A 55191-nucleotide genomic window follows, 5' to 3' on the forward strand; every position below is an offset into this window, starting at 1 on the left:
CGAGATCTTCCGCGCCGAGCAGGCCCCAGCGCGAGCCGCTTTCGTTTCCGGACACCGCCTGCCAGCCCGTTTTGCCGCCCTGATTGCTGGTGTACGTGAAACCGGCGTCGACGATGCCGTAGAGCGTCACGCTGCTTTGCGCATGGGCGTCGATGGCCATCGTGCTCAAAAGAGCGGAAGCGGTGGCGGCGATAATTTTTCGTTGCATTGCTATTCCCCTGGAGTGCTCGATCCTGCGTGGATCGGATGATGATTCCGGTTTAAATTTGTCATCCTTAATGAAATGACAAAGCGATTGCCCGTCGCGAATGCTGGAGCAATCAGATCGATGTTTTTGTTGGCGAAGCTGGGCGTTCAGGCAGCGCTTACGCTTTTACGGGCAGGGCGTGGCAAGCCGAGACTCTCGCGCAACGTCGAGCCCTGTTGCGGGCGCCACAGGCCGCGTCGTTGCAGCTCGGGCAGGACCCGTTCGATGAAGTCGTCCAGCCCGCCGGGCAAGGTCGGCGGCATGATGTTGAAGCCGTCCGCCGCTTCGTGTTCGAAGCGCTCCTGCATCTGGTCGGCAATGTCCTGGGCGGTGCCCACCACTTGCCAGTGCCCGCGCGCGCCCGCTACCTTGCGATACAACTCGCGCACCGTGAGCCGCTCGCGCGCGGCGAGATCGAGTAGAAGCTGCTGGCGGCTCCTGTTGCCGTTGGTCTGGAGCAGGTTGGCGGGCAACGGTTCGTCGAGCGCCAGATTCGCCGGAACCGCCACGCCGAGATGCTGGAACAGCAGGCGCACGCCGACTTCGGGGTCGATCAGTTCCTGCAGTTGCTCGAACCGCTCTTCTGCCTCTGCCCGGCTCGTGCCGGCTACGGCGAAGATGCCCGGCATCACGAGGAGGTCTTCGGGACGCCGCCCGGCCTCGCGCACGCGGCGCTTCAGGTCGCGGTAATAGCGCTGTCCTTCTTCGAGCGTTTGCGCAGCGGCAAACACCACGTCGGCGCTACGCGAAGCGAGCGTGAGTCCCGACTCCGACGCGCCCGCCTGAACGATCACCGGGTGACCCTGGGGCGTGCGGATCACGTTGAGCGGGCCGCGCACCGAGAAATGCGCGCCTTTGTGCGAGATGCGCCGCAAGCGCGCCTCGTCGTAATAGCGGGCGTTTTCGCAGTCCTCGACGATCGCGTCGTCGTCGTAGCTGTCCCACAGCGCCTGTACGACTTCGACGAACTCTTCGGCGCGCGCATAGCGATCGGCGTGCAAACGCTGGCCCGTCAGACCGAAGTTCTGCGCTTCCAGATCGGATTGCGAGGTCACCAGATTCCACCCGGCGCGCCCGCCGCTCAGATGATCGAGCGACGCGATGGTGCGCGCCACGTGATACGGCTCGTGGTAACTCGTCGACACCGTGCCGACCAGGCCGATACGCGAGGTCTGCACCGCCAGCGCGGCGAGCAGACTGACCGGTTCGAAATGGGCGGCGCGCGCGCTGTGGCTGGCAATGTTCAGATCGGCTTCGCGCACGCCCGAGCCGTCTTCGAGAAACAGCAGATCGAAGCCGGCGCGCTCGCAGCTCTGCGCGACGCGAATGTAGTGATCGATGTCGAAGCCGCTGTCGGCCTGCGCCGACGGATGGCGCCACGCGGCGATGTGATGACCGGTGGCATACAGAAAGGCGCCGAGGCGCATGGTGCGAGTCGCGCTCATGACAGTTCGCCTTTCAACACTTCGCGCAGGCCGCGTGCGGCCAGTTGCGCGCCTTGCTGCAGCAGCGCCTGATCCGTGCCGAGCAGGAAAGCGCTCACGCCGAATTGCGCGAGCGCCGGTGCTTCGGCGGGATTGGCGATGAACGCGCTGAGCGCCTTGCCATGCCGCTTCGCCGCGGCGCCGATCCGCGCGCTCGCCTGCAGCACCAGCGGATCGTTCGGGCTCGCCACGCCGAGCGCATTCGAAAGATCGCCCCGGCCGATGAAAATCGCATCGATGCCGTCCACCGACGCAATCGCATCGGCGTGTTCGAGTCCTTGCAGGTCTTCGATCTGAACGATCACCGCGGTTTGCGAGTCGGCTTGCTCGACGTGTTCGCGCGCCGGCACCTGGCCGTAGCCCGCGGCGCGGGTGGACAGCGCGAAGCCGCGTCCCGACCGGTAGCGTGCAGCCGCAACGATCGCGCGGGCCTGCTCGGCGGATTGCACGTGCGGCACGAGAATCCCCGCAGCGCCGCCGTCGAGCGCGCTGAGAATGTGCTCCGCGCCGTCGGTCGGTGTGCGCACGAGCGCGGCGATGCCGGACGCGCGCGCGGCGAGTAGTGCGAGATCCGTGGCTTCGCGACCGAACGCGCCGTGCTCCTGATCGATCACGGTGAAGTCGTAGCCGATCGCGCCGAGCCATTCGGTGACGATAGGGACCGGCGCTTTAAGGAACGTGCCGGTGAGCAATCCGGCTTCGACGAGACGCTGGCGAAACGTCGCGTGAGCGGCTGGCGGAAAGACGTGAGTAGTCATCGGGAAAACTCCTGCGAGGCATTGATCGAAGTACGTGGAACGGCGAGGCCCAGGTGCGAGCGCAGCGTGCTGCCCTCGTACTCGCGGCGGAACAAACCGCGGCGTTGAAGTTCGGGAATCACGCCTTGATAGAACGCGTCGGCGTCGACGGGCAGCACCGGCGGTTTGAAGTTGAAGCCATCGCAGGCTTCGGTTTCGAACCAGTGCTGCAACGTGTCCGCGGTTTGCGACGGCGTGCCGACGACCTGGAGATGACCGGCAGTCACCGCATGACGCACGGCGGTCTCCCGAAGCGACAGGTTGCCGTCGCGCGCCATGCGCAGAATGTTCTCGCGGCGGGTCTGTCCGGCGTTGCTGGGTGGAATAGGCGGCAGTGGTTGCGCCGGATCGAACGGCGACAGGTCGAAGCCGCCCAGCTGATCGCTCAGCATCGCGAGTGCCTGCGGGACCGGAATGAGTTCGAGCAGACTGTCGTAACGCGCCCGCGCTTCTGCGCTCGTCGCACCGAGAAACGGCGACACGCCGGGCAGAATTTTCAGCTCGTCGGGATGACGGCCATAGCGCGCCATGCGGCCCTTCAGATCGCGATAGAACGCGCGCGCTTCGTCGATATCGGATTGCACGGTGAAGACCAGTTCCGCGGTCGCCGCCGCGAGTTCCTTGCCCGCTTCGGACGAACCGGCCTGAACGATCACCGGACGACCCTGCGGAGAAGGGCCGACGTTCAGCGGTCCGCGCACCGAAAAATGCTCGCCCACATGGTCGAGCCTGCGTACTTTGCCGGGATCGAAGAAGCGGCCCGCCTGCTGGTCGAACAGGAACGCCTCGTCGTCCCAGCTTTGCCAGAGTCCGTTGACCACCTCGGCGAATTCATGCGCGCGACGGTAGCGGTCCGCATGCGCGTAATGCGCGTCGCGATTGAAATTCAGCGCTTCGGGCTGGTACGACGTGGTGACCAGATTCCAGCCGATCCGGCCTTTGCTGATCAGGTCGAGTGAAGCGAAGCGGCGCGCGACGTTGTACGGCTCGTTGAACGAACTGCTCATCGTCGCGACGAGGCCGATCTTCTGCGTGACGGTCGCGAGCGCCGCGAGCAGGGTGGTGGGTTCGAACGAGGTGGCCTGCGGCGTGATGGACTGGTTCTCGCGCTCGGCCACGGTATCGGAGAGAAACACCATGTCGAGCCGCGCCGCTTCGGCTGCCTGCGCGACGCGTCGGAAGTGCTGGAAATCGAAGGCAGCACGGCGCGGTGCGTCGGGATGACGCCACGAGCCGAGCAGATGTCCGTGCGGAAACACGAACAGGCCGATATGCATCTGCTTGCGGTCAGCCATCATTGAACCTCGAGCGAAGGAGCAGGCGCTTGCCGCTGCGGCACGCGGCTCAGGAAACGTTGCAGACGCGGCGTTTGCGGCCGCGTAAAGAGCACCTCGGGCGGTCCGGCTTCGACAATCCGGCCCTGGTCCAGAAAGATCACGCGGTCGGCAATGCGGCGCGCAAACGCGAGTTCGTGCGTCACGCACACGATGGTGATGCCGAGGTCCGCGAGATCGACCATCGCGTCGAGCACTTCGTCGGCCATTTCCGGGTCGAGCGCGGAGGTTGGTTCGTCGAACAGCAGAATCTCGGGCTGCATGCAGAGCGCGCGTGCAATCGCGGCACGCTGCTGCTGACCGCCCGATAACTGCGCGGGCTTCTTCGCGGCATGCTCGCCGATATGCAGACGTCGCAAATGCGTGAGCGCGCGTTCCTGCGCCGCCTCGCGCGACAGGCCGAGCACCTGGCGCGGCGCGAGCGTGCAGTTTTCCAGAATCGTTTTGTGCGGGAACAGATTGAAGCTCTGAAACACCATACCGACCCGACCTGAGAGTCGCGCATCCGGTTGCGGATGCGGCGCCAGCGGCTTGCCGAGCACGACGATTTCGCCGTGGTCGTATCCTTCGAGCCCGCTGATACAGCGGATCAGTGTCGATTTACCGGAGCCCGACGGTCCGCAGATCACCACCCGCTCGCGCGGTGCGATCGTCAGGTCGATACCGGCGAGTACGGTGGCGTCGCGATAGGTCTTGACGACACCGGACAGGCGTAAGTAGTCCCCGCGAGCGGGCGCGGATGGATCGTTTGACATGTGAAGTCCTGTGACTTGCGCGAGACGCTGCCGGCGCGCGTGACGCGCCGTCAGTGCGTTTAGTTGATGCTGGGGAATGCCGGTAGCGGTCGCTCGAGCCACTTCTGATGCAGCGCCGCCAGTTCGCCGTTGTCTTTCACGTAGAAGATGAAGGTGTTGATCCAGCGCAGCAGGTCTGTATCGTCACGGCGTACGCCGACGGCCATGAATTGCGTGCGCAACGGCACTTTCACTTCGGCCTGCAGGCCGGGGTTGGCCGCGTTGATCTGCTTGAGTAGCAGACGCGATGTCGAGATCGTGTCGGTTTGTCCCGAGACGAATGCCTGCACCGACTCCGTGTCGGATTCGAAGCGGCGATACTGCGTGTCTTTCGGCGCCCACGCGAGCGTCGCCCGTTCGGCGGAGGTGCCGCGCGAAACGCCGACGCGCAAGCCTTTCAGATCTTCCGGTTTGACGACGTGGGTTTTCTTCGCCGCCATCAACGAGATGTCGATACTCGAATACGGCTCGCTATACGCAATCTGTTTGGCACGCTCGGGCGACACGCCCAGCATGGCGAAGATCGCGTCGATCTTGTTGGTGACCAGATAAGGCACCGCATTCGGAAACGACAGGCGCACGAACTCCACGTCCACGCCCAGATACTTGCCGGCGAGACGCGCGACGTCCACGTCGTAGCCTTCCAGTTCGCCTTTCGCATTCACGCTGCTATACGGCGGCCAGTTATCGAGCACGCCGATGCGAATTTTCTTCTGCGAAATGATCTGGTCGAGCGAAGTAGGTTGGGCCGCATGAGTCAGACCGCTAACGGTCAGCAGGGCCAGCGCGGCAGTGGCCGCGGTCGCGAGTCGTTTGAGCCAGTGTTGCAATGTAATTCTCCGGAATCGGCGCCTCGGGAGGCATTAAGTTAAACGTCGTTGTTCGATGCGTTTGCCGGCGAGCGACAAGGGCCAGCACATCGCGAAGTAGATGACGGCGACCAGCGCGAACGTCGTGAAAGGGCGGAACGTGCGGCTGTTCACGATTTCGGCGGTATGCGCGAGTTCGATGAAGCCGATCGCGGACGCGAGACTGGTGGCCTTGATCAGCTGGATCGCGAAGCCGACGAGCGCGGGCAACGCGGTCATCAACGCTTGCGGCAGGACGACGTGCACCCAGCGTTGCGTGCGATTCAGTCCGAGCAGACGCGCTGCATCGGTTTGACCGCGCGGTATCGCGAGAATCGCGCTGCGCAGAATCTCGCCAGCGCCGGCACTCGCATACAGCGTGAAGCTGAGCGGCGCCGCGGTCCACGGACTCACGTCGATACCGAAGAACGCGGGCGGTGCGAAGAACGCGAGCAGCAGCAGGATCATCAGCGGCGTGCCCTGGAAAAGCCGCACGTAGGCCGTGGCGATCGCGCGTGTCGCGTGTACACGGCTGACGCGCGCGAGGGCGACCAGCAGGCCGCCGACGATGCCGGCCGCGAACGTCAGCAGCGAGAGGGCGATCGTCCATTTGATCGAGATGATCAACTGCCACACCTCGGCGGCTCCGAAACTCTGGATCATTGTGTTTCCCAGTTCAGGCGCAGCCGCTCCACTAGACGGAACAACCCGCCGAGCACGAAGGTCAGCACGACGTAGACGGCCGCGATCAGCAGATAGACTTCGAACATCCGGTAGGTATCGGACGCGACGCTCATCGCGGTGGCGGTCAGTTCGTTCAGCGCGACATACGAGCACACGCTCGTGTTGAGGAACAGGATGATCAACTGGTTGGTCACCGCAGAATAGGTTTTGCGCGAGGCTTGCGGCAGCACGATGGAGAGATAGATACGTCCTCTGCCAAGGCCTGAAATACGCGCCGCATCGATCTGTCCGCGCGGAATGGATTGAATGCCGCCGCGCAGGATTTCCGTGATATAGGCCGTGTTATTGACGATGAGGGCAATGACGCCGGCGGTGAACGGATCGAGCCGCACGCCGGCGAGCGGCAGTCCGAAATAGATCAGGAACATCTGGATCAGTACGGGCGTGTTGCGAATGATCTGCACGTACCACTCGATCGTTAGCCTCAGCCAGCGATTCGCGCCGCCCAACACGAACGCCAGCACATAACTGAGACCGAGCGAGCCGAGCGTCGCCATAGCAGTCAGCTCGATGGTGAGGACGAGTGCATGAGCCAGAACTGGCAGATAAGGCGCAATGTCGCCGAAGTGAAGCACGTACACGTATCAGGTCCCGTTTCAAAAGAGAGGCCGATTATCCGCGACGCATTTCGCATTCGGAACCATCGAAATTCGATAACTTTATATGTTGGGATGACTCATGAAATGTTTGAAGCATGCAGCACTTATAGTGCGAATCCAGCAGTCGGCGTGTGCGTTATCTTGTGTTTTTTTTATTGCCATTGATCGGCAAAAGACACGCTGGATTGCGGATCGTCATCCACGAAACCGGATGATTCGCCGTGTGCCGGATGCGCGACCGGCGAGACCGCGTGAAGCTTCAGCCATTCGCTGTAGCCATTCACGAGAAAGCCTCCCGAGCGTTCGATGTACTCGCTGCGCGACGCTTCGTAGACTTCTTTGAGAGCGAACCACGGCACGCCAGGCAGATCGTGATGAACCAGGTGATAGTTGTTGTTCAGAAACAGCAAACGCCAGAACCAGGCGGCCTCGTTGATCACCGTACGATGTTCGTGAGAGCCCGCGACGCGATGTTCCTGAAACGAGCGAATCGAGCCGAGCGACAGCGCGCCGTAACCCGCGCCTACGATAAATGCCCACGCCGGAATCGCGCAAAACTGCTGTAACCACCACGTCAACGCAACGAGCGCAACGCCATGCGCAAGCCACGCGGGCAGATCGCGCCAGTCGCCGCGTTTGAATCTACCGAGCGCTTCCACGGCCGTCGCGGCCAGCGAGAACGCCGGCCCGATTATCAGGCGGCCGACGAACGTATTGCGCCACGTCAGTAGCGCGCGTATCGCCCACCCTGCGCGATGCCAGCGTCGCGCGCTGACGAAGTAGCTTTCGGGGTCGTGTTCGGGCTGCGTGAGGTGCGCATCGTCGTGATGCTGCAGATGGGAGTCGCGGTAGACGCGATAGGGAAACCATACCGCCAGCGGCGCAAAACCGATCAGCGCATTGACGAACGGCGAGCGGGTGGGGTGACCATGCAACAGTTCGTGCTGTAGCGACATGTACCACGCGCCGAGCAGCGCCAGCAGCGCGACGGCAACCGGCAGGCCGAGTTCGCGCGCATGCGTGGCCACGCCGAACCAGCTTGCGTAAATCGTGACGATCAGTACCCATGTCGGCCACTGGGTGCGCCAGGTCCAGGTCTTCGCTTGCGCGGCGAGCGCCTGGCGTTGCGCGTCGTCGAGATAGGTCGCCATGAGCAGAATCGGTAGGATTGCAGAGTCGAACCGATGCTACGTAACTGTGCGCCGCGCCAGAACTATTTTGTTCGGCTATGTATCTGCGCAATCGTGCTTAGGTGCTGTGGGCCTGCGCGGGGCCTTTGTTTATCGGCTATTGGTTATTGGTTATTGCTTATTGCTTATTGCTCATCGGCGATGCGGCATTTGTGATCGAGGAGTCCTTCAGCCGTACCGCTGCCGTTATCCGCGTCGAGACTGCTGTTCACGATCAGCCAGCCGTCCCGGTCGGCCGAGGCGCCCGCACCGGTCACGAGGATGGTCTGCAGCGCCATCGCGGCGGCATCCTTGTTGTCGCGCGCCACGACGCGGAACGGGTCGTTCGCCTGCGTGATCGAGCTTACGCGCATGATTCGGTAACGTTGTCCGGCGAGCGTGTCCCACCGCCAGACATCAGGCGTGTCTTTGGTGTGACGGGCCAGCGCTTCGCTAATATCGCGCCGCATGCAATCCATATGAATATGGAGCTGGTTTTGCGAGCGGCGGAACGGCGAATTGATTTCGAGTCCGAGTTCGTCGTCGGGCAATGTGCGTTTGACGGCCTTCTCGATGTAATCGCGCGAAGTCCATGCGTCGGCCCAGTAATCCTTTGCATTGGGTGCCAGCACGAGCGGGCTCTCTATGCCGGTAATGCGATCGGTCGGAATCAGCAGATGCTGCGAGCGGCCGACGATGTCTTTCAGGATCACATAGCGTCGTTCGAGATTCACCACCGTGCATTGGCCCGGCGTGCCGGTCGCCTGTTGCGAAGGCACGCAACGCAGATCGACGATCTTCCAGAGTGCGTTGGAATCGACAGCGGCAAGGCGCGCGCAAGCGGTGACGCTGAGGACGAGGGCGCACGCGGCGGCGAAGGCAGCCGTAGCGCGTACGCTCGCATTGATCGGTAACTTTCTCATTGGCGCTTAAGTGTTTTATAGGTCTGGGTCGATGTCAAAGCAGCGGCGCCGGCAATACGCCGAGTATTTGTTCAAACGCAATGCCAATGGCGAGCAGGCGGCGGTCCGAGCCGAGCGGGCCGTCCAGTTCCAGGCCGACCGGCAAGCCGCTCGCCGTCATGCCCGCTGCCAGCGAAAGGCCGGGAATGCCTGCCGTGCTGGCCGGGTCGGTATTGCGCAGAAACGCGTCCATGGTGTCGATGGGAGCCGCGCCGTCGATCGACACCGTGCCCGAGCCATACACCTCGTCGATCAGCGTCGCAGCGAGGCGCGTGGTTGGAAACAGCAGCGCGTCGAGTTGCAGATCCGCGAAAGTGCCGGCCACGTATTGCTGCAAGCGCGGACGCCATACGTTCAGCGCCGCATCGTAATGAGCGCCGAGCGCGTCGGCGAGCACGCCGTCGTAAATGGCGCGCACGTCCGGGCTCGCGATGCGCGCGGCTATCTCGGCGACGCTCGCAACCGGCGCGTGATTGGTCGTGAGCCACGCGAGCACGTCGGCGCGCGGTTCGTGGATGGCCAAAGGGCCGCCCACCATGCTGCTCAACTGTTCAAGGTCGGGCATCGCGACCGGGACGAACTCGACGCCCGCGGCTTCGAGTTGCGCCAGCGCGGCGCGCGCTACGTCTTCCACCTGCCGCTCGAGTCCTTCCCAAAGCGATGCCGGCAGACCGATCCGCAAACCGTTCAGCGTGACGGACGGCAGCGCGCCCGCGCCGGTAATCACGCCGTCGAGCAGCGCGATATCGGCCACCGTGCGTGCCATTGGTCCGACGGTGTCGCGCGTGTGGCTGATCGGCACCACGGCGTCCGGGTCGTGATAGCGACGCTCGGCCGCACCATTGCCGACCGATGGGCGAAATCCTGCGATGCCGCTAAGCGCGGCCGGAATGCGCGTCGATCCGCCGGTATCGGTGCCGAGTCCCGCCGGTGCGATGCGCGCGGCAATCGCAGCCGCGGTGCCGCCGGACGAACCGCCGGGAATGCGCATGGGGTCGTAGGGATTGCGCACGGGACCGGCATGCGTGGCGAGGTTGGTGCTGGTAATGCCGAAGGCCAGTTCGTGCATATTGGCTTTGCCCAGCACGACCGCTCCCGCGTCGATCAGACGTTGCACCGAAGGCGCGGTCGTCGTCGGCACGAAGCCGGCTAGCGCCGGTGTGCCGGCCGAGGTTTGCAGGCCGACGGTATTGATGTTGTCCTTGACGACGATCGGCAAGCCGGCCAGCGGCAACCGTGCTTTTTCTGCGGCAGGCAATGCGTCGATGCGCCGCGCGGCAGCGAGTGCGCCGTCGAGATCGATGACGGTCAGCGCATTGAGACTGGAAAGTGCCGCGGCGCGGGCGAGCAGCGTGGCGACGTAGTCGGTGGCATTGAGCCGGCCCGACTGGATCGCGGCGACGGCCTGGGTGGCGTCCAGCGCGAGTTGTTCATCGACAGTCCAGCTCATGGGCGGCGTCTCCTGACCTTTGGGGTCGCCCATTCTGGCACAAGCGCCAGGGCCTCGCGTTTGGCTTCGACCTCACGCGGAGCCTGCCGGGAGTTCGGCTTCTACTGCTGCTGGTCGATCCACATGCGTCCCCAGCGGAACGCATAGGCCAGCGCGTGTTCTTCCTCGAAGAAATAATCGAGCGCGTCGAACGAGTACGAGCGGCCCTGGCTGTGTCTGGCATTCTCGATGGTCAGGTTCGCGGCGAACAGGCCGTTAGGCAACTGTTGAGCGGCGGGTGCAACCTCGTAGCCTTTGTAGCGGATGTGTGAATTCATGGTCTTGACAGTGTGTGCCCGCGTGCATTGCGAAGGAACTGCGTCTGATTGCGGGCAGGGTCAAGCGTAGGACGCGCCGCGCAACGGGTGAACCAATCTTTCGTCGTAAGCAAACCACTACGAGGCGGGAACGGTTTTCAGAAAATGCAGGGCCGCCGGCGGTTGCTGTCGGACTCACTATCGGACGTTGTCGGTGTGCGGTCTGTTATGTGACGCACGTTCGGATCGGCACGCGATGTGGGCGCGAAGCGTGGGGCTGTGGACGTGGGGAGGTGTTTGTGTTCGGGGTTGGGGAAGTGGCGGGCTGAAGGAGCGGGAGCCGCTTGCCCTTTTGACGTGCTGCTGAGACGTGCTGCTGAGGCGTAGGTATAGGTGCAGATGCAGCTTCGACCGTAGCGAGGTCGTGGAACGAGTCCACGACCTTCCTGTGCGCCTGCTACTGGCAGTGGTTCAAACCGTTTGCAGCAGGCGCTCGCCTCGGGCTTCGTTCAGCGGATCGCCGAGTGCGGCCGCCGTGTTCGCGCGATGCGCCGCGAACGCCAGCGAGAATTGCGCGGCTTGCTGGCCGACCGTCGCGAGTTGATCGACGACCTTCGGGTCCGAACAGGTATCCGCGCTTTCGAAACGTGTTTCCAGCGTATTGATGCCGGCGCCGAACGGCGTCGGCCAGCCGCGCAGTGCGTGGACGATGGAGCGCAACGACGTCAGCACGGAGCCCGCCGCCTGCCAGCCGTAAGCCGTGACGATGCAGCCGACCGCGCGGCCATCCAGATACGGACGCTCGTCGGCACGCAGTTCTTCGAGCGTATCGAGCGCGTTTTTCACGAGACCCGACACGCCGCCGTGATAGCCGGGCGTCGCAATGATCAACGCATCCGCTTGCCGGACCGCTTCGATCAGTTCGAGCTGTTCATCCGTGCGGGTGGTGCTTTCGGGCGCGTAGTGGGGCAGGCTATGCAAAAACGTGCCGCCGAACAGGCGGGTGTTGGCGCCGGCGGCTTGCGCGCCGCGCAGCGCGAAACTGAGTGCGCGCTCCGTCGACGAGGCAGCGCGGGTCGTGCCGCCAATACCGATGACGAGCGGGCGGCGTTGGTGATCGAAACTGGTCAAGAGATGCTCCTTCGGTAGCGGCTCACGGTGTGCTGGCGCGGGGCTGCGCGCAGACCGACCGGGGCGAACCGGACTTTGAAGTGTCATCTTAATGACCGGCGCGGCTCGCACGAAGCGACTTTTCGTTCTAACGATATAACCAGGCAGCGTAATCGCTGCGTTGGCGGCGCCGCATAGTGCGCCTGAAAAGCGGCGGCGAGGCCGGTTGCGAGACCGTTGCAAAACGCTTGCAATGCTCGTGAAGCCGCGCTGGATAAGCTTATGGCGAACCGTTGGTTGGGGGTGCGCGGGCTCGCCGCTAAGATGGATCCGTCTCCTCCATGACATCTCCTTGACATGGGATTAGGCCTCGCCGCGTAAGTGGCGAGGCCATTTTTTTGCCTGCTCCCATGCTCTCAGCCAGCCGCGAGGGTCGCCACGCCTGGTGCAAATTTCCCGTGGCGCGCGGAATTAAGGCGGCGTAGTGTCACGAAGTCGCAGAAATGGAGCGGCAGAATGACAGACGGCATTTATAAAAATAAAGGCATGGGAAAAGCGTGAGCAGAAAATACAAGGTGCTGTTTCTCTGTCGGGAGAATTCTGCGCGCAGCATCATGGCGGAGGCGTTGCTGCGCGAACTGGCGGGGCACCGGTTCGAGGCGTTCAGTGCAGGACCCGAGCCGGCCACGCGGGTTCACCCTTATGCGGTCGCGCAATTGCGGCCCGGTATTTCGGATCTCGGCATATTGAGCCCCAAAAGCTGGCTGGAATTCACCGGCGAATGGGCGCCGCGCATGGACCTGGTCGTGACGATGGACGAGTCGGTTGCCGGCCCGCGCGCGCCGGGCTTTCCCGGTCAGCCTGATTTCGAGGACTGGCCTTTTGCCGATCCGCTCGCAGGCGGAATCGACGACATCGAGCGTATTCGTTTATTCGACAAGGTGTTCTGGCAGATCGTGCGGACACTCAGCACGTTCATTGAATTGCCGCAGTACGAGAAGCCTGCGCGTGATGGCGATGAAACTGGCGACCCGAGCGACCCGCATACAGGCAAGTCCGGCAACGCTAAAGCCGGTTACGACGGGCAGAAGCGCAACTAATATTGAGAAGCCGCAGCAGGCCTTGAAGGCCGGCGGTTAATCGGCGACTCAATTCACCGCATGGAACCATCCGCGTCTAAAGCGCCCACCTGGGGATAGTTCCAGCTCAGCGGTTCGAGCGCGCTAGCGGACTGCCGGCGAAGGGGTCGTTTTGCCAATCCACGTGTTTCTTGGGCGGCGCGGAGGGCGCGGGCGTGGCCGATAGCGCGAAATGGTCGATGGATTGACCGGCGCTGATTGCCTGTTTAAGCCACTGGGGCATGTCACCCTTGCCGTCCCAACTGTCACCCGTCGCGCTGCGGTAGCGTTCGCCCTTTTGCGTGGCAGGATCGGACGCCAGCACGGCAGCAAGATCTTCGGGTTCAATTCCAAATTCTTCCATGCGGTGGCGGAGATACGCAATGATGCTATCTCGCTTCCTTTCGTCCATAAGATATTCGTCCTTCTAAAGCGTGCGGCGTACTGTTAATTACAGATTGCAAGGGGACCCCGCGGATGTGCCGAATCCCATGCAAACGGATGCAATGGGACGAGGCCCGCGGTGGGGTATTAATCGAGATATACGTGTGGCAGCGTTGAAACGTCGCTCCGTGAGTCGATGTATTGCGTCGAGATACCGCGTCGATCTATTGTTTCAGGTGGTGCGTCAGCTTGCCTGCGTGGCAAATGAAGCCGGATAGATTCACGACTGCATTAAAAGAACGGGGTAACGATGCGCTGATGGCGAACGGCTGTTGTCTACCTGCGCTCCGGAGCTTGCCTGTTGCTGCAACGGGCCGGGCGAAGGCCAGATTTTTTGCGTTATTGCAGCATCATAACGCAATGCTGGCCATGTCGGCCCAAATTAAGCACCGACCCGACTGATTTTATTTCGAACCAGGCTGATCGGGCTATCGGAACAATTGCGGATGCCGACAGAAGTGGCGAATAGGAAAACGAGAAACGGGGCGCTTTAAAAAAACTCAATGGTCGAATTCCGCCAATTACGAGATATCGGCCGGATTCCCGACCGAATCCGACTAAGGGATTCTGCTGGGGCTATTACGCGAGTGCCATCTGTTGCGAGGAAGAGGGGAGCGACTCGTGTTCGCCGAGTCGACCGATCATCGTGGCGAAGTTTTGCCTGGGTTGCGTTCCGGATTGTGTTTCGAGTTGCGTGGATTGTTCGGCGAAGCCACGGAACTCATCGAGCAGCGCACGCCATGACGCATGCCAACGTGTTTCCTTGATGCACTTCCCGTTCGAATCGGCAATCCGCAACACGCCGTTGTCCGGGTAAAACGTGACGGTAACGAGCATGCCGTCGATGACGCAAGTCGAAGTGCAGGGGCGCGTGCTAACCATGGTCGATGTCCTCTTATAGGCGAACGGGAGTGGGCAAAAAATCTGTCGAGGTTTAGCAAGCGCTGTGCCTGGCTGCTTTACCCGCTGCACGAGGTGCGCTCTTGTTGGAGATCGGGTCGAGGGATTTTTCGAATACCCCCACGCCCGACCGCAATTTTACGGAGTTGTCAGCAAGCGTTTTATGAGGATGGTAAGGTGTCTCCCATTCCTGTTTTCTCCCGTTTACTGACCGATTGGCGAGCTTCGCCGGACCGCTGCGTCTGCGCGAAAGTGCCTGCTTTTGCAGTGCAATTGCATTTAACGAATTGACGCGAATCGATTAGTACGGGACGAACGCTCTAATCCCACCCGTTGTTAAGTGACTCACAAACAATCTATGTTGATCGAAGATAATCTGCCGGCGAGCAGTCACTCGCTGGACGAGACGGCGTCGTCGTCCCTACGTTCCTGGCTCGCGGTCATAGCCGTGGCCATCGGGGCATTTGCCTTCGTCACCACGGAGTTTCTGCCGGTCGGACTCTTGCCGCGGATTGCCGCCGAACTCGGCGTGCTACCCGGCACGGCCGGACTCATGGTCACCGTGCCGGGCATCATCGCCGCCATCTCCGCGCCGGGCCTCGTGCTGATAGCGGGTAGCATGGATCGCCGGCGCGTGTTCATTCTGCTGACGGCCTTGCTGCTGGCGTCCAATCTGATCTCCGCCTTCGCGCCGAATTTCCTCGTCATGTTGTTGGGCCGCGCGTTGCTCGGGGCGGCGCTGGGCGGATTCTGGACGCTGGCCACCGCCGCTTCCGCACGTCTCGTGCGCCCGAAGGATTCGGCCAGAGCCATGGCAATCATCCTGACGGGTGTGACCTGCGCGACGGTGATCGGCGTGCCGCTCGGCACCTTCATTGCCAGCTTCGCTTCATGGCGCGGTTCGTTCATGGCGACGGCGCTGCTAGTGGCTGTTGCACTCGTCGCGCAATTCATCTTCGTGCCGTCGCTGCCTTCCGCGGCGGCGTTGCGTTTGCGCGATCTGGTGGCGCTGCTGCGCCGGCCGCATCCGCGTCGAAGCATGTTGCTGGTGGCGCTCGCTTTCGGCGCGCATTTCTGCTCGTACACGTACATCACGCCATTCATGCTACGCAACGCGAATATGAGCATGACGACGATTACCTGGCTGCTGCTCGGCTTCGGCATCATCGGTTTCTTCTCGAACTTCGCGGCGTCGTCCACGGTGACGCGCAATCTGAAGGTCTCGCTCGCAACCATCATTTCGCTGCTGATGTTCTCGTTGTTGTTGCTCCCGCTGCTGCAACATTCACCGCTTGGCGTCGTCGTGCTGGTGCTGACCTGGGGCATGGCGTTCGGCGCATTGCCGTTGTGCTGCAGTATCTGGATTCAACGTGCGACGCCCGATGCACCGGAAGCCGGCTCGGCGCTTTTCGTCAGCGTGATTCAGATTGCGATTGCGGTGGGGTCGCTGGTGGGCGGCGTGGTGGTCGACCATGTGGGCATTTCCGCCGACTTTCTACTCGGCAGTGGGCTGGCCTTGTTGGGACTGGCGGCGTTGGCGAGTTTCGGAAGGGCAGGAGCGAGCGCGCCGGCCAAGGCGATGGTTGCGCCTGCGTGCACGGATGGTCAATGCTAGCTCGCGTGATCGGTAGCGCGATGAGCCGCCTCGCTTGCGTGCGGCTCGTTCAACCGTGGCTATCGATCCACGCGCGAGCCCAGTCGAGGCCAACGTGCTGGGCTTCGTTCTCGAAGTCGAAATAACCCAGAATGCCTGACGCTTCAATGAGCTTGCCGCCGCGAGTGATGGTGCCGCTGGCGGCATAACGCTCGGGCTGCAGAATGTCTTCCTGTTGCAGGATGGCGTGGCCCCAGACGTTGTAGCCGTGGTAAATCTCCGATTCCATTAGCGTGTTACCCCCGCGGATAGTCCTTGAGCGCCGACCCTCAGCACATTGCCCTCGGGCGTGATTTGCCGGGGGATGTCCGACATATTAGGTGTTTTGGCGGGCAAGGCGTCATGCGCATTGCTGGAATTGCCCGGCCTGCTGGCTAACTTTGCGACCGGTGCGGACGATTGCCGCGACCGGAGTTTGACGATATGCATCGGTCCATGCCTGTGCAGTGACCGGTGCGATGCGGTTTTCGTGCGATGAGGCGCCCCTATGCGAGATTCGGGCGGATTCCATACCTCGACATAGCCGCCCGCTGCGAATGCAGATGGAGTGAGCAAGGTCATCAGTACGATTAGTCCGGCGGTTTTCACAGATTCTCCTTCGCAGCGCTTTGAGTCGGGGGGTGTTGGGTACTGTATGAATATACAGGTTTTCAAGCGATAGAAGTGAGGCGGATAGGTCAACGTGTGTCCGCTGCAACATTCATCCTGGTCGACATTGACCCGATCCGCTTTTGTTATCGCCCTCTCCAATACTCGAATTGTTAGCGCATCGCGGCGCTCGTATATTGTCGCCACGCCTCATCAAAGACAGCGGTAATACAACGAGTCAGGAGACAAGCGATGAATCGGATCGATCTGGAAGGGCGCGTTGTCGCCATCACTGGCGGTGCGCGTGGCATCGGCTACGCAGTGGCGCAACGGGCGCTCAATTCGGGCGCATCGGTGGCACTGTGGGACGTCGACGCCGACCGTCTCGCGCGCAGCCAGCGCGAACTCAGCGAACACGGCAAGGTCACGGCCGTCAGCGTCGAGTTGACCCAGGAAGCGGTCGTCGCCCAGGCGGTCGCGCAAACGGTCGCCGAGCATGGCGCGATCGACGTGCTGATCAACTGCGCGGGCATTACCGGCGGCAACGGCACGACCTGGGAACTGGAGCCCGACGTGTGGCGCCGCGTGATCGACGTGAATCTGATCGGCCCGTATCTCACCTGTCGCGCAGTCGTGCCGCAGATGCTCAAACAGGGTTACGGCCGCATCGTCAATATCTCGTCGGTCGCGGGTAAGGAAGGCAACCCCAACGCCTCGCATTACAGCGCGTCCAAGGCCGGGCTCATCGGCCTGACCAAATCCCTCGGCAAGGAACTCGCGACGAAGAACATTCTCGTGAATGCCGTCACGCCCGCAGCGGCCAAAACCGAAATTTTCGATTCGATGTCGCAGCAGCATATCGACTACATGCTGTCGAAAATCCCCATGAACCGCTTCCTGTTGCCGGAAGAAGCTGCGTCGCTGATTCTGTGGCTGTCGTCGGAAGATTGCGCGTTCAGCACGGGCTCGGTGTTCGATCTGTCGGGCGGCCGTGCGACTTACTGATATCTGTTGAAGCACGCGCCAAGCACGCGCCAAGAACCCGCGAAGCACCATCCAGCATCACATAAAAAAACAGCAGCACGCGCACAGCGCGGCACTGACAGGAAGGAGACGACATGAACGCGCAAGCGCCCGCAACACTGACGGCGATCGACGGCAAGGTCATGCGCCGGTTGTTGCCGTTCCTTCTGCTGATGTACGTGCTGGCGTTTCTCGACCGCGCGAACATCGGCTTCGCGCAGAAAGCCTTGCAGCACGACACGGGTCTGTCGAACGCGGCATTCGCTTTCGGTGCAGGAGTGTTCTTCATCGGCTATGCGTTGTTCGAGGTGCCCAGCAATCTGCTGCTGCACCGGTTCGGGGCGCGCGTGTGGATGTGCCGGATCATGGTGACGTGGGGGCTCGTGTCCGCGGCGATGTCGCTCGCTCACACACCGGCGGCGTTCTACACGCTGCGCTTTCTGCTCGGCGTGGCCGAAGCGGGCTTCTTCCCCGGCGTGATCTATTACCTGACGCACTGGTTTCCGCAGGCGTCGCGTGCTCGCGCAGTTGGCGTGTTTTATTTCGGCGCGCCGCTGGCGTTTATTTTCGGCAGTCCGTTGTCGGGGTCGTTGCTGGAGTTGCATGGCGCGTTGGGACTCGCCGGCTGGCAATGGCTGTTTCTGATCGAAGGCGCGTTGGCGTCGGTGGTCGGCGTGTGGGCGTTCTGGTATCTCGACAACCGTCCTGAAGACGCGCGCTGGCTCGACGCGCAGGAACGCGCGACGCTGCGCGCCGCGCTCGACGACGATGCGCTCGCCGCGTCCGCGCATGGTCCGCATCGCATTCTCGGGGCCTTGCTCGATCGCCGGGTGTTGCTGCTCTCGGCCATCTATCTGCTGATCCAGATGAGCGTGTACGGCGTGATCTTCTATCTGCCGCAGCAGGTTGCGGCGTTGCTCGGCACCACGGTGGGTTTCCGCGTGGGTCTGGTGGCGGCGTTGCCGTGGCTGTGCGCACTGGCCGTCACGTGGTACGTGCCGCGTCGCGCGGACCGGTTTGGCAGCCATCGACGCTGGTCGGTGGCGTTGCTGGTGCTGGCGGGACTCGGCATCGCCGTCTCGGGGCTCGCGCACAACCCGGCGCTCGGTCTGCTCGCGCTGTGCTGCGCGGCGAGCGGGTTTATCGCGGCGCAACCGCTGTTCTGGACGTTTCCCACGCGCTACCTGACCGGCGCGGCGGCGGCGGGCGGCATCGCCTTGATCAATTCGCTGGGCGGGCTCGGCGGTTTCATCGCACCGAGTTTGCGGACCGCCGCCGAGCACGCATTTTCATCGACCTCGGCGGGACTCGTGGTGCTCGGTCTGTCGAGCCTGCTGGCCGCGCTGATGATCGGCACGCTGTTGCGCCGTGAGACCGCGTATCCGCTGCCGTCGCAATCGGTTCTGCGCCGCGTCCGCTAGACGCAATTTCCAGCCGCGTTTTTTAACGGCCCATTCGCTGCAATTTCTGACAGCATCCTTCACGGAGCCCCTTTTCATGGCCATGCCCACTATCCGGCACGTGCGTGCCTTCATCGTTCGCGGCGGCGGTGCGGACTATCACGACCAACCCGGTGGACACTGGATCGACGATCACATTGCCACGCCGATGTCGCGTTATCCCGAGTATCGGCAGAGCCGTCAGTCGTTCGGCATCAACGTGCTCGGCACGCTGGTGGTGGAAATCGAGGCAAGCGACGGCACCGTCGGCTTTGCGGTGACGACCGGCGGCGAGATCGGCGCGTTTATCGTCGAGAAGCATCTGGCGCGTTTCCTCGAAGGGCAACTGGTGACCGACATCGAGAAGATGTGGGATCAGATGTATTACTCGACGCTGTACTACGGTCGTAAGGGCGTGGTGCTCAACACGATTTCAGGCGTCGATCTCGCTCTTTGGGATCTGCTCGCGAAGGTGCGCAAGGAGCCGGTGTATCAACTATTGGGCGGACCGGTGCGCGACGAGCTGGTGTTCTATGCGACCGGCGCGCGGCCCGATCTCGCGAAGGAGATGGGTTTCATCGGCGGCAAGCTGCCTTTGCAGCACGGTCCGGCCGAAGGCGAGGCGGGGCTCAAGCAGAATCTCGAGAAACTGGCGGACATGCGCAGCCGTGTCGGCGACGACTTCTGGCTGATGTACGACTGCTGGATGAGTCTCGACGTGCCGTATGCAACGCGGCTCGCACGAGGCGCGCATGAATACGGACTGAAGTGGATCGAAGAATGCCTGCCGCCGGACGACTACTGGGGTTACGCCGAACTGCGCCGCAACGTGCCGCGCGGCATGATGGTGTCGACCGGCGAACACGAGGCCACCCGTTGGGGCTTTCGCATGTTGCTTGAAATGCAGTGCTGCGATCTGATCCAGCCGGACGTGGGCTGGTGCGGCGGCATTACCGAACTCATCAAGATTTCCGCGCTGGCCGACGCCCACAACGTGATGGTCGTGCCGCATGGGTCGTCGGTGTACAGCTATCACTTCGTCGTCACGCGGCATAACTCGCCGTTCGCCGAATTTCTGATGATGGCGCCCAAGGCCGACGAAGTCGTGCCGATGTTCACGCCGCTGCTGCTCGACGAGCCCGTGCCCGTGAACGGCCGCATGAAGGTGCCGGACACGCCGGGCTTCGGCGTGCGGCTGAACCCGGAATGCGCGCTGGTGCGGCCGTATCCGCGATGATCGCGCTTTCAGTGTGACGAACCCAGGAAAGGAGAATGGACGTGTTGCTCAAGGACAAGGTCGTGATCGTCACCGGCGGCTCGCGCGGCATCGGCCGGGCCATCGCGGTTGCATGCGCCGCCGAAGGTGCGGACGTGGCGATCAACTACTGGGGCGATAACGATGCCTCGTATGGCCGCCGCTCCGCGGTGGCCGAAGTGATCGAAGAGATCGAGTCGCTGGGGCGGCGCGTGATTGCCGTCGAAGGGAACGTCGCCGCGCGCGAGACCGGCCAGCAACTGGTGCGTCAGACCGTCGAGGCGTTCGGCAAGGTGGACGTGCTGGCGAGCAACGCGGGCATCTGTCCGTTTCACGCGTTTCTGGATATGCCGGCGGAAATTCTCGAGTCGACGGTGGGCGTCAATCTGAACGGCGCGTTCTTCGTCACGCAAGCCGCGGCGCAGCAGATGAAAGCGCAGGGCACGGGCGGCGCGATCGTCGCGACGAGTTCGATCAGCGCGCTAGTGGGCGGCGGCATGCAGACGCATTACACGCCGACGAAGGCCGGCGTGCATTCGCTCATGCAATCGTGCGCGGTCGCGTTGGGGCCTTACGGAATTCGCTGCAACTCGGTGATGCCCGGCACCATTGCCACCGATCTGAACGCGGAAGATCTCGCGGACGAAGCGAAAAAAGCGTACTTCGAGAAGCGTATTCCGCTCGGCCGGTTGGGTCGTCCGGAAGACGTGGCCGACTGCGTGACGTTTCTCGCGTCCGATCGCGCGCGCTATGTGACCGGCGCCGCGTTGCTGGTGGACGGCGGTCTGTTCGTCAACCTGCAGTAGCGCACGATGCCGAATTCAATCGACCGGTGCGGACGCGATCAGAGACTCGGGCGGCGTGTCGTGCGCGGTGTCGTGCGCGGTGTCGTGCATAGTGCTGGCCTCACCACCATCGACACCGGCACCGGCGTCGCGCGCGAGCTTGTGCGAGAAGCCGCGCAACAGGTCGATGAAGCGCAGCGCCGGCTCGGCGAGCGTTTCTTCCTTGCGCGTGAGAATGCCGAACCCCGCAAGGCTCTTGCCGATTTCGAGCGGCAGTGCGACCAGCAATTTGCCGCGCACGTGATCGCGCACGACCGACTCGGGCAGCATTGCAATCGCATCGTAATTCTCGAGCAGTTGCAAGGTCGCGAAGATCGACGCGCATTCGGTCAGGTTGACCGGCGTCGCGAGCCCCGCGCGCGCAAGCTCTTCTTCGAACAGCACGCGCGCCGGACTCGTGACGGGCTGCGCAACCCACGGCCAGTCGATCAGTTCGCGCAAGCTGACGCGTGCACGCTGCGCGAGCGGATGCACGGAGCGCACGACCAACAGCAAGGTCTCTCTCGCGAGCGGTTCGAAGCTGAAGTCGTTGTGCTGCAAAGGACTGGTCAGGCGGCCCAACGCGAGATCGACCTCACGGCGGTGCAGCAGTTGCACGACCTGGTCGCTGGTCTCGCCGAGAATGCGCACGTTGAGCAGCGGGCTTTCGGTTTTCAATGCGGCGACGGCCATGGCCAGCAGATCGGGCGCCGCGCCCATGATCGCGCCGACGGTCAGTTGCCCATGTCCGCCGCGCCGTTTGACGTCGAGGTCTTCGGCGAAGCGCGTCAACTCGGCAAGTGCCCGGCGCGCATAGGCGAGCGTGACGACGCCGAGCGGCGTGGGCGTCATGCCGCGCGCGTTGCGCTCGAACAGCAGGAAGCCGAACGCGTCTTCGATATCGCCGAGCATGCGGCTCGCGCTCGGTTGCGCCACGTTGACGGCCTCGGCGGCCTGATGAAGATTGCGTGCGTCGTCCAGCGCGACGAGCAACGCGAGGTGCTTGAACTTGAGCCGGTTGACGAGTGCGACGGCAGCTGAGTGTTGGCTCATGATTCCGGTGCAGGTGGTGTGCGATGTAGTACGGGATGGAATGCGGGTGTTGCTGCGATCCGGTTTGCGGATCGCCCAATCCCAAACTCGGATTGAGATGCTATCGACGCAGGAATTATAGTCGCATCGGACGTGTGCCCAGCGAGGCCGGCAACGCGTCCGAATACGACAGGAGACAGGCCGCAATGGAGACAATCGCTTTCCGGATGGTGCTCAACCCCGGCATGCGCGAGGAATACGAACGACGTCATGCGCAAATCTGGCCGGAGCTGGTCGATGCGCTGCGCGATGCGGGCGTGCACGACTACCGGATTTTCTTCGACGCCGAATCGAACCATCTGTTCGCGGTGCTCACGCGCACCACGAATCATCGTATGGCCACGTTGCCGCAGCAGGACGTCATGCGCAAATGGTGGGATTACATGGCCGACATCATGCAGACCGCGCCCGACCATACACCGCTCGAACAACCGCTCGAGCCGGTCTTTCATTTGCATTCACCAGCTTGAGCCCCGTTGGCGGAGGAAATCGCATGCAGGTGGTCGATTCGCATATTCATCTGTGGGATTTGAAGACGCATCGCTATCCGTGGCTGGAGAACCCGGGCGTGTCGTTCGTGGGCGACGCGCGCGCGTTGAAGCACGACTATCTGCTGGACGATCTGCTCGGCGAAGCGGGCGATATCGAGGTGCTGAAACTCGTGCACGTGGAAGCGAATCACGATCCCGCCGATCCAGTCGAGGAAACCCGCTGGCTGCAGTCGTTGGCGGATCGTCCGGCATCGCGCGGCATGCCCAATGCGATCGTCGCCGCTGTGGACCTGGCGGCCGATAACGCGCCGGCCTTGCTCGAAGCGCATGCGGCGTTCGCGAACACGCGCGGTATCCGCCAGATTCTGAACGTGCACTCCGACAAGCTGTTCGATTACGTCGGCCGTCATTTCATGCGCGAGCCGCAATGGCGCGCGCATTTCGCGTTGCTGCGGCGTTACGACCTGTCGTTCGATCTGCAACTGTATCCGTCGCAAATGGAAGAGGCCGCCGCGCTCGCGCGCGAGCATGGCGATACGCAGTTCATCGTCAACCATGCGGGCATGTTCGTCGATCGCAGCAGCGTAGCGGGTTATCGCGCGTGGCGTGACGGCCTGCGCCTGCTTGCTGCGTGTCCGAACGTCGCGGTGAAGATCAGCGGGCTCGCGATGTTCGATCATGACTGGACGGTGGAGAGCCTGCGGCCTTACGTGCTCGAAGCCATCGATGCGTTCGGTGTCGGGCGCGCGATGTTCGCGTCGAACTTTCCGGTCGACCGCCTGTTCGGCACTTACACGGCGTTGTGGCGCGCGTACGCGGCAATCGTGGAAGGCGCGAGCGGCACGGAGAAAGAGGCGCTGTTCGTCGGTAACGCGGAACGGCTTTACCGTATCTGAATTTGAAAGTGGTTCACCGCAGCGAATAAAAGAAGGAGACACGCAGTGCAGCAACCCACATCCGCGGTGCCGAGACTCGAACTACGGCATGCGAGCAAATCGTTCGGCCGGGTCCGTGCGCTCTCCGACGGCGACCTCGTGCTCTGGCCGGGAGAAGTGCATGCGCTGCTCGGCGAAAACGGCGCGGGCAAATCGACGCTCGTCAAAATCCTGGCGGGCGTGCATCAACCGGACGGCGGCGAATTGCGCGTAGCCGGCGAAGCGCGGCGCTTCGCCACGCCCGCCGAAGCGCGCGACGCCGGGCTCGCGGTGATCTATCAGGAACCGACGCTGTTCTTCGATCTGTCGATCGCGGAGAACATCTTCATGGGACGCCAGCCCGTCGACCGCTTTGGCCGCATTCAATACGACGCGATGCGGCGCGAAGTGGATGGTCTGCTGAACTCGCTCGGCGTGGATCTGCGGGCGGATCAGCTGGTGCGCGGTCTGTCGATTGCGGATCAGCAGGTGATCGAAATCGCCAAGGCGTTGTCGCTGAACGCGAACGTGCTGATTATGGACGAGCCGACCGCGGCGCTATCTCTACCCGAAGTCGAGCGGCTGTTCGCGATCGTGCGCAAACTGCGCGAGCGCGACGTGGCGATTCTGTTCATCACGCACCGGCTCGACGAGGTGTTTGCGCTGACGCAGCGCGTCACGATCATGCGCGACGGCGCGAAGGTGTTCGACGGCCTGACCGCGGACCTGACCACCGAAGGCATCGTCAGCCGCATGGTGGGCCGCGATCTGGAAACGTTCTATCCGAAAGCCGACCGTCCGCCTGGCGAGGTGCGTTTGTCGGTGCGGGGGCTGACGCGCATCGGCGTGTTCAAGGACATTTCGTTCGAGGTGCGCGCGGGGGAAATCGTCGCGCTGGCCGGCCTTGTCGGCGCGGGACGCAGCGAAGTGGCGCGCGCGATCTTCGGTATCGACCCGCTCGATTCGGGTGAGATTTCGCTTGCCGGCAAGCGGCTCACGCCGGGAAGTCCCGCCGCCGCGGTGCGCGCGGGCCTCGCGCTGGTGCCGGAAGATCGCCGGCAACAAGGCCTCGCGCTGGAACTGAGCATCGCGCGCAACGCGTCGATGACGGTGCTCGGACGGCTCGTCAAACACGGCCTGATTTCCGCACGCAGCGAGACCGAACTGGCGAACCGGTGGGGCACGCGCTTGCGTCTGAAAGCGGGCGATCCGAACGCGCCGGTAGGCACGCTGTCGGGTGGCAATCAGCAGAAAGTCGTGCTGGGCAAATGGCTCGCAACCGGCCCGAAAGTGCTGATCATCGACGAGCCCACTCGCGGTATCGACGTCGGCGCGAAAGCCGAGGTGTACGGCGCGCTCGCCGAACTGGTGCGCGACGGCATGGCGGTGCTGATGATATCGAGCGAATTACCGGAAGTGCTGGGCATGGCCGACCGCGTGCTGGTCATGCACGAAGGGCGGATCAGCGCGGATATCGCCCGTGCCGACGCCGACGAAGAACGCATCATGGGCGCCGCGCTCGGCCAACCGATTCCACCGCTGGGAGCCGCCGCATGATGCGCCATTCATCGACTCATCCGGCGCCGGTCCGCGCGCCGGATCAAAACCCGGCGCCCAAACGCGCGGCGCAGGCGCCCGGCGGTTTTCTGGCCGGCATCGCGAAGAGCCGCGAGACCACGCTGTTCGTGGTGCTGATCCTGCTGGTCGTCGGTACCGGCCTCGCGAAGCCGCAGTTCCTGAATCTGCAGAATCTGCGCGACGTGTTGCTGAACGTGTCGATCATCAGTCTGCTGACGGCGGGGATGACCGTCGTCATTCTGATGCGGCATATCGATCTGTCGGTCGGCTCGACGGTCGGCGTAAGTGCGTACGCGGTCGGCGCGCTGTACGTCGCGTTTCCGCATATGCCCGTGCTGGTTGCGCTGGCGGCGGGCCTTGGCATCGGGCTGGTGGCGGGCGGTATAAACGCGCTGCTGGTCGCGGTCGGGCGCGTGCCCTCGCTGGTCGCGACGCTGTCCACGCTCTACATCTTTCGCGGCGCGGATTACGCGTGGGTGCACGGCGGCCAGATCAACGCAACCAGTCTGCCCGACGCGTTTTCCGGCCTCGCCAACGGCACCTTGCTCGGCATCCCGACGTTGGCGTTGATCGCCGTGGTGGTGCTGGTCGGACTCGCTATCTATCTGAAGCAGTTCCGCGGCGGCCGCGAGCATTATGCGATCGGCTCGAATCCGGAAGCGGCGCGGCTGGCCGGCGTCAACGTCGAACGGCGTGTGATGGCGGGCTTTCTGATGTCGGGCGCGATTGCCGGCTTTGCAGGCGCGCTGTGGCTCGCGCGCTTCGGCACCGTGGATGCCAGCACGGCCAAGGGCATCGAACTACAGGTGGTCGCGGCGGCCGTGGTGGGTAGCGTCGCGATTACCGGCGGTGTCGGCACGATACTCGGCGCTACGCTCGGCGCCCTCGTGCTCGGTGTGATCAGCATTGCGCTGGTCGTGCTGCACGTGTCGCCTTTCTGGGAGCAGGCTATCGAAGGTGCGCTGATCGTCGCCGCGATCACCGCCGATACCTTGCTGGCCCGCTCCGTCGCTCAACGCATGATGAGGAAACGCGATCATGGCTAAACCCGATTCCGCGCTGCTCACGCGCAAACGCGAAACGCCGCTGCAGTGGGAAGTCTTGCTGGTCATCGTGCTGATTCTGTCGCTCGGCCTCGGCCGCTGGTTGTCGCCGGTGTTTCTGAGCGGCGCGAACCTCAGCAACGTACTCGCCGATCTGACCGAAATCGCGTTGATGGCCTTGCCCATGACGCTGATTATCGTCGCTGCGGAAATCGATCTGTCGGTGGCGTCGGTGCTGGGCGCGTCCAGCGCCTTGATGGGCGTGCTGTGGCACATGGGCTTGCCGATGCCGGTCGTGATCGTGCTGGTGCTGATCGCCGGCGCGCTGGCGGGGCTGCTGAACGGGCTCGTGATCGTCAAGCTGAATCTGCCCTCGCTCGCCGTGACGATCGGCACGCTGGCGCTGTTTCGCGGCCTTGCGTACGTGCTGCTCGGCGATCAGGCGGTGGCGGATTTTCCGGCGGCATACACGGCCTTCGGCATGAATACGGTGGGCTCGAGTTTTATTCCGCTGCCGTTTGCCATCGTGATCGTCGCGGCGGTCGTGTTCACCGTGCTGCTGCAGTCCACCGCGTTTGGCCGCAGTCTTTATGCGATCGGCGCGAACCCGACCGCTGCCGCGTTCTCCGGTATCGAAGTGGCGAAGCTGCGGCTGCGTCTGTTCGTGTTGTCGGGCGCAATGAGCGCGCTGGCCGGCGTCGTCTACACGTTGCGCTTCACCAGCGCGCGCGGCGATAACGGCGAAGGCTTCGAACTGTCGGTGATCGCCGCGGTGCTGTTCGGCGGCGTGAGTATTTTCGGCGGACGCGGCTCGATGATCGGCGTGTTGCTGTCGCTGCTGATCATCGGCGTGCTGAAAAATGCGCTGACGCTCGACGACGTGTCGAGCGAAACGCTGACCATCGTGACCGGCGCGCTGTTGCTGGCTTCGGTGCTGATTCCGAACCTGGTGGCGCGCTGGCGTGCCGCGCGCGACCGGCGCTTCATCGCGAAGTCGGTGGCGTCGTCGTCGTGAGTTTTTCGTGACGTTTCATGAGCAACCGTAGGCTTCAAAGCCTCGACCCTATCGACAAACCCGGACATCACAAGGTCCGACAACAACGCAGGAGACACTCGATGAACCAACCTTTACGTCACACCGGCAAAGCGGCGCTTTGCGTCGCGCTGATCGCCATCAGTTGCGCGGCGAGCGCGGCGGGCCTGAAGAGCGGCCTGAAAATCGCCTTCGTGCCCAAGCAGATCAACAACCCGTACGAAGTGATCGCCGACGACGGCGGGCTCGCCGCGATCAAGGAGATCAACGGCGTGGGCAAGGTGGTCGGGCCGTCGGATGCGGGCGCGTCGTCGCAGGTGCAGTACATCAATACGCTCATCACGCAGCGTCAGGACGCGATCGTGATCGCGGCCAACGACGCCAACGCAGTCGTGCCATACCTGAAAAAAGCCATGTCGCAAGGCGTGAAAGTGGTGACCTTCGACTCGGACACGGCGCCGGACGGCCGGCAACTGTTCGTCAATCAGGCGAACGCGGAAGGCATCGGCCGCGGCCAGATTCAACTGGTCGCGAAGCTGATGGGCGGCGAGGGCGAGTTCGCGGTGCTGTCGGCCACGCCGAACGCGACCAACCAGAACACGTGGATCAAGTGGATGCAGGAGGAGTTGAAGAAGCCCGAGTATTCGAAGATCAAGCTCGTCAAAATCGCCTACGGTAACGACGACGATCAGAAGTCGTTCGTCGAGACGCAGGGTTTGCTGCAGGCGTATCCGAATCTGAAGGCGATCGTTTCGCCCACGACGGTCGGTATCGCGGCGGCGGCGCGTTATATCTCGACGTCGTCGAGCAAGGGCAAGGTGCAGGTGACCGGCCTCGGCACGCCGAACCAGATGCGCGCGTTCGTCAAGAACGGCACGGTCAAGGCGTTCCAGTTGTGGGATCCGAACCAGCTTGGCTATCTGGCCGCGTATGCAGCGGCGAGCCTGGCCTCGGGTGCGATTACGGGTAAAGAGGGCGAGTCGTTCGACGCCGGCAAGCTCGGTAAGCGCACGATCGGACCGCAAGGCGAAATCATCCTCGGACCGCCGACCACGTTCGATTCGAGCAATATCGATAATTTTAATTTTTAAGCGGGCGAGAGCGACCGGTACGAATCGGGGTCCCGATGCGTACCGGAAACGGTCTTTGTCCTACCGGCGGATCGGAAAGCTGCTCGCAAAGCGCCCGACGTCCGTGCGGTCCCCCCATACCTTGCCGTCGATGAACGCCTGTTCCATCGCATCGTCCGGCACTGCGACGCCTACCTGCGCGGCGGCTTCACGATAGAGTCCGGTCTGATTGACGCGCGCGGCCAGTGCCGCGTAATCGCCACGCGGATCGATCATTCCCCAGCGCTCGAATTGCGTGAGAAACCACGCGCCTTCTATAGCCCTTGGAAAATTCACCGCGCCGTGATCGAAGAAACGCATGGGCAGCCCGCGCGGCGCAGACGCCGCAATCGGCTCGCCCAGCCGCGCCGCGATCAGCGCTTCATCGATGCCGATGTAGTCCGGCTGCGCGAGCCAGCGCGCGATCTCGTCGCGATGTCCGGCGCCGTCCAGCCAGCGGCACGCTTCCAGCATGGTTCGCACGAGCGCGCGCGCCGTGTTCGGATGCGCATCGACGAAATCGCGCCGGCAGGCCAGCACTTTCTCCGGGTGATCCGGCCACACTTCGCTCGTATAGGCGATAGTCCGGCCGACGCCGTTCGCCTCGGCCATCTCGTTCCACGGTTCGCCGACGCAGAAACCGTCGAGCTTGTCCGCAGCCAGCGCGGCGACCATTTGCGGCGGCGGAATCACGACGCTCTCGATGTCGCGCAGTGGATCCACCCCTTGCGATGCGAGCCAGTAGTCGAGCCACATCGCGTGCGTGCCGGTCGGGAAAGTCTGCGCGAACACCGGTTTGCGGCCGAGCGTGGCCAGTGCGGCGGGCAGGCTGCCGCGTTCGGCGAATGCATCGGCGAGGCGGTTCGACAGGGTGATGGCCTGGCCGTTGCGGTTGAGCACCATCAGCACGGCCATTTCCGTCTGCGGACCGCCCAAGCCGAGTTGCACGCCGTAGACGAGCCCGTATAGAGAATGCGCGGCGTCGAGATCGCCGGAAAGAAGCTTGTCGCGCACGGCTGCCCACGAAGGTTGACGCGACAGTTCCAGCGTCAGACCGTGCGCATGGCCGAATTCGAGCAGCTTCGCGGCGATCAGCGGGGCGGCGTCGGACAATGCGACGAAACCCAGCCGCAGATGCGTTTTTTCCAGAGGCCCGGATGGGGCAGAAGTCGTCGGGCCGGTGGGCGAGGGAACGTTCATGATTGGCGCTTCATTTGAGCGAGTCGGCCGACGCCACGAGTGCGCGCGCGACTTCGGCGAGTTTGACGCCCTGGTTCATCGCGCGCTTGCGCAGGTTGGCGTAGGCGGCGGGTTCGGTCAGGTTCTGCTGATCCATCAACAGGCGTTTGGCGCGGTCGATCAACTTGCGCTCGGCCAGTTCGCTTTCGACTTGCGCGAGACGCTCGCGCAACTGCGACTCCTGCGCGAAACGCGCCAGCGCGACTTCGAGGATCGGCGCGAGCCGCTCCGTCGCGAGGCCTTCCACGAGGTAGGCGGTCACGCCCGCACCGACCGCGTCGCGGATCAACTGCTGGTTGGCGTCGTGGCTGAACATCAGTACGGGGCGCGGCGCGGTCGCGTTCATCACGGCCAGTTGCTCGAGCGTATCGCGCGAAGGCGATTCCGTGTCGATGATGATCACGTCCGGGCGTTCGCTCTGCACGACACGATGCAGCGCTTGCGGCGTCGCAGTGCCGGCCAGCATCTCATAGCCGAGGCGCGCGAGCGCGTCGCGCAGGTCGCCAATCGGCTTGTCGGTGTCGGTGACGAGGAGAACGCGCAGCATGGGGAGGGTTTATCGACGGCTGGCCACGTATAAAGCAACTGCTATGCCAACGTGGTTCGTCCGGCGATGAAGTCAACGCAATCAGGGGCTTGCTTGCCTTGGGTCGATGCGGGGGGAAAGGGGCCTGCACTGCCGTGGGGAGTCCACCGACGAAGCACCGAAGTGGCGCACGCGTGCGACTCGGCCGACTTCAAGTCTGCTCGAAAAACAGGAGGATGGGGAAAAGCAGAATGTGACGAGGCGATGCCGCAGCGCGCCGCTCAGGCTCGAATCGGATGATCAGGCGAGAGAAGGCGCGCGAATGGCTTCGCTTACTACGGGTCCAGCTGACTCGACCTAACGTCGATGCCCGCGCAAAGACGTACGAGCGATCCAGTTAAAAGCAAGTTAAAAGCAGTCGGACACTCGCAAATTCCGGGCAGCGCGAACGGCGCATGGAATTTAGCGTGCCGTCGATCTCAACGACGACGGAATTGCGTGTTGCGAGCACCGCCGCCACCGGTAGCGCGCTCGTCTTTGTGACGGAAATTGATCCGGCCTTTGGTCAGGTCGTAGACCGACAGTTCAAGCGTCACGCGGTCGCCCGCGAGGATACGAATGTGATTCTTGCGCATACGTCCGGACGCATAAGCGCCAACTACGACGCCGTTGTCGAGCGTCACGCGGTACCGGCTATCCGGAAGTACTTCGTCGACGATACCGTCAAGTTCGAGCAATTCTTCTTTCGCCATGCATAACTCCTGGTCGATGGGATAAGGGGTGTGGGTCGCGCAATCGAGCCGCGCGGCGCTACACAAAATACTTTTGACAGCCGGCCGGTTAGCCCGCTATCGCGTGATGGGCGCAAACGTTGCGCCCGCGACGCTTAAAGATCGGCGACGGACTGGCCGTCTACGCGGCCGTCGATCAGTTGCTCGGCGTGGGCCATGCAGGCGATACGCGCCTTGCCCGTGCCGTCGAACGGAAACAGATACTGCAGGCGGAACACGCGCCCGTCGGCGGCCGGATTGGCGCCCACGCGGCAGATACGGACCGAAGCGTCGTAACCTGCGTCTGCATTGCGGCTCGTTTGACCGTCCGCGGGGCGGCGCGGGTAGACGAGCGGGTGAATCTCATAGCCTTTGTACGTCTTGACAACTGAATTCATGAAGCACGTTTCCTGTATTACGTGGCCGGTGTGTCACGCATGTTAAGCGCGGCACGATGGGCCGGGCGGCGCAGCACCTTGGGGCGCGCCGCCATGGAAAAAGGTTTGGCACAGGCCCGATGGCAAGGGCTTGAGCGCGCCGCGTAAAGTCGCGGATTCGATGGAGAAGAAACACGCTGATGTCGCGCGGACACCGGGCGCATAAATGCTGACCAACTCAACGCTGACCGACTCTTGAGTCGCTCAGTGCTGAACAACTCAGCATCACAACTCGCGGCGGCGAATGCAGGCGGCGCATTGCCGGAGTGACGGGATCGCCAACAGGCGGCGGTCGAACAGTCGGGGGTGGTGCGGAGATGCCGGTTTGAAACTGCGTTGCTCGTGCATGCTTTCCGATGCTGCTTGCCTATTTCTAAACATGGGCGGACAGCTAAAGCAGCGAATTCGGAATACAGCTATTCCAATATGATGCACTAAATAGGGCTAATTGGATAGCAAAAACTTCCACGCGCGGCTGAACCGCCCGTGCGGCGAGGCTCTGAGCGATATTGGGCATGATTCGCCCGACCGGCCGGTGCCCACGCATCGAACGGTCGATCGGACCGGTTATCAGCGCGAGGTTTCGGCGACGCGTTTCTGCAGTTCGCGTGTTGCGGCGAGCGGAATGCGGGCGTCGTCCCACTTGGCGAGCCATTCGACTTCCTTCGAAGTGAAAATCTGGCCGTGGTTGCGCAGCGCGTATTGCAGCGAATCGATGATGTGATTGCGGATGATCTCCGGCGTGCCTTCGTCATCCAGCACAGTGCGAAAGGCTTCGAGCGTGGCCATCTGGGGCTCCATGAACTAGGTAGTCCCTTATCGCACGAAAAAAAAGCGCGTGCAGCCGGACAAAATTCGCCAACGCCTCGCGCTGGCATTTAGCGCCGGCACCGACGCGGGCACCGAGGCGGCCTCCATCGCAGCCAGCGCGTAGTCGCGGCGGCGCGCCCCGGTCGCTACAATGGCGAGCTGCCGGAGCGCACCTGCCCGGCGCGCACCTCGAACCCGACGATTCCCATGCGCAAGACGAACGAGTCTCTGAAAGACCTGCTGCTGGAGCGCTACGCCCCCGTTGCGGACGGCATAGCGGCGCTTTTCTACCCCTGCGCCGAAGTGGTGATTCACGACCTGCGCGATCAGACCATCGCGTATCTCGTGAACAATCTGTCGAAGCTCGAAGTGGGCGGCCCCTCGGTGCTCGACGAAGTGCATTACGCGGCACGTGGCCGCACCATCGGGCCGTACGAAAAGCTCAACTGGGACGGCCGGCGCATGCGCTGCGTGAGCAACATCCTGTTCGACGACGAAGGCAAGCCGGCCGGCATGCTGTGTATCAACTTCAATATCGCGGTGTTCGAGGACGTGCGCTCGACGCTCGATCTGTTCATCAAGGGCGGCAGTCTGACCGAAGCGCCGGCCGAGGAACTGTTCCGCGACGACTGGCAGGACCGAATCAATACGTTCCTGCACACGTGGTTGCGCGAACGGCAGATCGGCCTGAATGCGCTGACACGCGAACACAAGCGCGAAATCGTGGAGGCGCTGCACGCTCAAGGCGCGTTTCGCGGACGCAGTTCCGCGAACTACGTGGCGGCCGTGCTGACCATGGGACGCGCCACGGTCTACAAGATTTTGAAGCAGATGAAAGAGGGAGGCTGAATGAGTATCCTGCGTTACCGGCATTACAAAGGCGGTCTTTACGAACTGGTGTGCGAGGCGATTCTCGAGTCAGATCCCAGCGTGACGATGATCGTCTACAAAGCGGCCAATGGTACGATCTGGACGCGACCGGCCTCGGTATTTTTCGAGCAGATCGACGTGGATGGGCAGCGCGTGCAGCGCTTCGCTCCTGTCGACTGACGGCGCCGCCAATTCAATCGACAGGACATCGGAATGCGCTTACTGCTTGCCATTATTTTGCCGTGGTTTCAATTCTTCACGATTGGCCGACCGTTTGCCGGCATCATCTGCCTGATTTTGCAGATCACGCTGATCGGCTGGATTCCCGCCGCAATCTGGTCGGTGTATGCGCTCAGCCAGTACACCACCGACAAGAAAATCGCGCGTGCAACGGGCAGTCGCTAACCGCTAGTTGCTGAATGTTGATTGCTCACGCCTCGCGAAGCGGTAACGTTCGCGCGCCTTCGGTTTCGATCACCACGTCGGTCTCGGCAATGGCCACGCACGGCAGGATATAACCCTCTGCCTTTTCTTCCCGGCTCAACCCCGGCCACTCGATCGTATAGCGCACGCTTCCCGAAAGCATCTTGCACAGGCACGTCCGGCACGTGCCATTGCGGCACGAACGCGGCAAATGCAGATTGGCGAAACCGGCGGCTTCGAGAATGGTCAGCGAATCGGGCGCCTCGAAGCTCTGGCCGAGCGGTTCCACGCGAACGAGCGGCGGGCAAGGGGAATCGGGCATCGTATCGGTAGGGTGACGGAGTGCGCCACACTTTACACGCCAAGGCGCCGCCATCGTCGGGCCGCTGCGTACTCAGTGTGTCGCCTGCTCGCGTCGCATATAGCGGTAGATGGTGTTGCGCGCCAACCCTAACTCGCGCGCCGCGGCCGACACGTTGCCGTTAAGGCGAGCGAGTGTCTGCGCAATCAGTGTGGTCTGCAAATCCTCCATTCGCGCGGGCATTTCCGCTGCTGCGGTCGCAAAAGAACTGGCGGAGGTAGCTCGGTCCGGGACTACCTGCGCGACGCATTCACGCGCGTCCTGGTCGGCGTGCTCAACGATACAATCCTGCAGAAAATCTTCCGGCAGATCGTCGAGTTCGATCTGTTGCGCGCCTTCCGCCATGATGCCGGCAGTACGCAGCACATTCGCCAGTTGCCGCAGATTGCCCGGCCAGCGGCATTGCGCAAAACGCGCCAGCACGGCGGCGGAAACGCGTTGCGGCAGACGCTCGCCTTCGGGCTGCAAGGCCAGCATGCGCGCGACCAGCGTGGTCAGATCGCTACGCTCGCGCAGCGCGGGCAACGTCACCACGAGCCCGTTGATCCGGTAGTACAGGTCTTCGCGGAACGTGCCGGCCTCGATCATCGCGCGCAGATTGCGGTGGGTCGCGCAGACGATCCGCAGGTCGACGGGAATCGCCCGCGTTCCGCCGAGCGGCACGACGCTGCGTTCCTGCAGCACGCGCATCAGACGCACCTGCTGCGCCAACGGCATATCGCCGATCTCGTCGAGGAACAATGTGCCCCCGTCCGCCTGCACGATCTTGCCGACGCTGCCGCGTTTGCGTGCGCCGGTGAATGCGCCGTCTTCGTAGCCGAACAGCTCGGCTTCGATCAACGTATCCGGCAACGACGCGCAATTCAGCGCGATGAACGGCGCACTGCGCCGCGGCGAATCGTGGTGAATCGCGCGCGCAAGCCATTCTTTGCCCGTGCCGGTCCTGCCCAGAATAAGCATCGGAATGTCGCGTCCGCGTAGCTTCGCGACACGTCGCAGAATTGCGCTGACCTGTGCGTCGCCGGTGTCGAGCTCGGCTAGCGTGGCGAAGGGCGTCGGCTCCGCGGCGCGAGCGGATGGTGCCGTCGCGGGCCGCACATGACTCGCGGGCGCGCCGCGCCACGCAGCGGAAGAAGCGCTCTGCGCCGCCTCGCTGCCCGGTGCGATAAAACGTGCGGTCGCATAGTCGCCGCGTGCGAGCACCCGCACGCCGCTCGGCAGCGTCAACTCCACGCTCTCGCCGGGCGCTCGCGCGATCTGTTGCAGGAGCCGCGCGAACGCGACGCCGAACAGTGCTTCGAATGGTTGCTTCTGCAACTGGGCGAGCGGCTGGCCGAACTGGAACAGCGCGCTGCGGTTCGCGGACAGGAATGCGCCATCCGGCGCGAACGCCGCGAGCCCTTCGAACAGCGTGCCGATGAATTCCGCGCGCGCATGAAAATGGACGCGAACCGCATCGGCGAACTGATTGGAGAACAGGTGATTCTCGATCATCTGCGCCGACATGCGCACGAGCGCCAGCGTGTGTTTGTGGAAACCGCGCGTATCGCCGCTCACGTCCAGCGCGCCGATGGTGCGTCCGAACGGATCGGCAATCGGCGCGCACGAGCAGGTGAGAATGCGGTTGGCATGCAGGAAGTGTTCTTCCGCGTGCACAACGGTCGGTTGCCCGTCGGTGAGCGCGGTGCCGATGGCATTGGTGCCGCGATCGGCTTCCGCCCACGACACGCCCGGACACAGCGCGACACGATTGGCTTTTTCGACGAAGTCGCTGTCGCCGAGGCTGTGCAGAATCACGCCGTGATTGTCGGTGAGCAGCACCATGCTCTGCGTATCGACGATTTGCGCGTGCAGCGTTTCCATGACCGGCAACGCGTGCAGATAAAGCGACTGGTTACGTTCCACCAGCTCTTGCAGCGCCGGGCGGCGCAGCGGGTGGAAGTCGGGCGTTTCGGACGCGCGCAGCCCGAGTTCGAGCGAGCGCGCATGAGCTTGCGCAATGACATCTGGCCGGCCGGGGACGGGCGGCGTGGCGGAACGATGGGTCAAGGCTTGTCTCCGGTGATCGGCGCCGACGGATGCGTGGTCCGCCGTGCTATACCGCAGCGCACCAATGGCGCTGACGACCGAACACCGATATTACAGGACGAATCGCGTGGTGCGCATCGACCGGCGCGGCCTCTTCGGGCCAGCCCGCGCTGCTATCTGGCCGGGCAGTTTGCCGCGAAATGCCTCGTTACCGGACACGACGAGCGGGCACGGCAAACACGAACAAAAAGGAAAACTTGCGCCGTTGCCGAACTCGTCTAAAGTGAATCAATTCACTTCCGCGCGGCGCGAATCGTGTTGCCGCCGCGAGGTGACGAGCCCGCGCCACCAGCATTGGACGAGGAGGAAGCAGCTGCCAGCGCGACCCGACCCAACCGCATGCGCACGATCCGACCCAGTGCCTATGCCGTCTTTTCCAGGTGGATTCCATGCAGATCCTGTTCCCCAACGAAAGCCCTGAGTATTCAGACCGCGAGTTAACCCTGGCGTTTCCGGCGATGATCGACGGCGAAAGGGTGGAATGCATGATCACGGCGGAGGCGCTCGAAGATCATTTCGGTGCCGCGTCGCCGCGTCTGGAAGACATGGTCGGCGCGTTCGACACGCACCGCTCCCGCATCGAAGCCGCGACGCGCCGTCTGCTGTCGGAAACCCGCGCGCAATGTCTCGTGTTAAGAAGCGGCTATGTGCGCTTCTACGAAGCGAACTGGCGTAATTAGTTGACAGTCCGAACGCGGCGGCGTCCCGGCTTCTCTCCGGCCGGGCATCAATCGCCCGTCGCCCTACATCGTTGAATCAGCTGCCGGTCATCCGCCGCAGCGTGCGATCTTTAAACAGCACGTGATGCACGATCGCCGCGAGCGCGTGCAGTCCGATCACCCAATAGAACGCATTGCCCAGCCACACGTGTGCATTTTTCAGCACCGGACGCGCAATGGCATCCGCGCCAACCAGCGTGTACTGAACATTCAGCCACGCGAGTGTCACGGGATGACCGCCGGTGTTGATCATCAGAATGCCGAGTAGCGGCTGCGCGAACATGAATACATAAAGCGCGAGATGCGCGGCGCGCGCGAGAAACGCGAGTAGCCGGTTGTGATCGATTTCTTCCGGGGCGCCGGCCCATAGCCGCCACAGCAGGCGCAGAACCGACAAACTCAGCACGAGTGTCCCCGCCCAGAAATGCACGCTGCTCCAGAAAGCGCGGCTATCGGTGCCTTTGGGGCCGCGAATTTCGATCGCGAGATACGCGAGCGCGATGAGCAGAAAAATCAGCCAGTGAAACAGAATGGCGGGCCGCGTGTAGCGGTCCGCGGTGCGGCTATAGGACATGCAGGGAACTCCCGTGTACTGGTCGATTTTTTTTATCAATCTTCGGATCATAAACGGTGCCCATCTGAATAGACACCTTGAATCGATCCTGACCGTTCCAGACCGAGGAAGCCCCGGGTTGTTATTCGCTGCCGAGATAGAAATAGCGGAACAGAAAAATCGCCGCGATGATCCACACGACCAGTTTCACCTTGCGCGCCTGGCCGGTCAGCAGCTTGAGCCCCGCATAGGAGATGAAGCCGAACGCGACACCGTTCGCAATCGAATACGTGAACGGCATCAGCAACGCGGTGAGGGCGGCCGGCACGACTTCGGTCGCATCGTCCCACGGCAGATCGAGCATTTCGCGCAGCATCAGGCACGACACGTACAGCAGCGCCGGCGCCGTCGCGTAGCCCGGCACCACGCCGGCCAGCGGCGCGAAGAACAGCGCGGCGAGAAACAGCACGGCGACGGTGATCGCCGTGACGCCCGTACGGCCGCCGGCCTGCACGCCCGATGCGCTTTCGATATACGCGGTGGTCGAGGACGTGCCGAGCATCGAACCCGCCAGAATCGCCGTGCTATCGGCAAGCAGCGCGCGGTTCAACCGGTGCATCTTGCCTTCGACCAGCAGACCGGCGCGGTTCGCCACGCCCATCAGCGTGCCGGTTGCATCGAACAGTTCGACCAGGAAGAACACGAGGATCACGTTCAGCACGCCGCCGGACAGCGCGCCGCGGATGTCGAGCTGGAACAGCGTCGGCGCGATGGACGGCGGCGCGGAAACGATTCCATGAAACTGGTTGCCGCCGAAGAAAAAGCTCAACACGGTCACGCCGACGATACCGATCAGAATCGCGCCGCGCACGCGCAGATAGTCGAGCGCGACGATCGCGAAGAAGCCCACCACCGCGAGAATCACATGCGGATTGTGCAGGTCGCCGAGCGTGACCAGCGTGGCCGGATTGCCGACCACGACGCCGGCGGTCTTCAGCGAAATGATCGCGAGAAAGAGACCGATGCCGCCGGTAATGGCAATGCGTATCGAATGCGGAATGCCGTTGACGATCACTTCGCGCACGCGAAACAGCGTGACGATCAGGAACAGGCAACCGGAGATGAACACCGCGCCGAGCGCCGCTTGCCAGGTGAAGCCCATGCCTTTCACCACGGTGTACGCGAAGTACGCGTTCAGACCCATGCCGGGCGCAAGCGCGATCGGGTAGTTCGCATAAAACCCCATGATCAGCGAGGCGAGCGCCGCGACGATGCAGGTCGCGACGAACACCGCGTCCTTCGGCATGCCGGCGTCGCCGAGAATCGCCGGATTGACGAAGATGATGTAGGCCATCGTCAGGAAGGTGGTCAGCCCGGCGAGCACTTCGGTGCGCAGGTTGGTGCCGGCCGCGTCGAAGCCGAAGTAGCGTTTGATGGAGTCCATGAGGCGGGTCCCGGGTTGTTCTGGGTTGTACTGGTTCTGCTTGAACGGAAACGATGTGATGTAGCGGGCGTCGAAAGCATGCGCAGTCGCCAGCCACGATCACGGCCGGATTGTAAACACGATGGGGATGAGGCGATAGGGACGCGGGCCCGAAAGCCGCGATCGATGAAACAGGTGAAAACAGGCGGAAGCTTTAATGCCCGTGACCATTGCAGTCACGGGCAGCCGTCCAGGTCGTAGTGACCGGACGCGCTATTTACTGCGTGAGCGTGGCGCCTGATTGCTGTGCGTGACGCGCGGCGACGATCTGCCCGGCGCGCTGCGCGTTCTGCGGATAGTCGATCCAGTCGAGCGGATCGTAGCCGGCGGCACGCCACTCGGCCAGTTCGGCGATGACCTGCGCGCGGGTTACAGGTCCGCCTGAGTTGTAGGGTTGTGCGGTTTGCGCGAACGCGCTGCCGATACTGCCGGCGACTAGCAATGCGCCGATTGCGATGCGGGAAGGTCTTTTCATGATGGGCTCCTTGGGGAGCGGTGAAGTGCAAGCTTTTAATTGTAGGTTTTGCGTGCGTGCGGAGTAAGGCGATCGAAGGCAATGCACCGTTTCGCCGCGCGATCTATAACGTTGCTATGGCGCCGTTCCGGCGCGTTTAGCGTGGTTAGCGTTGCTGGCGACGCGCCGTCCGGTAGTCGGTCGGCCGCATCCCGGTCCATTTGCGGAATGCGCGATGAAACGCGCTCGGCTCCGCAAAGCCAACCGTCGCGGCGATATCGGCGATGCTGCGTGTCGTGTCCTGCAGTTCGCCGATTGCGGTATCGCGGCGCAGGTCGTCCTTGATCGACTGATAGGTATGGCCTTCCTGTTTCAGATGACGCCGCATCGTGGCCTCCGCCAGATGCAACTGTGCGGCGAGCCGATCGGCGGCGGGCCATGCCGCCATCGGCAGCGCGCGCAGCGTCTTGCGCACCCGCGCGGCGAGCGAACCCGGATTGCGATATTTGACGATGAAGTTTCCCGGCGCCGCGCGCAAAAACCGTCGTGCGGATTCAGGAGTCTGTATGACCGGCAGATCGAGAAAAACGGGCGCGAGATCGACATACGACTCGCTCTGGCCAAACGCCATCTCGTCGCAAAACATCAGCCGGTATTCGTGCGGCGCGGGCGGCGCCGCGCAGCGAAAGCGTGCTTCGAGCAGAGGAATGCGTCGTCCGACGAGCCAGCACAGCAGCCCGTACACAAGGATGAAATAGGTGGCATACGCAAACATGGCCGGCGGTACCGCGCCCTCACGCTCCACGAAACGGAGCCGCACGTGCTGCGGAGCGGTTTCGACGGACGCGCCGAGATCGTCCAGTACGAGCCGCATGAACCCGACCGCGCGAGCCAGCGCCTGGGCGCCGTCGCGCGCGCCGAGCGCGCTGTGCGTCATGGCGACGAAGCTGCCGCGCTTCATCGCATGCGAGTCCTGGCCGAAGAACTCGTCGTCGAGCGCGCCCGCAATCGCGACCCACAACGCGCCGTACTGCGCCGCCGACACGCGGCTTTTGGGCGACGCGAGCATCGGCGCGGCGATGCCGGCGGCGTCGGTCAGCGCGCGCGTATCGAGACCGCCGGCGCGCGCCAGCGCCAGCGTTTCTTCGACGAGACTGACGGAAATCGTGCCGCGATCGTCCTGGGTGTTTTTCATGGGAGAGGGAGCAAAGCTGGCAAAAGCGCTCAACCGGCAGCGAAACGCCTGGGGCTAACCCTTTGATATCGCAGGGCGCGCGCGCCCGATATGGTAGCAGGATGGCAAATGCGCTCATCCAGATTGATCGCAGTGAGCATCGAAGCGCTCGTGGCCGTTACCTACACTGGCGCAGAACCGTACTGGAACCGAACACAGGACTCACATCATGGACAGCCTCTACACCGACGACCAACGCATGATCCGCGACGCCGCGCGCGACTTCGCGACCGAGCAGCTCGCGCCGAACGCGGGCCAGTGGGACCGCGACGCGCAGCTGCCGGCCGAAGTCGTCAAACAGATGGGCGAACTCGGCCTGCTCGGCATGATCGTGCCGTCCGACTGGGGCGGTTCCTACACCGACTACGTCGCCTACGCGCTCGCCATCGAAGAGATCGCCGCCGGCTGCGCTTCGTGCGCGACCTTGATGAGCGTGCACAACTCGGTCGGCTGCGGACCAATCCTGAACTTCGGCACTCAGGCGCAAAAAGACCGCTATCTGCCGGACCTCGCTGCGGGCCGCAGCGTCGGCGCCTTCTGTCTGACCGAGCCGCAGGCCGGCTCCGAAGCGAACAACCTGCGCACCCGCGCCGTGCTCAGCGACGGCAAGTGGGTTCTCAACGGCAGCAAGCAGTTCGTCACCAACGGCGGCCGCGCGGACCTCGCCATCGTCTTCGCGGTGACCGATCCGGAGCGCGGCAAACGCGGCCTGTCGGCGTTCATCGTGCCGACCGACACGCCGGGGTTCAACGTAGGCAAGCCGGAGCACAAGATGGGCATTCGCGCCTCCGACACCTGCCCGATTTCCTTCGATAACTGCGCAATCCCGGAAGCCAATCTGCTCGGCGAGCCGGGCGAAGGTTTGCGCATCGCGCTGTCGAATCTCGAAGGCGGGCGTATCGGCATCGCCGCGCAGGCGGTCGGCATTGCGCGGGCCGCGTTCGACGCCGCGCGCGTGTATGCGAGCGAACGCATCCAGTTCGGCAAGGCGCTTACCGGGCACCAGGCGATCGCCAATCTGCTGGCCGACATGACGACCCAACTGAATGCCGCGCGGCTGCTGGTGCATCACGCGGCGAAATTGCGCACTGCCGGCCTGCCGTGTCTGTCGGAGGCGTCGCAGGCCAAGCTGTTCGCGTCGGAAATGGCCGAGCAGGTTTGCTCGCACGCCATCCAGATTCACGGCGGCTACGGCTATCTCGAGGACTACGCAGTCGAACGTCATTACCGCGACGCGCGTATCACACAGATTTACGAGGGCACGAGCGAAATCCAGCGGATGGTGATCGCGCGGAATGTCTGAGCGGGTCATTCCGCGGCTCGAACGCGGGTTCGTCCGCATTTGAGCGCAAAATGGCCTGCCTGCAAAATAACAGGCGGGCAAAAAACAGAGCGCATACCGCGCCACCAGGAGACGACGATGACTGCAGCGAAGGGCTTTCTCGAAGCGCGCGATCTGTTATTCCGCCATCGGACCGATTACGACCGTGCGTACAGCGAATTTTGCTGGCCCGCACTCGACGAGTTCAACTGGGCGCTCGACTATTTCGACGCGATTGCCCGCAACAACGACAACCCGGCGCTGTGGATCGTCGACGATCCGGCAACCGAAGGCCTGCGTCTGTCGTACGCGCAGATGTCCGAACGCTCGTCGCGCATGGCCAATTTTCTGCGCGGCGTCGGCGTGGGGCGCGGCGACCGTCTGCTGCTGATGCTGCCGAATCGCGTCGAACTATGGGACGTGATGCTCGCCGCGATGAAACTGGGCGCCATCGTGCTGCCCGCGACGACCCAGCTTTCCGCCGACGACGTGCGCGACCGGGTGCAGATCGGCGGGGCGAAGTTCGTGGTGGTGGATAGCACGGAGCTGGAGAAGTTCGAGTCGCTGGACGTGCCGCTGACGCGCTTTTCGGTTGGTACGCCGCGCGACGGCTGGATCGATCTCGCCGCCGCTTACGATGCCGCGCCGCAGTTCACGCCCGAAGGCGTGACGCGCGCGACCGATCCGCTGCTGCTGTATTTCACTTCCGGCACCACCTCCAAGCCGAAGCTCGTCGAGCATACGCATCAAAGCTATCCGGTCGGCCATCTGTCGACGATGTACTGGATCGGCCTGCAACCCAACGACATTCACTGGAACATCAGCTCGCCGGGCTGGGCCAAGCACGCATGGAGCTGCTTCTACGCGCCGTGGAATGCGCAGGCTTGCGTGTTCGTCTACAACTTCGCGCGCTTCGTGCCGAAAGAGACGCTCGACGTGCTGGTGCGTTTCAACGTCACCACCCTGTGCGCGCCGCCGACGGTCTGGCGGATGCTGGTGCAGGAGCCGCTGGCCGACTATCCGGTGAAGTTGCGCGAGATCGTCGGCGCGGGCGAGCCGCTGAATCCAGAGATCATCGAGCGGGTCAGGCACGCGTGGGGCATGACCATACGCGACGGTTTCGGTCAGACCGAAACCACCTGCCAGATCGGCAATCCGCCAGGACAACCGTTGGTGCCGGGCTCGATGGGCCGGCCGCTGCCCGGCTATGCAGTCGAACTGCTCGACGCCGACGACCAGCCCGTCACCGAAGGCGAAATCTCGTTGCCGCTCGCCGATCGCCCGCTCGGCCTGATGGCGGGTTACGCCAACAACGCGAACGCCACCGCGCAAGCGATGCGCAACGGCTTCTATCGCACTTCCGACGTCGCGCTGCGACGCGACGACGGCTATTACGTGTACGTCGGCCGCGCCGACGATGTCTTCAAATCGTCCGACTACCGGCTCAGTCCGTTCGAACTCGAAAGCGTGCTGATCGAGCACGCCGCGATCGGCGAGGCGGCGGTGGTGCCGAGCGCGGACGCGTTGCGTCTCTCGGTACCGAAGGCATTCGTCACCGTGCGCCAGGGCTACGAAGCCGGTCCCGAACTGGCCCGCGCGGTGTTCGCGTTTTCGCGCGAAAAGCTTGCGCCGTACAAGCGGATTCGCCGTCTGCAATTCAGCGAATTGCCCAAGACCATTTCGGGAAAGATTCGCCGCGTCGAACTGCGACGCCGCGAGATGGAACGCGAGGCCGAGCCCGCGCGTCTGCCCGGCGAGTATTGGGAGGAAGACTTCCCCGATCTGCGTTGATTCCCGCGAATTCAGGATTCCGGATCACGGTCCGGCCGCCGTGCGGCCACTGCACAGGAGTTTCAGCATGAATGCATCTGCTTCGAACCAAACCGTCACTCACGTCAAACTGCTGATCAACGGCGAGTTCGTCGAATCGAAGACGACCGAGTGGCGCGATATCGTCAATCCCGCGACGCAAGAGGTGCTGGCGCGTGTGCCGTTCGCTACCGCCGGCGAAGTCGACGAGGCGATCCGCAGCGCGCATGCCGCGTTCAAGACCTGGAAGGACACGCCGATCGGCGCGCGCATGCGCATCATGCTGAAGTTTCAGGCGCTGATTCGCGAGCATTCGCCGCGTATCGCGAAGACCCTGAGCGCCGAGCAGGGTAAAACGATCCCCGATGCGGAAGGCGATATTTTCCGCGGTCTCGAAGTGGTCGAGCACGCGTGTTCGATCGGCACCTTGCAGCAAGGCGAATTCGCCGAAAACGTCGCCGGCGGCGTGGACACCTATACGCTGCGTCAGCCGATCGGCGTGTGCGTCGGCATCACGCCGTTCAATTTCCCCGCGATGATCCCGCTGTGGATGTTTCCGATGGCGATCGTCTGCGGCAATACCTTCGTGCTCAAACCATCGGAGCAGGATCCGATGTCGACCATGCAACTGGTCGAACTCGCGCTCGAAGCCGGCGTGCCCAAAGGCGTGCTGAACGTCGTGCACGGCGGCAAGGACGTGGTCGACGCGCTGTGCACGCACGAACTCGTCAAGGCCATTTCGTTCGTCGGTTCGACGGCGGTCGGCACGCACGTGTACCGCCTCGGCAGCGAGCATGGCAAACGCGTGCAGTCGATGATGGGCGCGAAGAACCACGCCGTCGTGCTGCCCGACGCGAACCGGGAACAGGCGCTGAACGCGCTCGCGGGTGCCGGCTTTGGCGCGGCGGGGCAGCGCTGCATGGCGACCTCGGTCGTGGTGCTGGTGGGCGCCGCGCAGCAATGGTTGCCGGACCTCGTCGCCCGTGCGAAGACGCTGAAGGTGAACGCCGGCCATGAGCCGAATACCGACGTCGGCCCGGTAGTGTCGCGCGCCGCGAAGCAACGCATTCTCGGCCTGATCGAAACCGGGGTGAACGAAGGCGCGACGCTGGCGCTTGATGGACGCGACGTAAAAGTGGCCGGCTACGAGCAGGGCAACTTCATCGGCCCGACGATTTTCACGGACGTGACGACGGAGATGGAAATCTATCGGCAAGAGATTTTTGGGCCGGTGCTGGTGGTGCTGAGCGCCGCGACGCTCGACGACGCCATCGCGCTCGTCAATCGCAACCCGTTCGGCAATGGCGTCGGACTGTTTACGCAAAGCGGTGCGGCGGCGCGCAAATTCCAGAGCGAGATCGATATCGGCCAGGTGGGTATCAACATTCCGATTCCCGTGCCGGTGCCGTTTTTCAGCTTCACCGGTTCGCGCGGCTCCAAGCTCGGCGATCTCGGCCCGTACGGCAAACAGGTCGTGCAGTTCTACACGCAGACCAAAACCGTCACCGCGCGCTGGTTCGACGACGACACGGTCAACGACGGCGTCAACACCACCATCAGCCTGCGCTGAAGCCCGCAGGCGACTCAAGGAGACGACATCATGAAAATCGGCTTTATCGGACTCGGCAACATGGGTGCGCCGATGGCGCACAACCTGCTCAAGGCCGGTCACGCGCTGAGCGTGTTCGACCTCGACGCGAAAGCCGTGCAGGCGCTGGTGGACGCCGGCGCGACAGCGGCCGCCTCGCCGAAAGCGGCGGCGACCGACGCGCAATGTGTCATCACGATGCTGCCGGCCGCGGCGCACGTCCGGCACGTGCTGACGGCGGACGACGGCGTGCTGGCGGGTCTCGGCGACGGCGTCACCGTCATCGATTCGAGCACGATCGATCCCGCAAGCGTGAAAGCGTTCGCGGAACTCGCCGGCCGCCAGGGCAGCGCATTCGTCGATGCGCCCGTGTCCGGCGGCACCGGCGGCGCGCAGGCCGGCACGTTGACCTTCATGGTGGGCGGCAGCGCGAGCACGTTCGAGCAGGTCAAACCGGTGCTCTCGGCGATGGGCAAGAACATCGTGCATTGCGGCGACACCGGCACAGGCCAGGTCGCGAAAATCTGCAACAACCTGGTGCTCGGCATCACGATGGCGGGCGTGGCCGAAGCGATGTCGCTGGGCGAAGCGCTCGGTATCGACGCGAACGTGCTGGGCGGCATCATCAATACCTCGACCGGGCGTTGCTGGAGTTCGGATACCTGCAATCCGATGCCCGGCGTAATCGGGACGGCGCCGTCTTCACGCGGATACACCGGCGGATTCGGTACCGATCTGATGCTGAAGGACCTGGGTCTCGCGACGGACGCCGCGAAGAGCGCGCGTCGACCCGTGTATCTGGGTGCACTCGCGCAGCAGCTTTATCAGACGATGAGCACGCAGGGCGCAGGCCGGCTCGATTTTTCCGCGGTCATCAAGCTTTACCGGAACGACGGGAAAGAAGGCGGGGTTTAGCCACCGTCGACTCGGACCGAGCACGATGCATTGCCCTCCGCTCAACGAGGCGCTGCATCGTTTTTCCCCGGTCCCGGATCGTGGTCAATGCATAATGTGACGCTTTACCGAGTCGGCGCCGGTGTTTGACTCGCTCGAAACTCGTCATCCTGACCATGATTGTATTTTTTACCACTACGGGCGCCACGTACCGTGCGCTCGCTGCCTCTGGTGCACTTGCACCAGAGCGCTTAGTGCATCGGCACTTGGCAAAATTTCCCGTTTTCGGCGATTCTCCGGTCTGGACTGGCTCTCGCGTGCGCGGCTCGCGCGCTGACAAGGAATGACTGGAAGATCCGCCGCACTCCCGTCGCTGGTGCAAGCCAACGATACGGACGACTCAACGCCCATCGACGACGCGGTATTGCGCAAGCAGACCGACCGTCATCAATTGCAGCAGATCATCACGGGACTGACCGAGGGTGTGATCCTCGTCGAACCGGATCAGCGCATTGTCTGGGCCAATCAGGCCGCGCTCGACATGCACGGCGTGACCGAACTCGCGCAACTGGGCGCCGACGTGACCGAGTATCGGGACCGGTTCCGGCTGCGTTACCGCAACAACCATCCGCTGCCCGAAGGCAGCTATCCGATCGAACGCGTGGTGGCGGGCGAGTGTTTCAGCGACGTCGTGGTCGAAGTTTTTCCGGCCGACAACGACGAGGTGAACTGGGTGCATCGCGTGCGCAGTCTGGTGCTGACCAATGCGCGCGGCGAGCCGGACTGCCTCGCGCTGATCCTGCACGACGCCAGCGAATGGGCGAGCGCCGAGAAGCGCTTCGAGAAGACCTTCAACGCGAATCCGGCGCCGGCGGCCATCTGCCGGCTGAGCGACCAGCGCTATATCAAGGTCAACTCGGGCTTCCTGGAAATGACCGGGTATGTGCGCGAGGACGTGATCGGCCGCTCGGTTTATGAACTCGATGTGTTCGAAGGTGCGGAGAAGCGCGAACTCGCGATCGAACGGCTCAGCGAAGGCGCGACCATCCCGCAGATGGAAGCGCTGCTGCGCTTGCCCGAAGGCGGCACGCTGTTCGTCGTGGTGGCCGGCCAGCCGATCGACATCGGCGAAGAAGCCTGCATGCTGTTCACGTTCATGGATCTCGAGCCGCGCAAACGCGCTGAAAGCGCGCTGCGTCAGAGCGAAGAGCGCTTCGAGAAGTCGTTCAGGATGAATCCGGTACCGACCGTGCTGTTCGTCGCCGAGGACACCTTGACGCTCGACATCAACGACGCGTTTACGTCGACCACTGGTTTCACCTCCGAAGAGTTACTGGGCAAGCCGCTGGACGCCAGTCCCTTATGGACCGACGACGCGTGCAAGCGGATCGGCGTGGCGCTCGATGAATCGGGCAGCGTGCGCAACGTCGAATTCGAGGTGCAGAGTCACAGCGGCGAAGCGCTGAGTTGCCTCGTGTCCGCCGAGGCCGTAAGCATCCACGGCAAGGACTGCGTGTTGATGACGCTGCTCGACATCACCGAGCGCAAGCGCTCCGAGATGGAACTGGTGACGGCAATCGAAACCGTCATGCAGGACGCCTCGTGGTTCAGTCAGACGCTGATCGAAAAGCTGGTCAACGTGCGGCGCGTGAATGCGCCGACCACCGGCGGCCATCTCGCGGATCTGACGGCGCGGGAGCGCGACGTTTTCGCCTGCCTGTGCAGCGGTCTCGCCGACAAGGAGATCGCGCGTGAACTGGGGCTCGCGCCCAACACGGTGCGCAACCACGTCGCGACGATCTACGCGAAGCTCGATCTGCATAGCCGGGGCGAAGCGATCGTGTGGGCGCAGAAGCGCGGCCACTTCGGTCTTGCGCCGGGAAGCGCGCCGCGCAGGAAAGGCACGAAGGACACGAAGGACACGAAGGACACGAAGGACACGAAGGACACGAAGGACAAGAACGGCGGCTGACTGGCGCTTCGGGGCGTGGCGTGGCGGTCGTGGTGCCACCTCGGGAGGGGTCGGGAACGAACCGTGCTGTAGAGGATCGGCTTGTCCGGGGCATCGCGCGTCGGGCGCTTGTTTGTCGAAATCTCACATTGCGAGGAAACCATCATGGATAAGAATCGTGTCGAAGGTGCGGCCAAACAGGTCAAGGGTTCCGTGAAGGAAGCCATCGGCAAGGTCACGGGCAACCGTTCGACCCAGGCCGAAGGCGCTGCCGAGAAGCTGGCCGGCAAAGTCCAGTCGAAGGTCGGCGAAGCGGCGGATGCAGTGCGCGACCGTTTGAAGCGCTAAGCCGCCGCAGCGCTGCCGGATTTCTCGGCAATAGAGTTTTTGCGTCAACGATTGCCGGCTTCGGCCGGTTTATGCTTGCTCACCCAGTTCAAGGAGACCCACGATGAATTCCAACCAGTTCGAAGGAACCGTAAAAGATGCAGCAGGCAAAGTGCAGGATGCAGTCGGCGGCCTGACCGGCGACGTCGATCTGCAAGCCGAAGGCAAAGTCCGCCAGCTCGCCGGCAAGGCGCAGTCCAAGTACGGCGATAGCCTCGATCAGGTTGCCGAAACCGCCCGCAACAATCCGCTCGGCGCATTGTTGATCGCAGTCGGCGTCGGCTTCCTGCTGGGCAAGCTGGTGTAATTTCGTGTTTGTCGTGCTCTGTGTTCGCGTCGCTCGGGCGGGGTCCGGCCTCTAGCCGGTCGCCGTCCGGCGCGCAGGATTGCTCCTGCAAGCGCCTCAGTGGTCCGATGTTGTCCGATGTTCCCGGCGTGTTCGAGGCGCCGGATCTCATCGTCTATTCGAGGAAGTTTCATGCTGGGATTCGACGTTGGCACGGCCAGAAAAGTCTGGACCGCGTCCCTGATCGCGCTGCTGTTCTTTATCATCTACGCCGCTTCGTCGACCTTGCTGGTCGTCGTGTTCGCGGTCTTCTTCAGCTATCTCGTCTACCCGATGGTCGACCTCGTGGAGCGCATCCGGCCGCGCCGCGTGCCGCGGGTGGCATCCATTGCGCTGGTGTTCATCGTGGTCGTGGCGGTTATCGCCGTGGTGGGCTCGCTGTTCGGCGTGCAACTGCAGGATCAGGCGACGCATCTGTTTTCGCAGTTGCCGGCGCTGATGAAGTCCGATGTTCCCAATCGCTTTCCGTTGCCGCATTTTCTCGAGCCGCTGCGCGAGCGCATCGTCGATTTCGTGCGCAGCCAGATTGAAACCGGCTCCGACAAGGCCGTGCCGATGGCGCGCAGTGTCGGTCTCGGCGTGATGCACGCGGCCAGCAATCTGATCTACCTCGTGCTGATTCCGATCCTGAGCTTCCTGCTGATCAACGAAGGGCCGCAGATGCGCGACGCGTTTCTCGATCTGCTGACCGACCGGCATCGCGTACTGTGGGCGCAGATCGTGACCGACCTCAACGTGTTGCTGTCGAAGTACGTGCGCGCGTTGCTGTTTCTTTCGCTCGCCACGTTGATTTGTTACGGCGTGGCTTTCACGTTGCTCGGCGTACCGTACGCGTTCCTGCTCGCGGTGAGCGCGGCGTTGCTCGAATTCGTGCCGTTTGCGGGGCCGCTCGGTGCGATCGCGATTACGCTCGTGGTCGCTATTTTCAGCGGCTATTCGCACCTGCTCTGGCTGGTGATCTTCATCGCGCTGTACCGGCTGTTCCAGGACTACGTGCTCAATCCATATCTGATGAGCGAGGGCGTGGAAGTCAGTCCGTTCCTCGTGATCGTCGGCCTGCTGGCGGGCGATCAGCTTGGCGGCGTGGCGGGGATTTTCCTTGCCGTGCCGGTCATCGCGATGCTGAAAATCATCATCGGCCGGGCGCGGGTGTTTTATGCGAAGTCGCATGAGGAAGGCGAGGCTGCGCGGCGCGCGTTGACCGGGAAAACGGATTGATGCAGGCCGGCGTTCGAGTGAAAAGGCGGCGCGTGGAGCGCCGCTTTTTTTTCCTTGCCGGACTGCTTACCGGCTTTCGCTGACAGCCGGACCAGCCGGTGCGGCTTGCATCGGCGGGGTGGCCACCTGTGCGCTGCGTACACGCGAGATCCACAGCAGACCCACTGCGGCGATGGCCACCGCCACCCAACCCACCGTACCGAATCCAACGATCTGCCCCGACGGCGACGTGCTGAGCATCAGTCCGCCGAGCCATGCGCCGCAACCCGTACCCAGTGCCTGCAGTGCGCTGTTGGCGCTGAGAAACGCGCCACGCTGCGCCGGAACGGGCACGGTGGTGAGCAACGCCTGCATCGGCACCATGCGCCCGGACATCAGGATCATGAAGACCGGGAAGAACACCAGCAACTCGACGAACGACAGGTTCGGCAGATGCGTGACGAACAGCGCGGGCAGCGCCGCAAGCACCACCGCGATCCGGAACACCCGGCGCGTGCCGAAGCGGTCCGCCAGCTTGCCCACCTGACGCGAGGTGAAGAAAGTGGCTGCGCCGCCTGCCATGTACATCCACGAAAGCTGCTCGGGCGCCACGCCGTGATTGGCGACCAGCACGGGCGCGATGAACGGAATCACCAGCATGTGCGAGACCATCAGGATGAAGGTCAATGCGAATGCGTTCAGATGCCGCGGCTCGCTTAGCAGACGCCACAGATTCGGCAGCACTTCGGCGAGCGCCGGCGGGCGCTTGCTCAAATGCTCCGTGAGTGACGGCACCAGTCGCGAACCGGCCAGCCAGATGCCGAGCGAGAGCACGGTCAGCAGGAAGAACGGCGCGGCCCAGCCGAAGTGAGCGCCGAGCATGATGCCGGCCGGTACGCCCGCGATAGCCGCGAGCGAGAACGCCGTCATGATCGTGCCGGTTGCAGCGCCCCGGCGTTGAACCGGAATCACGTCGCCGACAATCGCCATGATGACCGACGCCAGCACGCCGCCCGTAATGCCGGCGAACGCGCGCGCTACCAGCAACAGCGGGAAGCTGCCTGCAAGCGCACACGCGAGGTTCGACAGCGCGAACAGCGCGTAGATGGTCAGCAGCAGACGACGCCTGTCGAAGCGGTCGATATAGGTTGCCGCGAACAGGCCGGACAGCCCCGAACACCACGAATACGCGGACACCGCGGTCGCGAACGCGGCCGGCGTAATGCTGAACGCGTGCATGATTTGCGGGCCGAGCGGCATCATCACCATGAAGTCCATGATGATGGTGAACTGTGTCAGCGCGAGCAGCCATAACAGGCGGCGCTCGTGCTGTGCGCTGATGGAGTACATCGGTGAATCCTCCAATGGTTGTTGTCGTTATGCGCTGCGGTGAACCGATGCGGCTTCGATGCGGCTCGATGCTACTCGATGCTGCTTTATGCGATCAATCGTCGAGGTTTTCGTGCACGGCGGCGTCGCCTTGCTTCCAGTAGGCGGCCGCGCGAATGCGTGATTTGTCGACGCCGCGGTCGGTGCGAAGATGTTCGCGTACCGCGCGCATGGTGGCGGCCTCGCCGGCTGCCCACACGTAGCCTTCGCCGTCTTCCGGCAACCAGGTTTCGCGCACCGCTTGCAGTAGCGCTTCGCCACGCGCGCCCGCCGCACTGCGATGACACCAGACGAGATGCAGTTCGGCCTGCGTCGTGAACTCGATGTGTGCCGACTCGTCGGCCACTTCGACGACGACTGCCGCGCGCGCGCCGGCCGGCAACTCTTCGAGACGACGGGCGATCGCGGGCAACGCAGTGTCGTCGCCAATCAGCAGGTGCCAGTCGAAGCCGGTTGGAATGACCAGCGAACCGCGCGGACCGCCGACGCCCAGGTACTGACCGACCTGCGCCTGCGCGGCCCAGGTTGCTGCGGGGCCGGCTTCGTGCATGGCAAATTCGATGTCGAGTTCGCGCGCCTTCTGATCGAAACGCCGCGGTGTGAAATCGCGCGCGGTGGGTCGCTTGCCGCCGGGGAACACCGGGCCGTCCGGACCGGCTTCGGGCAGAACGGGACGGTCCGCGCCGGGCTCGGGGAAAAAGACCTTGATATGGTCGTCGAAGGAAGCGGAGACGAAGTCCTGCAGATCTTCACCGGTGAAGGTGACGCGGATCAGATGCGGCGTCAGTGCATGGACCTGCTTGACCTGCACCAGACGGAATTTCAGCGGATGGCGCACGCGCTGGACGGTGAGCTCGGGTTGATTGGTTTGGTGGGTTTGATTCGGCATGGAGTGTGGTTCCTGTCGGGTGGTTTCAACGCGCCGGCGCGGCAACGGGGCGACGTGTGTCGAGTAGCGCGTGGCGCGGGATGAAGGACTCAGGCTGCGGGGTCGACGCTTTTGTCCCCGGCGGGGGCGCTGCTCTGTCCGCCTATTTCCTGCGCGGCACGCAGCAGGATGTCGGCGATACGGCGCTGTTCGTCGGCCTTCGCATTGCCGCGCAGCAGCAGTGCGTGTTTCAGCGCGCGGCGCGCTTCGCTCAACTCGGGCAACCATCCGCCTTCGCTGATGTCGGCCGGTTCCTGGCCGGCAAACGCACGGCGCACCGAATCCATCTTGCGTGCAATGTGCGTGAGTTTCGCGAGCATCAGTTCGACGCGTTCGCGGTTGCCGGAGAGATACTCGCGACCCGAGTCGGACAGCGCGTAACGCTTGCGATTGCCTTCGAGTTGCACGGTGACGTAGCCGAGTTCTTCCAGATACGTCAGGGCGGGGTAGACCATACCGGGGCTTGGGCTGTAGAAGCCGTTGGAGCGGGTTTCGAGCGCTTTGATCAACTCGTAACCGTGGCTGGGCTGGGTGTCGATGATGGACATCAACAGCAACTGCAGGTCGTCGGAGCTGAATTTGCGGCCGCGCGGAAAGCCTTCGCCATCGCCGCCGAATCCGCCCGGGCCCCCGCCAAACCCGCCGGGGCCACCACCGAAGCGACCGCCACGACCGCCGCCGTGCGGGTCGCCGTGACGGCCGATTGCGTACCACAACGCATGGAGTGCGAAGCGCGCGCCGCGGTGGTGGTGGCCGTGATGGCCCTGGTGGTTGTGACGGTGGGCGCGACCGAAGCCGCCGCGCTGGCCATCACGCTGGCCGCCGCGCTGGCCGCCGCGCGTTTCTGATTCGCCGCGGTGCTCGTGGTGACGCACGAACGCATGCCATAGCGCATGCAAAGACGGACGATCGTACTCAGGAGAAAAATTGTCGTCCGCGTCCCGCGAACGGGAAAAACGATGAGGGTGACGCATCTCGTGCTCCCATTTGTGTCTTAAGATGTGTCGTAAGATATATATCTAAAGATAGTTTGTCAAATGACTTCTGGATTTTTCGAGCAGCGCTCTGTCATGTGGTGACGGTTTTAGCGGCTGCTGCGTTTCAGTAAAGCCCAAACTGCTTCAGAATACCCACCGTCAAGCCTGTTTCCGGCGCAGTACACACACTTTATCGAGGTAACAAATGATCGATCCGTCTGCTGTTGCGACGGTTTTTTATGTCTATGCGGCAGGCGTCGTCATACCCGGCCCGAACTTTGTCGCCGTCGTTCATCAGGCAGTTTCCGGTAGACGTGCGGATACGCTGGCGCTTGTCGCCGGCATCGTGATCGTCAATCTGTTCTGGGCGACCTGCGCCATCTTCGGCATCGGAATCGTGTTTGCCATCTTTCCGTGGCTTGCTGCGGGCGTCAGGCTTGCTGGTGCCGCGTATCTGATCTGGTTCGGGCTGCGTCTTCTTGTGTCGGCACGGGGAAGCGCCATGGCGGCACCTCCTGTTTCGAAGCCGCCGCGATTTCGTGCTGCATTCCTGCAAGGCGTCGCAACGAATATCGCGAACCCGAAATCCATCGCCTTCTATGCGGCCGTGTTTTCCTCGGCAGCGCCCGCCCACGTCTCCACACCGACCTTCTTTGCCATGCTCGCTACTGTCGGTGCGACTGCGACGTGCTGGTACGGAGCCGTCGCACTCGTTCTTTCGCACTCGATAATTGCGACGGCGTATCGTCGCGTGAAGGCACGGATCGACCGTCTTTGTGGATGCCTCATTATTGCGCTGGGTATCCGGCAAGCATTCCGCTAAGGGAGCCTCGCTGCCACGCCGCCCATAAGCGACCCACCGACCCACCGACCCACAATTCACCTGCCTGCCGCAACACTCGCCGGTGGCGTTTCATCCGGATTCACCAGGACCCAGGTCAGTATCGTCGCGAGCAGCATGAACGACGCAGCAACGACGAACAACGCCTGATAACCCCCAGCAAAGCTGGACGCGGCCAACGCATGCAACACGGTCGCGTCCCAGCCAGGCAGCCCCGCGCCTGCAAGCCGACCGGCGGCGATGTCCTGCACGAAGTGAAGCCGCGCGATCGGTTCGACGTTCGGCATGGCCACTACGACCACGCTGTAGACGCGAGCGTAGAGCACGACCCCAAGCCCGGCAATACCAATGACGAGGCCAGTAAAGCGTGTCGTGCCGGACACTCCTGAAGCCATGCCGGCACGCTCCTTGGGAATCACGGTCATGCCGACTTTCGTGGTCTCGCCATTCAGCAAGCCCGCGCCGATTCCTGTGATCAGCATGCCGACGGTCAACGGCCAATACGCGAGCATCGAGACGATTGCTGCGAAGCAGCCTAGTCCGACGCACACCAGCAACAGACCGAGTGCGAGCAGTGCGCGTCCTGACAACCGGTGAGCGAGAAAACGCGCCACGAGGCGAGGCACGATGAACAGAGGCACGACCATGGGTAGCATCATCAGCCCGGCCGTCGCCGACGTTTCGCCGAGACCGCTTTGCAGAAAGATCGGCACGAAGGTGAGCATGGTGAGCAAGCCGACCGAAAACGAAAACTGCGCGAGCGTTGCGCCGAGATAGGTTGGCTTGCGGAAATACGAAAGATCGAGCATCGGTCGCGCCTGACGTCGTTCGACGACGATGAACAACGTGAACAGCACGAACGCACCAACGAATTCGCCGACGATCCAACGGTCATGCCAGCCACGACGATTACCTTCGATCAAAGCAAGCGTCGTCAGAAAAAGGGCGCTCGCAAAACAGACGACGCCTGGCAGATCGAGCCGCATGGCATGCGGGTCGCGCGAGGACTCGATGACGCGCACGATCATGACGAGCAGCGCAATTCCGATTGGCACATTCACATAGAAAGCCCATTGCCATCCAAACGCCTGCGTGACGAGCCCGCCGACCACCGGGCCGCTCGCAATCCCGATTCCGACGACCGTTCCCCAGAATGAAAACGCACGGGCGCGTGCCTCTCCGTGGAAGGAGTGCGAAAGCGTGGCAAGCGCCGCACTGAGTTGCATCGCCGCGCCGGCGCCCTGTAAAGCGCGCGCA

57 protein-coding genes (2 of these 57 running past the window's edge) are annotated in these 55191 nt (G+C 63.1%); 25 read left to right on the plus strand and 32 right to left on the minus strand.

Annotation, left to right across the window (positions count from 1 at the left end):
* From FQ746_RS10095 to FQ746_RS10155, 13 genes are all read right to left on the minus strand, one after another.
* On the minus strand, positions 1-208 hold the beginning of the coding sequence (locus FQ746_RS10095; protein WP_144109015.1) for a porin. The gene continues 899 nt to the left of window position 1, outside the view; the window shows 208 of its 1107 coding nt (coding positions 1-208); the start codon lies at positions 206-208; the stop codon falls past the left edge of the window.
* 146 nt (positions 209-354) lie between these two features.
* Positions 355-1692, minus strand: coding sequence for an LLM class flavin-dependent oxidoreductase (locus tag FQ746_RS10100; protein WP_144109017.1), 1338 nt, complete (start codon positions 1690-1692; stop codon positions 355-357).
* Complete coding sequence (locus FQ746_RS10105) at positions 1689-2489, minus strand: HpcH/HpaI aldolase family protein (protein ID WP_144109019.1); 801 nt, start codon at positions 2487-2489, stop codon at positions 1689-1691. Before FQ746_RS10105 ends, FQ746_RS10100 begins: the two co-directional genes overlap by 4 nt.
* Positions 2486-3826: an LLM class flavin-dependent oxidoreductase gene (locus FQ746_RS10110; RefSeq protein WP_313955569.1), complete on the minus strand. Its 1341-nt coding sequence runs from the start codon at positions 3824-3826 to the stop codon at positions 2486-2488. Before FQ746_RS10110 ends, FQ746_RS10105 begins: the two co-directional genes overlap by 4 nt.
* Positions 3823-4617 carry an amino acid ABC transporter ATP-binding protein gene (locus FQ746_RS10115; RefSeq protein WP_144109021.1) on the minus strand — a complete coding sequence of 265 codons (795 nt, stop codon included), beginning with the start codon at positions 4615-4617 and terminating at the stop codon, positions 3823-3825. The genes FQ746_RS10110 and FQ746_RS10115 overlap by 4 nt, the downstream gene beginning before the upstream one ends.
* Before the next feature lie 59 nt (positions 4618-4676).
* Positions 4677-5486, minus strand: coding sequence for a transporter substrate-binding domain-containing protein (locus tag FQ746_RS10120; RefSeq protein ID WP_186310687.1), 810 nt, complete (start codon positions 5484-5486; stop codon positions 4677-4679).
* Between the two features lie 33 nt (positions 5487-5519).
* Complete coding sequence (locus FQ746_RS10125) at positions 5520-6167, minus strand: amino acid ABC transporter permease (protein ID WP_144109025.1); 648 nt, start codon at positions 6165-6167, stop codon at positions 5520-5522.
* Entirely contained in the window at positions 6164-6829 is a 666-nt protein-coding gene (locus FQ746_RS10130; protein WP_144109027.1) for an amino acid ABC transporter permease, read from the minus strand. Before FQ746_RS10130 ends, FQ746_RS10125 begins: the two co-directional genes overlap by 4 nt.
* Before the next feature lie 170 nt (positions 6830-6999).
* Positions 7000-7998: a fatty acid desaturase gene (locus tag FQ746_RS10135; RefSeq protein WP_144109029.1), complete on the minus strand. Its 999-nt coding sequence runs from the start codon at positions 7996-7998 to the stop codon at positions 7000-7002.
* A 164-nt stretch (positions 7999-8162) separates the two neighbouring features.
* Positions 8163-8939 (minus strand): CDP-diacylglycerol diphosphatase, encoded by a 777-nt coding sequence (locus FQ746_RS10140; RefSeq protein ID WP_144109031.1) that lies wholly within the window; start codon positions 8937-8939, stop codon positions 8163-8165.
* 34 nt (positions 8940-8973) lie between these two features.
* Entirely contained in the window at positions 8974-10428 is a 1455-nt protein-coding gene (iaaH, locus tag FQ746_RS10145) for an indoleacetamide hydrolase (RefSeq protein ID WP_144109033.1), read from the minus strand.
* A gap of 101 nt (positions 10429-10529) precedes the next feature.
* The gene (locus FQ746_RS10150; RefSeq protein WP_144109035.1) at positions 10530-10745 is read right to left on the minus strand and encodes a transcriptional regulator; all 216 of its coding nucleotides are present in this window, start codon (positions 10743-10745) and stop codon (positions 10530-10532) included.
* A 450-nt stretch (positions 10746-11195) separates the two neighbouring features.
* The gene (locus FQ746_RS10155; RefSeq protein WP_144109037.1) at positions 11196-11855 is read right to left on the minus strand and encodes an NADPH-dependent FMN reductase; all 660 of its coding nucleotides are present in this window, start codon (positions 11853-11855) and stop codon (positions 11196-11198) included.
* A gap of 536 nt (positions 11856-12391) precedes the next feature.
* Between FQ746_RS10155 and FQ746_RS10160 the strand changes: the two genes are divergently transcribed.
* Positions 12392-12934: a low molecular weight phosphatase family protein gene (locus FQ746_RS10160; RefSeq protein WP_144109039.1), complete on the plus strand. Its 543-nt coding sequence runs from the start codon at positions 12392-12394 to the stop codon at positions 12932-12934.
* Between the two features lie 106 nt (positions 12935-13040).
* Here FQ746_RS10160 and FQ746_RS10165 read toward each other — a convergent pair whose 3' ends face one another.
* Complete coding sequence (locus FQ746_RS10165; RefSeq protein ID WP_144109041.1) at positions 13041-13364, minus strand: H-NS family nucleoid-associated regulatory protein; 324 nt, start codon at positions 13362-13364, stop codon at positions 13041-13043.
* Between the two features lie 611 nt (positions 13365-13975).
* Positions 13976-14278: a hypothetical protein gene (locus FQ746_RS10170; RefSeq protein ID WP_144109043.1), complete on the minus strand. Its 303-nt coding sequence runs from the start codon at positions 14276-14278 to the stop codon at positions 13976-13978.
* A gap of 376 nt (positions 14279-14654) precedes the next feature.
* On the opposite strand from FQ746_RS10170, the gene FQ746_RS10175 reads away from it, so the two are divergent.
* The gene (locus FQ746_RS10175; RefSeq protein WP_144109045.1) at positions 14655-15911 is read left to right on the plus strand and encodes an MFS transporter; all 1257 of its coding nucleotides are present in this window, start codon (positions 14655-14657) and stop codon (positions 15909-15911) included.
* 49 nt (positions 15912-15960) lie between these two features.
* Here the strand turns inward: FQ746_RS10175 and FQ746_RS10180 are convergent, their stop codons facing one another.
* A complete protein-coding gene (locus FQ746_RS10180; protein ID WP_144109047.1) occupies positions 15961-16179 on the minus strand; it encodes a hypothetical protein in 219 nt (72 codons plus the stop codon).
* Between the two features lie 611 nt (positions 16180-16790).
* On the opposite strand from FQ746_RS10180, the gene FQ746_RS10190 reads away from it, so the two are divergent.
* The 4 genes from FQ746_RS10190 (at position 16791) to FQ746_RS10205 (ending at position 21061) form a co-directional block, all read left to right on the plus strand.
* A complete protein-coding gene (locus FQ746_RS10190; protein ID WP_144109049.1) occupies positions 16791-17543 on the plus strand; it encodes an SDR family NAD(P)-dependent oxidoreductase in 753 nt (250 codons plus the stop codon).
* Positions 17544-17656: 113 nt separating this feature from the next.
* Entirely contained in the window at positions 17657-18982 is a 1326-nt protein-coding gene (locus FQ746_RS10195; protein WP_144109051.1) for an MFS transporter, read from the plus strand.
* Positions 18983-19058: 76 nt separating this feature from the next.
* Positions 19059-20237, plus strand: a complete 1179-nt coding sequence (rhmD, locus tag FQ746_RS10200) for an L-rhamnonate dehydratase (RefSeq protein WP_144109053.1) — start codon at positions 19059-19061, stop codon at positions 20235-20237.
* A 41-nt stretch (positions 20238-20278) separates the two neighbouring features.
* On the plus strand, positions 20279-21061 hold the full coding sequence (locus FQ746_RS10205; protein WP_144109634.1) for an SDR family NAD(P)-dependent oxidoreductase: 783 nt from the start codon (positions 20279-20281) through the stop codon (positions 21059-21061).
* Positions 21062-21076: 15 nt separating this feature from the next.
* On the opposite strand, the gene FQ746_RS10210 is transcribed toward FQ746_RS10205, so the two are convergent.
* Positions 21077-22132: a LysR family transcriptional regulator gene (locus FQ746_RS10210; RefSeq protein WP_260853970.1), complete on the minus strand. Its 1056-nt coding sequence runs from the start codon at positions 22130-22132 to the stop codon at positions 21077-21079.
* A 185-nt stretch (positions 22133-22317) separates the two neighbouring features.
* Here FQ746_RS10210 and rhaM point away from each other — a divergent pair, with 185 nt between their 5' ends.
* From rhaM to rhaS, 6 genes are all read left to right on the plus strand, one after another.
* Positions 22318-22641 (plus strand): L-rhamnose mutarotase, encoded by a 324-nt coding sequence (gene rhaM, locus FQ746_RS10215; protein ID WP_144109055.1) that lies wholly within the window; start codon positions 22318-22320, stop codon positions 22639-22641.
* A gap of 23 nt (positions 22642-22664) precedes the next feature.
* Complete coding sequence (locus FQ746_RS10220) at positions 22665-23558, plus strand: amidohydrolase family protein (protein ID WP_144109057.1); 894 nt, start codon at positions 22665-22667, stop codon at positions 23556-23558.
* Positions 23559-23603: 45 nt separating this feature from the next.
* Positions 23604-25133, plus strand: a complete 1530-nt coding sequence (locus tag FQ746_RS10225; protein ID WP_144109059.1) for a sugar ABC transporter ATP-binding protein — start codon at positions 23604-23606, stop codon at positions 25131-25133.
* Positions 25130-26200, plus strand: coding sequence for an ABC transporter permease (locus FQ746_RS10230; protein ID WP_144109061.1), 1071 nt, complete (start codon positions 25130-25132; stop codon positions 26198-26200). The genes FQ746_RS10225 and FQ746_RS10230 overlap by 4 nt, the downstream gene beginning before the upstream one ends.
* Positions 26193-27212: an ABC transporter permease gene (locus FQ746_RS10235; protein WP_144109063.1), complete on the plus strand. Its 1020-nt coding sequence runs from the start codon at positions 26193-26195 to the stop codon at positions 27210-27212. Before FQ746_RS10230 ends, FQ746_RS10235 begins: the two co-directional genes overlap by 8 nt.
* Positions 27213-27313: 101 nt before the next feature.
* Positions 27314-28321, plus strand: coding sequence for a rhamnose ABC transporter substrate-binding protein (gene rhaS / locus FQ746_RS10240; RefSeq protein ID WP_144109065.1), 1008 nt, complete (start codon positions 27314-27316; stop codon positions 28319-28321).
* 60 nt (positions 28322-28381) lie between these two features.
* On the opposite strand, the gene FQ746_RS10245 is transcribed toward rhaS, so the two are convergent.
* The 5 genes from FQ746_RS10245 to FQ746_RS10265 form a co-directional block, all read right to left on the minus strand.
* Positions 28382-29539 (minus strand): CmpA/NrtA family ABC transporter substrate-binding protein, encoded by a 1158-nt coding sequence (locus tag FQ746_RS10245; protein ID WP_144109067.1) that lies wholly within the window; start codon positions 29537-29539, stop codon positions 28382-28384.
* A gap of 10 nt (positions 29540-29549) precedes the next feature.
* Entirely contained in the window at positions 29550-30125 is a 576-nt protein-coding gene (locus FQ746_RS10250; RefSeq protein ID WP_144109069.1) for an ANTAR domain-containing response regulator, read from the minus strand.
* A gap of 458 nt (positions 30126-30583) precedes the next feature.
* A complete protein-coding gene (gene infA, locus FQ746_RS10255) occupies positions 30584-30856 on the minus strand; it encodes a translation initiation factor IF-1 (protein WP_012427521.1) in 273 nt (90 codons plus the stop codon).
* Between the two features lie 134 nt (positions 30857-30990).
* Positions 30991-31272 (minus strand): hypothetical protein, encoded by a 282-nt coding sequence (locus tag FQ746_RS10260; protein ID WP_073432120.1) that lies wholly within the window; start codon positions 31270-31272, stop codon positions 30991-30993.
* 609 nt (positions 31273-31881) lie between these two features.
* Entirely contained in the window at positions 31882-32100 is a 219-nt protein-coding gene (locus tag FQ746_RS10265) for a hypothetical protein (protein ID WP_144109071.1), read from the minus strand.
* Positions 32101-32328: 228 nt separating this feature from the next.
* On the opposite strand from FQ746_RS10265, the gene FQ746_RS10270 reads away from it, so the two are divergent.
* The 3 genes from FQ746_RS10270 to FQ746_RS10280 are packed head-to-tail and all read left to right on the plus strand — an operon-like array spanning position 32329 to position 33396.
* Positions 32329-32970, plus strand: a complete 642-nt coding sequence (locus FQ746_RS10270; protein ID WP_144109073.1) for a transcriptional regulator — start codon at positions 32329-32331, stop codon at positions 32968-32970.
* Positions 32971-33171: a DUF1653 domain-containing protein gene (locus tag FQ746_RS10275; RefSeq protein WP_144109075.1), complete on the plus strand. Its 201-nt coding sequence runs from the start codon at positions 32971-32973 to the stop codon at positions 33169-33171.
* A 33-nt stretch (positions 33172-33204) separates the two neighbouring features.
* The gene (locus FQ746_RS10280) at positions 33205-33396 is read left to right on the plus strand and encodes a YqaE/Pmp3 family membrane protein (protein WP_144109076.1); all 192 of its coding nucleotides are present in this window, start codon (positions 33205-33207) and stop codon (positions 33394-33396) included.
* Positions 33397-33421: 25 nt separating this feature from the next.
* On the opposite strand, the gene FQ746_RS10285 is transcribed toward FQ746_RS10280, so the two are convergent.
* Both FQ746_RS10285 and FQ746_RS10290 read right to left on the minus strand, forming a co-directional pair.
* The gene (locus FQ746_RS10285; protein WP_144109078.1) at positions 33422-33736 is read right to left on the minus strand and encodes a 2Fe-2S iron-sulfur cluster-binding protein; all 315 of its coding nucleotides are present in this window, start codon (positions 33734-33736) and stop codon (positions 33422-33424) included.
* Between the two features lie 72 nt (positions 33737-33808).
* Positions 33809-35824 (minus strand): sigma-54-dependent Fis family transcriptional regulator, encoded by a 2016-nt coding sequence (locus FQ746_RS10290; protein WP_144109080.1) that lies wholly within the window; start codon positions 35822-35824, stop codon positions 33809-33811.
* 428 nt (positions 35825-36252) lie between these two features.
* On the opposite strand from FQ746_RS10290, the gene FQ746_RS10295 reads away from it, so the two are divergent.
* Positions 36253-36543 carry a DUF1488 domain-containing protein gene (locus FQ746_RS10295; RefSeq protein WP_144109082.1) on the plus strand — a complete coding sequence of 97 codons (291 nt, stop codon included), beginning with the start codon at positions 36253-36255 and terminating at the stop codon, positions 36541-36543.
* Between the two features lie 76 nt (positions 36544-36619).
* Here the strand turns inward: FQ746_RS10295 and FQ746_RS10300 are convergent, their stop codons facing one another.
* The 4 genes from FQ746_RS10300 to FQ746_RS10315 form a co-directional block, all read right to left on the minus strand.
* Positions 36620-37156, minus strand: coding sequence for a cytochrome b (locus FQ746_RS10300; RefSeq protein WP_144109084.1), 537 nt, complete (start codon positions 37154-37156; stop codon positions 36620-36622).
* A gap of 121 nt (positions 37157-37277) precedes the next feature.
* Complete coding sequence (locus FQ746_RS10305) at positions 37278-38579, minus strand: NCS2 family permease (RefSeq protein ID WP_144109086.1); 1302 nt, start codon at positions 38577-38579, stop codon at positions 37278-37280.
* 256 nt (positions 38580-38835) lie between these two features.
* Positions 38836-39093: a DUF4148 domain-containing protein gene (locus FQ746_RS10310; RefSeq protein WP_144109088.1), complete on the minus strand. Its 258-nt coding sequence runs from the start codon at positions 39091-39093 to the stop codon at positions 38836-38838.
* Positions 39094-39238: 145 nt separating this feature from the next.
* On the minus strand, positions 39239-40267 hold the full coding sequence (locus FQ746_RS10315) for an AraC family transcriptional regulator (protein ID WP_144109090.1): 1029 nt from the start codon (positions 40265-40267) through the stop codon (positions 39239-39241).
* A gap of 208 nt (positions 40268-40475) precedes the next feature.
* Between FQ746_RS10315 and FQ746_RS10320 the strand changes: the two genes are divergently transcribed.
* The 8 genes from FQ746_RS10320 (at position 40476) to FQ746_RS10355 (ending at position 49820) form a co-directional block, all read left to right on the plus strand.
* Positions 40476-41609, plus strand: coding sequence for an acyl-CoA dehydrogenase (locus FQ746_RS10320; RefSeq protein WP_144109092.1), 1134 nt, complete (start codon positions 40476-40478; stop codon positions 41607-41609).
* Between the two features lie 117 nt (positions 41610-41726).
* Positions 41727-43418, plus strand: coding sequence for an AMP-binding protein (locus FQ746_RS10325; protein ID WP_144109094.1), 1692 nt, complete (start codon positions 41727-41729; stop codon positions 43416-43418).
* A gap of 67 nt (positions 43419-43485) precedes the next feature.
* The gene (locus FQ746_RS10330; protein ID WP_144109096.1) at positions 43486-45006 is read left to right on the plus strand and encodes a CoA-acylating methylmalonate-semialdehyde dehydrogenase; all 1521 of its coding nucleotides are present in this window, start codon (positions 43486-43488) and stop codon (positions 45004-45006) included.
* 30 nt (positions 45007-45036) lie between these two features.
* Positions 45037-45939 (plus strand): 3-hydroxyisobutyrate dehydrogenase, encoded by a 903-nt coding sequence (gene mmsB, locus FQ746_RS10335; RefSeq protein ID WP_144109098.1) that lies wholly within the window; start codon positions 45037-45039, stop codon positions 45937-45939.
* Positions 45940-46261: 322 nt separating this feature from the next.
* Positions 46262-47890, plus strand: coding sequence for a helix-turn-helix transcriptional regulator (locus FQ746_RS10340; RefSeq protein WP_144109100.1), 1629 nt, complete (start codon positions 46262-46264; stop codon positions 47888-47890).
* Between the two features lie 144 nt (positions 47891-48034).
* Complete coding sequence (locus FQ746_RS10345) at positions 48035-48217, plus strand: CsbD family protein (protein ID WP_144109102.1); 183 nt, start codon at positions 48035-48037, stop codon at positions 48215-48217.
* Between the two features lie 103 nt (positions 48218-48320).
* Entirely contained in the window at positions 48321-48563 is a 243-nt protein-coding gene (locus FQ746_RS10350) for a CsbD family protein (protein ID WP_144109104.1), read from the plus strand.
* Positions 48564-48734: 171 nt separating this feature from the next.
* Entirely contained in the window at positions 48735-49820 is a 1086-nt protein-coding gene (locus FQ746_RS10355) for an AI-2E family transporter (RefSeq protein ID WP_144109106.1), read from the plus strand.
* A gap of 66 nt (positions 49821-49886) precedes the next feature.
* Here FQ746_RS10355 and FQ746_RS10360 read toward each other — a convergent pair whose 3' ends face one another.
* The 3 genes from FQ746_RS10360 to FQ746_RS10370 form a co-directional block, all read right to left on the minus strand.
* Entirely contained in the window at positions 49887-51149 is a 1263-nt protein-coding gene (locus FQ746_RS10360; protein ID WP_144109108.1) for an MFS transporter, read from the minus strand.
* Positions 51150-51243: 94 nt separating this feature from the next.
* Positions 51244-52077, minus strand: a complete 834-nt coding sequence (locus FQ746_RS10365; protein ID WP_144109110.1) for a siderophore-interacting protein — start codon at positions 52075-52077, stop codon at positions 51244-51246.
* 89 nt (positions 52078-52166) lie between these two features.
* Positions 52167-53090, minus strand: coding sequence for a PadR family transcriptional regulator (locus FQ746_RS10370; protein WP_260853971.1), 924 nt, complete (start codon positions 53088-53090; stop codon positions 52167-52169).
* A 208-nt stretch (positions 53091-53298) separates the two neighbouring features.
* Between FQ746_RS10370 and FQ746_RS10375 the strand changes: the two genes are divergently transcribed.
* Positions 53299-53916 (plus strand): LysE family translocator, encoded by a 618-nt coding sequence (locus FQ746_RS10375; protein WP_144109112.1) that lies wholly within the window; start codon positions 53299-53301, stop codon positions 53914-53916.
* Positions 53917-53972: 56 nt separating this feature from the next.
* Here FQ746_RS10375 and FQ746_RS10380 read toward each other — a convergent pair whose 3' ends face one another.
* Positions 53973-55191: the 3' portion of an MFS transporter gene (locus FQ746_RS10380; RefSeq protein ID WP_144109114.1), read on the minus strand. The gene runs 335 nt beyond the window's last position; the window shows 1219 of its 1554 coding nt (coding positions 336-1554); its start codon lies off the right edge, out of view; it ends in the stop codon at positions 53973-53975.

This window comes from Paraburkholderia sp. BCC1886 (assembly GCF_900996245.1).
GTDB lineage: Bacteria > Pseudomonadota > Gammaproteobacteria > Burkholderiales > Burkholderiaceae > Paraburkholderia.

Excerpts from the sequence above, each read along its gene's own strand:
- FQ746_RS10280 (WP_144109076.1), top strand. The coding sequence starts at position 33,205 with ATGCGCTTACTGCTTGCCATTATTTTGCCGTGGTTTCAATTCTTCACG.
- FQ746_RS10110 (WP_313955569.1), bottom strand. The coding sequence starts at position 3,826 with ATGATGGCTGACCGCAAGCAGATGCATATCGGCCTGTTCGTGTTTCCG.
- FQ746_RS10365 (WP_144109110.1), bottom strand. The coding sequence starts at position 52,077 with ATGCCGAATCAAACCCACCAAACCAATCAACCCGAGCTCACCGTCCAG.
- FQ746_RS10330 (WP_144109096.1), top strand. The coding sequence starts at position 43,486 with ATGAATGCATCTGCTTCGAACCAAACCGTCACTCACGTCAAACTGCTG.
- FQ746_RS10345 (WP_144109102.1), top strand. The coding sequence starts at position 48,035 with ATGGATAAGAATCGTGTCGAAGGTGCGGCCAAACAGGTCAAGGGTTCC.
- FQ746_RS10360 (WP_144109108.1), bottom strand. The coding sequence starts at position 51,149 with ATGTACTCCATCAGCGCACAGCACGAGCGCCGCCTGTTATGGCTGCTC.
- FQ746_RS10270 (WP_144109073.1), top strand. The coding sequence starts at position 32,329 with ATGCGCAAGACGAACGAGTCTCTGAAAGACCTGCTGCTGGAGCGCTAC.
- FQ746_RS10165 (WP_144109041.1), bottom strand. The coding sequence starts at position 13,364 with ATGGACGAAAGGAAGCGAGATAGCATCATTGCGTATCTCCGCCACCGC.
- FQ746_RS10315 (WP_144109090.1), bottom strand. The coding sequence starts at position 40,267 with ATGAAAAACACCCAGGACGATCGCGGCACGATTTCCGTCAGTCTCGTC.
- FQ746_RS10150 (WP_144109035.1), bottom strand. The coding sequence starts at position 10,745 with ATGAATTCACACATCCGCTACAAAGGCTACGAGGTTGCACCCGCCGCT.
- FQ746_RS10340 (WP_144109100.1), top strand. The coding sequence starts at position 46,262 with ATGACTGGAAGATCCGCCGCACTCCCGTCGCTGGTGCAAGCCAACGAT.
- FQ746_RS10105 (WP_144109019.1), bottom strand. The coding sequence starts at position 2,489 with ATGACTACTCACGTCTTTCCGCCAGCCGCTCACGCGACGTTTCGCCAG.
- FQ746_RS10175 (WP_144109045.1), top strand. The coding sequence starts at position 14,655 with ATGTTGATCGAAGATAATCTGCCGGCGAGCAGTCACTCGCTGGACGAG.
- FQ746_RS10140 (WP_144109031.1), bottom strand. The coding sequence starts at position 8,939 with ATGAGAAAGTTACCGATCAATGCGAGCGTACGCGCTACGGCTGCCTTC.
- rhaS (WP_144109065.1), top strand. The coding sequence starts at position 27,314 with ATGAACCAACCTTTACGTCACACCGGCAAAGCGGCGCTTTGCGTCGCG.
- FQ746_RS10190 (WP_144109049.1), top strand. The coding sequence starts at position 16,791 with ATGAATCGGATCGATCTGGAAGGGCGCGTTGTCGCCATCACTGGCGGT.
- FQ746_RS10220 (WP_144109057.1), top strand. The coding sequence starts at position 22,665 with ATGCAGGTGGTCGATTCGCATATTCATCTGTGGGATTTGAAGACGCAT.
- FQ746_RS10320 (WP_144109092.1), top strand. The coding sequence starts at position 40,476 with ATGGACAGCCTCTACACCGACGACCAACGCATGATCCGCGACGCCGCG.
- FQ746_RS10305 (WP_144109086.1), bottom strand. The coding sequence starts at position 38,579 with ATGGACTCCATCAAACGCTACTTCGGCTTCGACGCGGCCGGCACCAAC.
- rhmD (WP_144109053.1), top strand. The coding sequence starts at position 19,059 with ATGGCCATGCCCACTATCCGGCACGTGCGTGCCTTCATCGTTCGCGGC.
- FQ746_RS10230 (WP_144109061.1), top strand. The coding sequence starts at position 25,130 with ATGATGCGCCATTCATCGACTCATCCGGCGCCGGTCCGCGCGCCGGAT.
- FQ746_RS10370 (WP_260853971.1), bottom strand. The coding sequence starts at position 53,090 with ATGCGTCACCCTCATCGTTTTTCCCGTTCGCGGGACGCGGACGACAAT.
- FQ746_RS10300 (WP_144109084.1), bottom strand. The coding sequence starts at position 37,156 with ATGTCCTATAGCCGCACCGCGGACCGCTACACGCGGCCCGCCATTCTG.
- mmsB (WP_144109098.1), top strand. The coding sequence starts at position 45,037 with ATGAAAATCGGCTTTATCGGACTCGGCAACATGGGTGCGCCGATGGCG.
- FQ746_RS10310 (WP_144109088.1), bottom strand. The coding sequence starts at position 39,093 with ATGAAAAGACCTTCCCGCATCGCAATCGGCGCATTGCTAGTCGCCGGC.
- FQ746_RS10260 (WP_073432120.1), bottom strand. The coding sequence starts at position 31,272 with ATGAATTCAGTTGTCAAGACGTACAAAGGCTATGAGATTCACCCGCTC.
- FQ746_RS10115 (WP_144109021.1), bottom strand. The coding sequence starts at position 4,617 with ATGTCAAACGATCCATCCGCGCCCGCTCGCGGGGACTACTTACGCCTG.
- FQ746_RS10285 (WP_144109078.1), bottom strand. The coding sequence starts at position 33,736 with ATGCCCGATTCCCCTTGCCCGCCGCTCGTTCGCGTGGAACCGCTCGGC.
- FQ746_RS10195 (WP_144109051.1), top strand. The coding sequence starts at position 17,657 with ATGAACGCGCAAGCGCCCGCAACACTGACGGCGATCGACGGCAAGGTC.
- FQ746_RS10100 (WP_144109017.1), bottom strand. The coding sequence starts at position 1,692 with ATGAGCGCGACTCGCACCATGCGCCTCGGCGCCTTTCTGTATGCCACC.
- FQ746_RS10135 (WP_144109029.1), bottom strand. The coding sequence starts at position 7,998 with ATGGCGACCTATCTCGACGACGCGCAACGCCAGGCGCTCGCCGCGCAA.
- FQ746_RS10375 (WP_144109112.1), top strand. The coding sequence starts at position 53,299 with ATGATCGATCCGTCTGCTGTTGCGACGGTTTTTTATGTCTATGCGGCA.
- FQ746_RS10265 (WP_144109071.1), bottom strand. The coding sequence starts at position 32,100 with ATGGCCACGCTCGAAGCCTTTCGCACTGTGCTGGATGACGAAGGCACG.
- FQ746_RS10235 (WP_144109063.1), top strand. The coding sequence starts at position 26,193 with ATGGCTAAACCCGATTCCGCGCTGCTCACGCGCAAACGCGAAACGCCG.
- FQ746_RS10180 (WP_144109047.1), bottom strand. The coding sequence starts at position 16,179 with ATGGAATCGGAGATTTACCACGGCTACAACGTCTGGGGCCACGCCATC.
- FQ746_RS10325 (WP_144109094.1), top strand. The coding sequence starts at position 41,727 with ATGACTGCAGCGAAGGGCTTTCTCGAAGCGCGCGATCTGTTATTCCGC.
- FQ746_RS10355 (WP_144109106.1), top strand. The coding sequence starts at position 48,735 with ATGCTGGGATTCGACGTTGGCACGGCCAGAAAAGTCTGGACCGCGTCC.
- FQ746_RS10295 (WP_144109082.1), top strand. The coding sequence starts at position 36,253 with ATGCAGATCCTGTTCCCCAACGAAAGCCCTGAGTATTCAGACCGCGAG.
- FQ746_RS10275 (WP_144109075.1), top strand. The coding sequence starts at position 32,971 with ATGAGTATCCTGCGTTACCGGCATTACAAAGGCGGTCTTTACGAACTG.
- infA (WP_012427521.1), bottom strand. The coding sequence starts at position 30,856 with ATGGCGAAAGAAGAATTGCTCGAACTTGACGGTATCGTCGACGAAGTA.
- FQ746_RS10210 (WP_260853970.1), bottom strand. The coding sequence starts at position 22,132 with ATGAGCCAACACTCAGCTGCCGTCGCACTCGTCAACCGGCTCAAGTTC.
- FQ746_RS10250 (WP_144109069.1), bottom strand. The coding sequence starts at position 30,125 with ATGCTGCGCGTTCTCCTCGTCACCGACACCGACAAGCCGATTGGCGAC.
- iaaH (WP_144109033.1), bottom strand. The coding sequence starts at position 10,428 with ATGAGCTGGACTGTCGATGAACAACTCGCGCTGGACGCCACCCAGGCC.
- rhaM (WP_144109055.1), top strand. The coding sequence starts at position 22,318 with ATGGAGACAATCGCTTTCCGGATGGTGCTCAACCCCGGCATGCGCGAG.
- FQ746_RS10350 (WP_144109104.1), top strand. The coding sequence starts at position 48,321 with ATGAATTCCAACCAGTTCGAAGGAACCGTAAAAGATGCAGCAGGCAAA.
- FQ746_RS10170 (WP_144109043.1), bottom strand. The coding sequence starts at position 14,278 with ATGGTTAGCACGCGCCCCTGCACTTCGACTTGCGTCATCGACGGCATG.
- FQ746_RS10245 (WP_144109067.1), bottom strand. The coding sequence starts at position 29,539 with ATGAACGTTCCCTCGCCCACCGGCCCGACGACTTCTGCCCCATCCGGG.
- FQ746_RS10125 (WP_144109025.1), bottom strand. The coding sequence starts at position 6,167 with ATGATCCAGAGTTTCGGAGCCGCCGAGGTGTGGCAGTTGATCATCTCG.